This is a genomic window from Nocardioides zeae, assembly GCF_010686755.1.
Taxonomy (GTDB): Bacteria; Actinomycetota; Actinomycetes; order Propionibacteriales; family Nocardioidaceae; genus Nocardioides; species Nocardioides zeae.
This window is the reverse complement of record NZ_JAAGXA010000004.1, coordinates 111,317-168,987: the sequence shown is the minus strand read 5'-3', so window position 1 is coordinate 168,987 and position 57,671 is coordinate 111,317. Positions and strand designations below refer to the sequence as shown.

The 57,671-nt window shown below is 70.7% G+C and carries 49 protein-coding genes and 2 tRNA genes (2 of these 51 running past the window's edge); 31 read left to right on the top strand and 20 right to left on the bottom strand.

The window, feature by feature from the left end:
- On the bottom strand, nucleotides 1–620 hold the 5' portion of the coding sequence (locus G3T38_RS07430) for a CCA tRNA nucleotidyltransferase (RefSeq protein WP_163771773.1). 817 nt of this gene lie to the left of the window's left edge; 620 of the gene's 1,437 nt are visible here — the first part of the coding sequence; the start codon lies at nucleotides 618–620; its stop codon lies beyond the left edge, outside the window.
- A gap of 168 nt (nucleotides 621–788) precedes the next feature.
- Here G3T38_RS07430 and G3T38_RS07425 point away from each other — a divergent pair, with 168 nt between their 5' ends.
- The 8 genes from G3T38_RS07425 (at nucleotide 789) to G3T38_RS07390 (ending at nucleotide 11,237) form a co-directional block, all read left to right on the top strand.
- The gene (locus tag G3T38_RS07425; protein ID WP_163771507.1) at nucleotides 789–3,131 is read left to right on the top strand and encodes a DUF6049 family protein; all 2,343 of its coding nucleotides are present in this window, start codon (nucleotides 789–791) and stop codon (nucleotides 3,129–3,131) included.
- Nucleotides 3,128–5,074, top strand: coding sequence for a murein biosynthesis integral membrane protein MurJ (gene murJ, locus G3T38_RS07420; protein WP_338037516.1), 1,947 nt, complete (start codon nucleotides 3,128–3,130; stop codon nucleotides 5,072–5,074). The genes G3T38_RS07425 and murJ overlap by 4 nt, the downstream gene beginning before the upstream one ends.
- 93 nt (nucleotides 5,075–5,167) lie before the next feature.
- Nucleotides 5,168–7,225, top strand: a complete 2,058-nt coding sequence (locus G3T38_RS07415; RefSeq protein WP_163771506.1) for a protein kinase family protein — start codon at nucleotides 5,168–5,170, stop codon at nucleotides 7,223–7,225.
- Entirely contained in the window at nucleotides 7,222–7,950 is a 729-nt protein-coding gene (gene sigM, locus G3T38_RS07410; protein WP_338037515.1) for an RNA polymerase sigma factor SigM, read from the top strand. The genes G3T38_RS07415 and sigM overlap by 4 nt, the downstream gene beginning before the upstream one ends.
- A gap of 38 nt (nucleotides 7,951–7,988) precedes the next feature.
- On the top strand, nucleotides 7,989–8,786 hold the full coding sequence (locus G3T38_RS07405; protein WP_163771504.1) for a hypothetical protein: 798 nt from the start codon (nucleotides 7,989–7,991) through the stop codon (nucleotides 8,784–8,786).
- Between the two features lie 118 nt (nucleotides 8,787–8,904).
- Nucleotides 8,905–9,951: a thioredoxin-disulfide reductase gene (trxB, locus tag G3T38_RS07400; RefSeq protein ID WP_163771503.1), complete on the top strand. Its 1,047-nt coding sequence runs from the start codon at nucleotides 8,905–8,907 to the stop codon at nucleotides 9,949–9,951.
- 80 nt (nucleotides 9,952–10,031) lie between these two features.
- A complete protein-coding gene (trxA, locus tag G3T38_RS07395) occupies nucleotides 10,032–10,358 on the top strand; it encodes a thioredoxin (protein WP_163771501.1) in 327 nt (108 codons plus the stop codon).
- Between the two features lie 108 nt (nucleotides 10,359–10,466).
- A complete protein-coding gene (locus G3T38_RS07390) occupies nucleotides 10,467–11,237 on the top strand; it encodes a 1-acyl-sn-glycerol-3-phosphate acyltransferase (RefSeq protein ID WP_163771498.1) in 771 nt (256 codons plus the stop codon).
- Between the two features lie 1,287 nt (nucleotides 11,238–12,524).
- Here G3T38_RS07390 and G3T38_RS07385 read toward each other — a convergent pair.
- From G3T38_RS07385 to rpmH, 8 genes are all read right to left on the bottom strand, one after another.
- Nucleotides 12,525–13,547, bottom strand: coding sequence for a ParB/RepB/Spo0J family partition protein (locus G3T38_RS07385; protein ID WP_163771496.1), 1,023 nt, complete (start codon nucleotides 13,545–13,547; stop codon nucleotides 12,525–12,527).
- Complete coding sequence (locus G3T38_RS07380) at nucleotides 13,544–14,521, bottom strand: ParA family protein (RefSeq protein WP_420846775.1); 978 nt, start codon at nucleotides 14,519–14,521, stop codon at nucleotides 13,544–13,546. The genes G3T38_RS07385 and G3T38_RS07380 overlap by 4 nt, the downstream gene beginning before the upstream one ends.
- A 175-nt stretch (nucleotides 14,522–14,696) precedes the next feature.
- Complete coding sequence (gene rsmG, locus G3T38_RS07375) at nucleotides 14,697–15,293, bottom strand: 16S rRNA (guanine(527)-N(7))-methyltransferase RsmG (RefSeq protein WP_163771494.1); 597 nt, start codon at nucleotides 15,291–15,293, stop codon at nucleotides 14,697–14,699.
- Between the two features lie 58 nt (nucleotides 15,294–15,351).
- Nucleotides 15,352–15,885: a Jag family protein gene (locus G3T38_RS07370; RefSeq protein ID WP_163771765.1), complete on the bottom strand. Its 534-nt coding sequence runs from the start codon at nucleotides 15,883–15,885 to the stop codon at nucleotides 15,352–15,354.
- A gap of 28 nt (nucleotides 15,886–15,913) precedes the next feature.
- The gene (yidC, locus tag G3T38_RS07365; protein ID WP_163771493.1) at nucleotides 15,914–16,966 is read right to left on the bottom strand and encodes a membrane protein insertase YidC; all 1,053 of its coding nucleotides are present in this window, start codon (nucleotides 16,964–16,966) and stop codon (nucleotides 15,914–15,916) included.
- Between the two features lie 18 nt (nucleotides 16,967–16,984).
- The gene (yidD, locus tag G3T38_RS07360; RefSeq protein WP_163771490.1) at nucleotides 16,985–17,218 is read right to left on the bottom strand and encodes a membrane protein insertion efficiency factor YidD; all 234 of its coding nucleotides are present in this window, start codon (nucleotides 17,216–17,218) and stop codon (nucleotides 16,985–16,987) included.
- The gene (gene rnpA, locus G3T38_RS07355; protein WP_163771489.1) at nucleotides 17,215–17,565 is read right to left on the bottom strand and encodes a ribonuclease P protein component; all 351 of its coding nucleotides are present in this window, start codon (nucleotides 17,563–17,565) and stop codon (nucleotides 17,215–17,217) included. The genes yidD and rnpA overlap by 4 nt, the downstream gene beginning before the upstream one ends.
- 24 nt (nucleotides 17,566–17,589) lie before the next feature.
- Nucleotides 17,590–17,727: a 50S ribosomal protein L34 gene (gene rpmH, locus G3T38_RS07350; RefSeq protein ID WP_163771486.1), complete on the bottom strand. Its 138-nt coding sequence runs from the start codon at nucleotides 17,725–17,727 to the stop codon at nucleotides 17,590–17,592.
- A gap of 498 nt (nucleotides 17,728–18,225) precedes the next feature.
- Here rpmH and dnaA point away from each other — a divergent pair, with 498 nt between their 5' ends.
- The 3 genes from dnaA to gnd all read left to right on the top strand — a co-directional run bounded on the left by dnaA (nucleotide 18,226) and on the right by gnd (nucleotide 22,279).
- Nucleotides 18,226–19,656 carry a chromosomal replication initiator protein DnaA gene (dnaA, locus tag G3T38_RS07345; protein ID WP_163771484.1) on the top strand — a complete coding sequence of 477 codons (1,431 nt, stop codon included), beginning with the start codon at nucleotides 18,226–18,228 and terminating at the stop codon, nucleotides 19,654–19,656.
- A 430-nt stretch (nucleotides 19,657–20,086) separates the two neighbouring features.
- A complete protein-coding gene (gene dnaN, locus G3T38_RS07340; RefSeq protein WP_163771482.1) occupies nucleotides 20,087–21,223 on the top strand; it encodes a DNA polymerase III subunit beta in 1,137 nt (378 codons plus the stop codon).
- 93 nt (nucleotides 21,224–21,316) lie between these two features.
- Nucleotides 21,317–22,279: a phosphogluconate dehydrogenase (NAD(+)-dependent, decarboxylating) gene (gene gnd, locus G3T38_RS07335; RefSeq protein WP_420846773.1), complete on the top strand. Its 963-nt coding sequence runs from the start codon at nucleotides 21,317–21,319 to the stop codon at nucleotides 22,277–22,279.
- A 59-nt stretch (nucleotides 22,280–22,338) separates the two neighbouring features.
- Here gnd and G3T38_RS07330 read toward each other — a convergent pair whose 3' ends face one another.
- Both G3T38_RS07330 and G3T38_RS07325 read right to left on the bottom strand, forming a co-directional pair.
- Nucleotides 22,339–22,749, bottom strand: coding sequence for a DUF2752 domain-containing protein (locus G3T38_RS07330; protein ID WP_206675821.1), 411 nt, complete (start codon nucleotides 22,747–22,749; stop codon nucleotides 22,339–22,341).
- A gap of 17 nt (nucleotides 22,750–22,766) precedes the next feature.
- Nucleotides 22,767–23,171 carry an NINE protein gene (locus G3T38_RS07325; protein ID WP_163771478.1) on the bottom strand — a complete coding sequence of 135 codons (405 nt, stop codon included), beginning with the start codon at nucleotides 23,169–23,171 and terminating at the stop codon, nucleotides 22,767–22,769.
- A gap of 154 nt (nucleotides 23,172–23,325) precedes the next feature.
- On the opposite strand from G3T38_RS07325, the gene recF reads away from it, so the two are divergent.
- From recF to G3T38_RS07295, 6 genes are all read left to right on the top strand, one after another.
- The gene (gene recF, locus G3T38_RS07320; protein WP_163771476.1) at nucleotides 23,326–24,483 is read left to right on the top strand and encodes a DNA replication/repair protein RecF; all 1,158 of its coding nucleotides are present in this window, start codon (nucleotides 23,326–23,328) and stop codon (nucleotides 24,481–24,483) included.
- Nucleotides 24,473–25,111, top strand: a complete 639-nt coding sequence (locus tag G3T38_RS07315) for a DciA family protein (protein WP_163771474.1) — start codon at nucleotides 24,473–24,475, stop codon at nucleotides 25,109–25,111. The genes recF and G3T38_RS07315 overlap by 11 nt, the downstream gene beginning before the upstream one ends.
- Before the next feature lie 267 nt (nucleotides 25,112–25,378).
- Nucleotides 25,379–27,553, top strand: coding sequence for a DNA topoisomerase (ATP-hydrolyzing) subunit B (gene gyrB / locus G3T38_RS07310; protein ID WP_420846772.1), 2,175 nt, complete (start codon nucleotides 25,379–25,381; stop codon nucleotides 27,551–27,553).
- Nucleotides 27,554–27,625: 72 nt separating this feature from the next.
- Entirely contained in the window at nucleotides 27,626–30,391 is a 2,766-nt protein-coding gene (gene gyrA / locus G3T38_RS07305; protein WP_163771472.1) for a DNA gyrase subunit A, read from the top strand.
- Entirely contained in the window at nucleotides 30,391–30,900 is a 510-nt protein-coding gene (locus tag G3T38_RS07300; protein WP_163771470.1) for a DUF3566 domain-containing protein, read from the top strand. Before gyrA ends, G3T38_RS07300 begins: the two co-directional genes overlap by 1 nt.
- Nucleotides 30,901–30,966: 66 nt before the next feature.
- Nucleotides 30,967–31,040, top strand: a tRNA-Ile gene (locus G3T38_RS07295).
- Between the two features lie 469 nt (nucleotides 31,041–31,509).
- On the opposite strand, the gene G3T38_RS07290 is transcribed toward G3T38_RS07295, so the two are convergent.
- From G3T38_RS07290 to G3T38_RS07270, 5 genes are all read right to left on the bottom strand, one after another.
- Nucleotides 31,510–32,646, bottom strand: a complete 1,137-nt coding sequence (locus G3T38_RS07290; RefSeq protein ID WP_163771468.1) for a Wadjet anti-phage system protein JetD domain-containing protein — start codon at nucleotides 32,644–32,646, stop codon at nucleotides 31,510–31,512.
- Entirely contained in the window at nucleotides 32,643–35,987 is a 3,345-nt protein-coding gene (locus tag G3T38_RS07285; protein WP_163771466.1) for an SbcC/MukB-like Walker B domain-containing protein, read from the bottom strand. The genes G3T38_RS07290 and G3T38_RS07285 overlap by 4 nt, the downstream gene beginning before the upstream one ends.
- Complete coding sequence (locus G3T38_RS07280) at nucleotides 35,984–36,619, bottom strand: DUF4194 domain-containing protein (protein ID WP_163771465.1); 636 nt, start codon at nucleotides 36,617–36,619, stop codon at nucleotides 35,984–35,986. Before G3T38_RS07280 ends, G3T38_RS07285 begins: the two co-directional genes overlap by 4 nt.
- Nucleotides 36,616–38,064: a DUF3375 domain-containing protein gene (locus tag G3T38_RS07275; RefSeq protein WP_163771463.1), complete on the bottom strand. Its 1,449-nt coding sequence runs from the start codon at nucleotides 38,062–38,064 to the stop codon at nucleotides 36,616–36,618. Before G3T38_RS07275 ends, G3T38_RS07280 begins: the two co-directional genes overlap by 4 nt.
- 127 nt (nucleotides 38,065–38,191) lie before the next feature.
- Nucleotides 38,192–39,193 (bottom strand): DUF6301 family protein, encoded by a 1,002-nt coding sequence (locus G3T38_RS07270; protein WP_163771461.1) that lies wholly within the window; start codon nucleotides 39,191–39,193, stop codon nucleotides 38,192–38,194.
- 46 nt (nucleotides 39,194–39,239) lie between these two features.
- On the opposite strand from G3T38_RS07270, the gene G3T38_RS07265 reads away from it, so the two are divergent.
- Nucleotides 39,240–39,551, top strand: a complete 312-nt coding sequence (locus tag G3T38_RS07265) for a hypothetical protein (protein WP_163771459.1) — start codon at nucleotides 39,240–39,242, stop codon at nucleotides 39,549–39,551.
- Between the two features lie 26 nt (nucleotides 39,552–39,577).
- On the opposite strand, the gene G3T38_RS07260 is transcribed toward G3T38_RS07265, so the two are convergent.
- Nucleotides 39,578–40,504, bottom strand: a complete 927-nt coding sequence (locus G3T38_RS07260; RefSeq protein ID WP_163771457.1) for an esterase/lipase family protein — start codon at nucleotides 40,502–40,504, stop codon at nucleotides 39,578–39,580.
- A gap of 156 nt (nucleotides 40,505–40,660) precedes the next feature.
- Between G3T38_RS07260 and G3T38_RS21485 the strand changes: the two genes are divergently transcribed.
- The 6 genes from G3T38_RS21485 (at nucleotide 40,661) to G3T38_RS07235 (ending at nucleotide 46,136) form a co-directional block, all read left to right on the top strand.
- Nucleotides 40,661–40,783, top strand: a complete 123-nt coding sequence (locus G3T38_RS21485; RefSeq protein ID WP_241728597.1) for a DLW-39 family protein — start codon at nucleotides 40,661–40,663, stop codon at nucleotides 40,781–40,783.
- Between the two features lie 49 nt (nucleotides 40,784–40,832).
- Nucleotides 40,833–40,908: transfer RNA gene (locus G3T38_RS07255), tRNA-Ala, on the top strand.
- 258 nt (nucleotides 40,909–41,166) lie between these two features.
- The gene (locus tag G3T38_RS07250; RefSeq protein WP_163771455.1) at nucleotides 41,167–42,696 is read left to right on the top strand and encodes an SIR2 family protein; all 1,530 of its coding nucleotides are present in this window, start codon (nucleotides 41,167–41,169) and stop codon (nucleotides 42,694–42,696) included.
- Nucleotides 42,693–43,565 carry a sce7726 family protein gene (locus tag G3T38_RS07245; protein WP_163771453.1) on the top strand — a complete coding sequence of 291 codons (873 nt, stop codon included), beginning with the start codon at nucleotides 42,693–42,695 and terminating at the stop codon, nucleotides 43,563–43,565. The genes G3T38_RS07250 and G3T38_RS07245 overlap by 4 nt, the downstream gene beginning before the upstream one ends.
- Before the next feature lies 1 nt (nucleotide 43,566).
- A complete protein-coding gene (locus G3T38_RS07240) occupies nucleotides 43,567–44,490 on the top strand; it encodes a sce7725 family protein (RefSeq protein WP_163771451.1) in 924 nt (307 codons plus the stop codon).
- 275 nt (nucleotides 44,491–44,765) lie between these two features.
- Nucleotides 44,766–46,136: a restriction endonuclease gene (locus tag G3T38_RS07235; protein WP_163771449.1), complete on the top strand. Its 1,371-nt coding sequence runs from the start codon at nucleotides 44,766–44,768 to the stop codon at nucleotides 46,134–46,136.
- Nucleotides 46,137–46,183: 47 nt separating this feature from the next.
- Here G3T38_RS07235 and G3T38_RS07230 read toward each other — a convergent pair whose 3' ends face one another.
- Entirely contained in the window at nucleotides 46,184–46,729 is a 546-nt protein-coding gene (locus tag G3T38_RS07230) for a TetR/AcrR family transcriptional regulator (RefSeq protein ID WP_163771447.1), read from the bottom strand.
- A 100-nt stretch (nucleotides 46,730–46,829) separates the two neighbouring features.
- Here G3T38_RS07230 and G3T38_RS07225 point away from each other — a divergent pair, with 100 nt between their 5' ends.
- Complete coding sequence (locus G3T38_RS07225; RefSeq protein WP_163771445.1) at nucleotides 46,830–48,413, top strand: GMC oxidoreductase; 1,584 nt, start codon at nucleotides 46,830–46,832, stop codon at nucleotides 48,411–48,413.
- A 43-nt stretch (nucleotides 48,414–48,456) separates the two neighbouring features.
- On the opposite strand, the gene G3T38_RS07220 is transcribed toward G3T38_RS07225, so the two are convergent.
- Entirely contained in the window at nucleotides 48,457–50,157 is a 1,701-nt protein-coding gene (locus G3T38_RS07220) for a DNA glycosylase AlkZ-like family protein (RefSeq protein ID WP_163771443.1), read from the bottom strand.
- A gap of 311 nt (nucleotides 50,158–50,468) precedes the next feature.
- Between G3T38_RS07220 and G3T38_RS22550 the strand changes: the two genes are divergently transcribed.
- Entirely contained in the window at nucleotides 50,469–51,485 is a 1,017-nt protein-coding gene (locus G3T38_RS22550; RefSeq protein WP_163771441.1) for a DUF4268 domain-containing protein, read from the top strand.
- Between the two features lie 63 nt (nucleotides 51,486–51,548).
- On the opposite strand, the gene G3T38_RS07210 is transcribed toward G3T38_RS22550, so the two are convergent.
- Nucleotides 51,549–52,628, bottom strand: coding sequence for a hypothetical protein (locus G3T38_RS07210; RefSeq protein WP_163771439.1), 1,080 nt, complete (start codon nucleotides 52,626–52,628; stop codon nucleotides 51,549–51,551).
- A gap of 158 nt (nucleotides 52,629–52,786) precedes the next feature.
- On the opposite strand from G3T38_RS07210, the gene G3T38_RS07205 reads away from it, so the two are divergent.
- The 5 genes from G3T38_RS07205 to G3T38_RS07185 form a co-directional block, all read left to right on the top strand.
- On the top strand, nucleotides 52,787–53,365 hold the full coding sequence (locus G3T38_RS07205) for a DUF1349 domain-containing protein (protein WP_163771437.1): 579 nt from the start codon (nucleotides 52,787–52,789) through the stop codon (nucleotides 53,363–53,365).
- 77 nt (nucleotides 53,366–53,442) lie between these two features.
- Entirely contained in the window at nucleotides 53,443–54,579 is a 1,137-nt protein-coding gene (locus G3T38_RS07200; protein WP_163771436.1) for a PucR family transcriptional regulator, read from the top strand.
- Nucleotides 54,580–54,710: 131 nt separating this feature from the next.
- Complete coding sequence (locus G3T38_RS07195; RefSeq protein ID WP_206675818.1) at nucleotides 54,711–56,012, top strand: MFS transporter; 1,302 nt, start codon at nucleotides 54,711–54,713, stop codon at nucleotides 56,010–56,012.
- Nucleotides 56,013–56,040: 28 nt separating this feature from the next.
- Nucleotides 56,041–57,273, top strand: coding sequence for a thiolase family protein (locus G3T38_RS07190; RefSeq protein WP_163771434.1), 1,233 nt, complete (start codon nucleotides 56,041–56,043; stop codon nucleotides 57,271–57,273).
- A 3-nt stretch (nucleotides 57,274–57,276) separates the two neighbouring features.
- A protein-coding gene (locus G3T38_RS07185) for an AMP-binding protein (RefSeq protein ID WP_163771432.1) crosses the window boundary here: on the top strand, nucleotides 57,277–57,671 show its 5' portion. The gene runs 1,162 nt beyond the window's last position; the window shows 395 of its 1,557 coding nt (coding positions 1–395); its start codon is at nucleotides 57,277–57,279; the stop codon falls past the right edge of the window.

Here is a 57,671-nt window from a genome sequence, read left to right as displayed (position 1 = left end):
GCGGAGATGACGTCGATGCGCTCGGCCATCGCCGTCATCGCGGCCACGACCTCGGGGGCCACGTCGAAGCCGAGCTGGGCCGCGAAGCGGGCGGCCCGCATCATCCGCAGGGGGTCGTCGGAGAACGAGTCCTCGGGCCGGCCGGGCGTGCGCAGCACGCGGTGGGCGAGGTCGCCGATGCCGCCGAAGGGGTCCTCGAAGACCCGGCCGGGCACGGAGACGGCCATCGCGTTGACGGTGAAGTCGCGCCGACCGAGGTCGCCGGCGAGGTCGGTGCCGTAGGCGACCTCGGGCTTGCGCGAGTCGGCGCTGTAGGCCTCGGAGCGGAACGTGGTGATCTCGATCGTCCAGTCGCCCTTGCGGCACCCGATGGTGCCGAACGCTCGCCCGATGTCCCACACGGCGTCCGCCCAGCCCTTGAGCAGGCGCTCGACGGCGTCGGGGTGGGCCGACGTCGTGAAGTCGAGGTCGTCCTGGAGCCGTCCGAGCATCGCGTCGCGCACGGGGCCGCCGACGAGGTGGAGGGAGTGGCCGGCGGCCTCGAAGCGTTCGCCGAGCTCGTCGACGACGACCCCGATCCGGGCCAGCTCGCTGCTCACGCGCTGCTGCACCTCGACCATCGAGAGGGGCGGCGTGGGGGCGTCCGGCGGCGTCGCGGGGACGGCCGGGGAGGACTCGAGACCATCGGGCGACACGACCGGTCACCCTATGCCATCGGCGTGGTCGGGAGCCGCCGCGCGGGCGCGACGGAATCCCGGCCCGGAGCGCCGCTGCCCTAGCATCGGTCCATGCTCGATCGGGACGCGTCGCCGCTCCGCGCGGCGACGCCCCCGAGGCTCGCCGCGCTGCTGCTCGTGCTCGCCGTGCTCGTCGGACCCCTGCTGGTGCTGGGCCCGACCCCTGCGAGCGCCGCCCCCGCGAGCGCTCCCGCCCTCGACGACGAGGAGACCGGCACCCCGCTCACGGTGACCATCGACGGCGTCACCCCCGACGTGGGCGTCCTCGCGCCCGGCACCGTCATCACCGTCACGGGCACCGTCACCAACGCCTCCGACGAGACGTGGACGGACCTGCAGATCTTCCCGGTCACCTCCAGCGCGCCGCTGACCTCGGAGTCCGAGCTGGAGGCCGCGGCCGACTCCGACCCGCTGTCCTTCATCGGCGAGCGGCTCCTGGTGGACGGTCTCTTCGACGAGTCCGTCACGCGGCTCCCGCCCGGCGAGACGCGTCCCTACCGCCTCGACCTCCCGATCGAGCAGCTCCGCATCAGCGGCGCCCCCGGCGTCTACTGGCTGGGCGTGCACGCCCTCGGCGCCGACGGCGACGGCACCCGCAGCGGCAACGCCGTGGGGCGGGCCCGCACCTTCCTGCCCCTCCTCGACCGGGGCCGGACCGCCGACACCGCCGGCCGTGCCAGCGTCGTGGTGCCGCTCCGCGCCCCGATCCGGTACGCCGCGGACGGCAGCATCGCCGACCCCGAGGCCTGGGCGGTCCAGCTCGGCGACGGTGGCCGCCTGCGACGGATCGCCGACCTGGTCGACCCCGACGCCGGCGCGGGCCCGACCTCGATCCTGCTCGACCCCGCGCTCCTCGACGTCGCGCGGCGTCTCGCGGAGGGCAACCCGGCGCGCTCCCTGGCGCCGACGGCGGACCCCGAGGAGGAGCCCGCCGACCCGGGCTCGACCGGCACCGACGCCACGGAGGAACCGAGCGACGACGCCACCGACCCCGGCTCGGTGGGGGGCGACACGGGCGACCTGCAGGTGGCCGACGGTCCCCTGGCCGCGGCCGCGGCCGCGTGGCTGGAGGACGTGCTGGCCGCCGCGACGGCCGGCGACCTCCTCGTGCTGCCCTACGGCGACGTCGACCTCGGCGCCGCCGCCCTCCACGACCCGGTGGCCTACGGGCGCGCCCGGCTGCTCGCGGACGACGCCCTCGACCGCTACGGCCTCGAGGGCACCCCGGCGGTCGCGCCGCGGGGCGAGGGCCTGCCCGCGGGGCTCGTCGACGAGATCGAGGACGACGTCGTCGTGCTCGTGGGCGACGACGAGCTCGGCGCGGACGCGCCCGAGGACCTGACGGCGGCCGCGCCCCTCGCCGACGCCGACGGGCGCCGGGTGGTCGTGGTCGACGACGACGTCGCCGCTGGCGGGCCCGCCCCCGGGGACCGGACCTCCGGCGTGCTGCTGCGCCAGCAGCTCGCCGCCACGATGGTGGTGGGGGCGCTCGACGACCGGCCGGGGGCGACGCAGGAACGCGCCGTGCTCCTCCCGGCCCTGTGGAACCCCGGCGACGCGGGCTCCCCGACCCGCGGCCTCACCACGGGCTGGTTGCGCTCGGTGCCGCTGACGGAGCTCGGGACCGCGGCCGACGCCGAGCCCGTGACGACCGACCTCGCCGCCCTCGCCACGGACGTCGACGCCGCCGAGGCCCTGCCCGACGACCTCTTCGTGCTGTCGCGGTCGCTGGTGACGCGCGGCTCCCGGCTCGACTCGATCCTCCCCGAGACCGACGCGGTGCGGAGCCAGACCGAGCGGGCCGCGGCGGCGGTGCTGTCCTACGAGCACCGCGGCGACCTGGCACGCGTGCGGTCCGGGGTGCGGGACCAGATCGAGCAGGTGCAGGGGCTCCTCGCCAGCGTCACGGTCGAGGCGCCCCCCACCATCACGCTGTCGGGCGACGACGGCGACTTCAACGTCCGCGTCGTCAACGGCCTCGACCAGCCCGTCGTCGTCGAGCTCCGCGGCGACGAGAGCCGACGGGTCACCGTCGCGCCGTCCGGTCCGGTGGAGGTCCCCGCCAGCGGCAGCGCCAGCGTGCGGATGACGGTGACGATGCACCGCCTCGGCGTCTACGACGTCGACGTGCGGGTGGTCGACGAGACCGGTACGGCGCTGGGCGGCACCGTCGTCGTGCCCGTGCGCTCGGCGGCCGTCAGCGACATCATCTGGGCGATCATCATCGGTGCCGCCGTGCTGTTCGTGGGGGCGACCCTGTGGTGGTACCGCGGCCGGCCCCGCCGCCGCATCTCGACGCCGGCCTCGGTCGCCGCCGTGTCCCGGCCGGACGACGCGGACGACGCGGCACGCCCGACCGGCGACGCACCGAGCGGCAGCGGGGAGCGCGCGTGACCCACCACGACCCCCTGGGCTCCGGCGCCCGCCACCGCGCCCCCGGCCCGGCGGACGCGACGCCCGACCCGCTGCCGCAGCCGGTGCTCAACCCGCTCTACGACACGATCCCGACCGGCGGCCAGGGCACGACGTTCGACACGGCCCCCGACGGCACGACCACGTTCCCGGTGCTCGCGCCCGACGGCACGGCACGGCACCCGAAGCACGCGGACGCGGTGGCGGCGGCTGCCGGCTCGACGCGGGGGGACGCCGAGACGGACGCGCCGGAGCGGACGGAGGAGAGCCACGCCGGCACGAGCTCGGCCGTGCTCGGCTCCAGCGCGATCATGGCGGCAGGCACGATCGTGTCGCGGCTCAGCGGCTACGTCCGGGGCATCCTGCTCGTCGCCGCCCTCGGCACGAAGCTGCACGCCGACATCTTCGCGATCGCCAACACGATCCCGAACATGGTCTACATCCTGCTGGCGGGCGGCATCTTCAACGCCGTGCTCGTGCCCCAGCTCGTGCGGGCCCTCAAGAACGACGAGGACGGGGGCGCGGCGTACGTCAACCGCATCGTCACCCTCGCCGTCCTCTTCCTCGGCACGGTGACGGTCCTCCTGGTGGTCGCCGCCCCGTGGGTGATGTCGATCTACCTCGACGACAGGTTCAACGGGCCCGAGCTCGCGGCGCAGCGGGACTCGGCGGTGGCGTTCGCGCGCTACTGCCTGCCGCAGGTCTTCTTCTACGGCATGTTCGTGCTGGTCGGGCAGATCCTGAACTCGCGGGGCCGGTTCGGCCCGATGATGTGGGCGCCCATCGCCAACAACGTCATCTCGGTCGCGGTGCTGGCGGTCTACCTCCTCGTCTTCGGTCCGGTGGCGCCGGACGCGCTCTCCTCGGCCTTCTCGCCCCACCAGGAGCTGCTGCTCGGCCTCGGCTCCACGCTCGGCATCGTCGCCCAGTTCGCGATCCTCGTGCCCTACCTGCGCAAGGCGGGCGTCAGCATCCGTCCCCGCTTCGACTTCGTCGGCACCGGCCTCGGCCACACGTTCAAGCTGGCGTCGTGGACGATCGCCTTCGTCGTCGTCAACCAGGCCGCCTACACGGTCGTCGTGCGGCTCGCGTCGAGCGGCACGGTCGCCGGCGACGACGGCACGGGCTACACGGTCTACTCCAACGCGCTGCTCATCATGATGGTCCCGCACTCGGTGGTGACCGTGTCGCTGACGACCGCGATCCTGCCCCGGCTCTCCGCCGCGGCCGCCGACAGCGAGCTCGGCTCGCTGGCCAGCACGCTGTCGGCGACGCTGCGCACGACGCTGTCGTTCATCGTCCCCGCCGCGGCGATCGTGGTGGTCGCCGCGCCCAGCCTCGCGAACGTGATCTGGGCGTACGGCGCGGCCCGGGACGACTACGAGTCCTTCATCCCCACGCTCGTCCTGTTCGCGCCGGCGATCGTGCTGTTCACGGTGCACTACATGATGCTGCGCGGGTTCTACGCCCTCGAGCAGACCCGGCGGGTCTTCTGGATCCAGTGCGTCATCGCCGTGGTCAACGTCAGCGTCGCGCTCCTGCTCGTCCACGCGGCCACCGCCGAGAACACCGCGCCCGCGCTGGTCGTCGCCTACGGCGTGGCGTACGGCGCGGGTGCGCTCGTGTCGTACTCCGTGCTCTCCCGCACCGTCGGAGGCCTCGGCACGGCGCGCACGCTCGCCTTCGGCGTGCGCCTCCTCGTCGCCGTCGGGATCGCGTCGGGGATCGCGTGGGGACTGCGCCTCCTGCTCGAGGAGCACCTCGCCCTCGGGTCGGCCAAGCTGGAGGCGATCGTCACCCTCCCGCTGCTCGCGGCCGTGCTCGGCGGCCTCGTCGTGCTCCTCGCCCGCCTCCTGCGGATCACCGAGGTGAACGAGGTCGTGGACGCCGTCGTGAGCCGCGTGCGACCCGCCCGACGCCGCTGACCCACGATTCCCGGCGGCGGCCTACGATGTGCCCACGAGCGGACGCGTGGCCCGACCCGGGCCGAGCACAGGCCCAGCACCGGAGGGGGTGGCATGCCGACGACGATCCGGCCGGGTGACGTGCTGGCCAACCGTTACCTGCTGATCGACCTGCTCAGCGAGACCGGTGACGGTCGCTTCTGGCGGGCCCACGACCGCGTGCTCGGCCGCCACGTCTCCGTCCACGTGATGCCGTCGGGCACCCCGCGGGCCGAGGTCCTGCTCGACGCCGCCCGTGGCTGCGCCCGCCTCACCGACCGCCGCTTCCTCCGCGTCCTCGACGCCGAGGTCAAGAACGGCGTGACCTACGTGGTGACGGAGTGGGGCACGGGCACGAGCCTCCAGCTCATGCTCCAGCACGCGCCGCTCGCGCCGCGGCGGGCGGCCTGGCTCGTCGGCGAGGTCGCCGGCGCGATGGCGACGGCCCACGCGGCGGGGGTCTGCCACGGCCGTCTCGTGCCCGAGAACATCATCGTCGACCTCTCCGGCACGGTCCGGATCGTCGGCGCGCAGGTCGACGCGGCCCTCAAGGGCCTCCCGACGGCCGACGAGCGCGGCGACGTGCACGAGCTGGTCAGCCTGCTCTACGCGGGCCTGACCGGACGCTGGCCCGGACGCTCCCCCTCGGAGATGCCGGCCGCGCCGCTCGAGAACGGGTCCGTGCTGCGGCCCCGGCAGGTGCGCGCGGGCATCCCCCGGGTGCTCGACGAGCTCTGCGACGACGTCCTCAACGCCGACGCGCCGCCGCGCGCGCCGTACGACCTCACGACGGCGCGCGGGATCGCGGACTACCTGCGGGAGTACGTCGGGGACCCGGCCAGCATGGCCGCCGCGGAGGCCGAGCGTGGCTCGACCGCGACGAGCGGGCTGCCGACCCTGCCGCCCGAGCTGCTCGACCCCCTCCCGCCCGTGCTGCCGCACGACGCGCGTCCGGCCGCGGCCCCCGCGGTGGCGCCCGTCGCCGCGATGGCGGTCGAGGGCGCGACCACCACGCCGCCGGCGGAGGACCCGCTCGACGGCGGCACCGCGGTGCGGCCGGTCCTCCCCGCCCAGCCGGCCGCGGCCGCCCCGGACGCGACCGCCGGTGCGCCCGCGCCGTCCGCCCCGTCCGCCCCGTCCGGGGAGGACCCGGACGCGGCGCCCGCTCCTGCCCGGGCGCGGGCGGCGTCGACGGGCGACGTGCCGACGCAGGCCGGTGTGCCGATCTTCGACGAGGAGGCCGACGAGGTCTCCTGGCTGGCGAAGCGCGCCGAGCCGCCGCCGCCCCCGCCCGACTTCGAGCCGCCGCCCGAGCGTCCGCTGTTCGCACCGGAGACGCCCGAGGAGATCGAGGCGCGTCGACGTCGTGCTGCCACGGAGGCGGCCGCGACGTCGCCGACCGCGTCGGCGTCCGCCGCCGGTGGCGACGGTGAGTACTGGCCCTGGGCGACGGGCCACACGACCGGTGCCGTCATCCCGCACCCGGTGCGCGAGCCCGGTGCCCGCCGCGACGAGAAGCCGGGGCGCACCTGGCTCCAGCTCGCCGGGTTCCTCGGCGCCCTCGTGGCCCTGCTGATCGTCGTCGCGCTGGCCTACCAGATCCTCGGGTCCTCCGACGACGACACCGGCTCGGGCGGGGCGGCGTCCTCCGACTCGCCCTCCTCGCCCCTGCCCTCGTCGGCGCCCACCCCGATCGAGGGGGTCACGGCCACGCCGTTCGACCCGCCGCCCGACGGCAACGGCGAGGAGAACGACGACGCCGTGCCGAACGCGCTCGACGGCGACCCCTCGACCTCGTGGACCACGCTGACCTACCGCCAGCAGCTGGGGCCGAGCGGCCTCAAGAGCGGCGTGGGCCTGCAGCTCGACCTCGGCACCGCGCAGAACCTCCGCCAGGTCCGGCTCGACCTGGGCGGCTCGCCGACGTCGGTCGAGATCTTCGTGACGGCCGACCCCGTCGCCTCCGTCGCGGATCTCCAGGCCGCCGGCAGCGCCGAGATCACCGGCGAGGAGGGCACCGTCGACCTCGCCGAGGGCACGACCGGGCAGTACGTGACGGTCTGGCTCACCTCGCTGCCCAGCGTCTCCGGCGGCTTCCGGGGCGAGATCGCCGAGGTGCAGGTCCTCGGGTGAGCGCACCGGTCCCGGGGGAGCCGGTGGGGCACGACGCGGACGACCGCGCCCTGCTGGCCGCCCACGTGGCGGGTGACCCGGATGCCTTCGGCGTGCTGTTCTCGCGGCACCGCGACCGGTTGTGGGCCGTGGCGCTGCGCACGACGGGCAACCCGGAGGACGCGGCCGACGGCCTGCAGGACGGGATGGTCGCGGCGTACCGGCGCGCCGGCTCCTTCCGCGGCGACAGCGCCGTCACGACCTGGCTGCACCGGGTCGTCGTCAACGCCTGCCTCGACCGGATCCGCGCCGCGAAGGTGCGCGCAGCCGATCCGCTGCCCGACGACCTCGACGACTCCGCCCGCCGCGGAGCGGTCGTGCGGTCCGACGCCGCCCCGGCGATCGTGCCCCGCGCGCCCGACGACCCGGCGGACCTCGCGCTCGTGGCCGACCGGCGCGCGCGGGTGCTGGACGCGCTGAGCCGGCTCGGCGCCGACCAGCGGGCCGCGCTGGTGCTGGTCGACATGGAGGGCTACGCGGTGGCGGAGGCCGCCGCGATCCTCGACTGCGCGGTCGGCACGGTGAAGTCCCGCTGCGCGCGGGGCCGCGCCCGCCTCGCCGAGCTGCTCGCCGACCTCGTCGCGACGGCCGACCCGCCGATCGCCCCGCCGGCCGGGAACCGGCGGGCGCCGGGCGACGTCCCATCTCCGGGCGACCCGCGCGGTCCACCGACCGTGGCGCCCTGACCCTGCAGCCCGACCCCACGAACCGACGAGGAGGTGACATGCCCCCCGAGACGCCTGACGAGAGCGGTCCCGACCCTGTCCTCGACCCGGCGACCGCGGCTGCCGTGCGTCGCCTCCTCGCCGAGGCACGCCACGACGAGCCGGCGCCGCCCGCCGTGGCGGCCCGGCTCGACGCGACGCTCGCCGGCCTGCGGGCGGAACGCCTCGCCGCGCACCCGTCGGCACCCGCCACCGAGCACGGGCTGCCCCCACGGCCCGGCGCCGACGCCCCGATCGACCTCGCGGCTCGCCGGCGCCGGCGCCGCGGTGGCGTGCTCCTGGCCGCCGCGGCCGCCGTCGTCGTGGTCGGCGTCGGCGGCGTCCTCGTCCCCCGGCTCGGCGGGTCCGGCGACGCGACCTCGTCCGACTCCGGAGGGCAGTCCGAGAGCGGCCCAAATGTGGGCCAGGCGCCTCCGCCGGACGGCAACGCCGAGGAGCAGCCACCGTCCAGCGCCCCGGTGCAACCGAACCAGACCCCCGACGACCGCGTCGTCGACGCGGCGGCCGACCTCGCGACGTACGAGGGCCTCCTGCTCGACGCCGACGGCCGCGGGCTGAGCAGCTCCTCGTTCGACGCCGACCTCGCCGCGGTGCTCGCCGCCGTCGCGGCCGATCCCCGGCCCGCGACGTCGACCGGGTGCGGGGCCGAGCCGGCGGACGGCACCGTCGGCGTCCTCACCGAGCTCGACGGCGCGACCGTCGTCGTCGAGGTCACCCCCTCCGCGGGGAGCGCGGACGTGCGGGTGCTCGACTGCGAGGGGGAGCCGTTGCTGGAGGCGCAGTACGGCGCCGACTGACCCTCGCGACACCGGGCCGCGCTGGGACGTGGCCCGGGAATCTCCCTGCCCTACCATCGGTTGAGCACCGTGGAGGGCACGCCCCCGCAACCGCATCCATCCCAGGAGTCGCATTTCCATGACCGACCAGTCCACCTCGACCGCCAGCACCGCGTCCGAGCCGCGCAACGTCATCGTGATCGGCTCCGGTCCCTCGGGATACACCGCGGCGGTGTACGCCGCGCGGGCCAACCTCAGCCCGCTCGTCTTCGAGGGCTCGGTGACCGCGGGCGGTGCGCTCATGAACACGACCGAGGTGGAGAACTTCCCCGGTTTCCGCGACGGCATCATGGGCCCGGCCCTCATGGACGAGATGCGCGCGCAGGCCGAGCGCTTCGGCGCCGAGCTGATCCCGGACGACGTCGTCGAGGTCGACCTGACCGGCGACATCAAGGTCGTGCGCACGGAGACCGCGACGTACACGGCCCGCTCGGTCGTGCTCGCGATGGGCTCCGGCTACCGCAAGCTGGGCCTCGACAAGGAGGACCTGTTCTCCGGCAAGGGCGTGTCGTGGTGCGCGACGTGCGACGGGTTCTTCTTCCGCAACCAGGAGATCGCGGTCGTCGGTGGCGGTGACTCCGCCGTCGAGGAGGCCACGTTCCTCACGCGCTTCGCGTCGAAGGTCTACCTGATCCACCGTCGTGACGAGCTCCGCGCCTCCGCGATCATGGCGGAGCGTGCCATCGCCGACCCCAAGCTCGAGATCGTCTGGAACTCCGAGGTCGCCGAGATCAACGGCAGCGACAAGCTGGAGAGCGTGACGCTGCGCGACACGGTCACCGGCGAGACCCGCCCGCTGGCGGTCACGGGCCTCTTCGTGGCGATCGGCCACGACCCGCGCTCCGAGCTCCTCGGCGGTCAGGTCGACCTGGACGACGAGGGCTACGTGCTCGTGCAGCACCCGTCGACCGCGACCAACGTGCCCGGCGTGTTCGCCGCCGGCGACCTGGTGGACCACCACTACCGCCAGGCGATCACGGCCGCCGGCACCGGCTGTGCGGCCGCGCTCGACGCCGAGCGCTACATCGCCGACCTCGACCACACGGCCGCCACCGCGCAGCAGGCGCAGGACGCCGTCGCCGCCGAGGCGGCAGTCTCCGAGGTCGTGCAGACCGCCGGTCTGTGAGCCCCACCGGGCGGGGAAGTTTCCGACCCCGCCCGGCGTTCCACCCCCAGACGTCCCATCCACCGAAGAGAGGTACCACCGTGGCTGACATCGCCGCCGTGACCGACGCACAGTTCGAGGCGCAGGTCCTGAAGTCCGAGAAGCCCGTCCTGGTCGACTTCTGGGCCGAGTGGTGCGGACCGTGCCGCCAGGTCTCGCCGATCCTCGACGAGATCGCCAAGGAGCACGGCGACAAGATCACGTTCGTGAAGATGAACGTGGACGAGAACCCGGTGACCCCCTCGACCTACCGCGTCACGGGCATCCCGACGCTCAACGTCTACCAGGGCGGCGAGGTCGTGAAGACCATCGTCGGCGCCAAGCCGAAGGCCGCGCTGCTCCGCGAGCTGGGCGACTTCATCGCCTGATCCGCACTGCCCCCGACGGGGCCGGTTCCCCTCCGTGGGGACCGGCCCCGTCCGCATTTCCGCGCGCTAGGGTGTGGCGTCGTCCGTCCAAGCCCCCGGGAGTCCGCCGTGATCGACCTGACCTACCCCGTCGTCATCGCCACCGCGAAGACCGCGTTCCGCGCGTTGGGGCAGAACTTCCAGATGACCGGCACCGAGCGCGTCCCGCGCAAGGGCGGCGTGATGCTCGCGGTCAACCACGTGGGCTACGTCGACTACGTCTACGGGGGGCTCGCCGCGAACCCGTCGGGGCGGTACGTGCGGTTCATGGCGAAGAAGGAGATCTTCGACAACCCGATCGGTGGACCCGTCATGCGGTCGTTCCACCACATCGAGGTCGACCGCGGCGACGGAGCCGGCTCCGCGGAGATCGCCATCGACTACCTGCGCCGCGGCGAGGCGGTCGGCATCTTCCCCGAGGCGACGATCTCGCGGTCGTTCGAGATCAAGGAGATCAAGACCGGTGCCGTGCGCATCGCGGCCGCCGCCGGCGTGCCCCTCCTCCCGGTCGTCGTGTTCGGGACGCAGCGCATCTGGACGAAGGACCACCCGCGCGACTTCTCCCGCGGCACGACCATCGGCATCCACGTCGGCGAAGCCCTGCACCCCAGCGGCGACGACCCCGTCGGCGAGACCGCCGAGCTGCACGCCGCGCTCTGCGGGCTCCTGGACAAGGCCGTCGACCTCTATCCCGCCGACGAGAAGAAGCCCGGCTCCTGGTGGATCCCCGCACGCTTCGGCGGCTCGGCCCCGACGCCGGAGGCAGCGGCGAAGCTCGACGCCGAGGAGAAGCGGGCGCGCGCGGCGAAGCGAGCCAAGAAGCGGGCGTCCAAGAAGTAGGTATGTCGACAAAGCGCTTTGTTGCTTTGTAGCTCTAGGGTCGCTGGTTCATCGGAGGCGCGCGAACTGTGCGGCTGCGGCACGTAGATCGAGCTGGGACCGGCACCAGCTGCACACGTGCTGTCGTACGTCGCGGTCCAGGCGCTCGCGGGTCTGGGCTGGATTGTGCGCCGGGGCTGACTCGTGCGCCGAGTCTGGGGCGGGGCGGGGCCGGTGCTGGGTCCGGGCCGGGTGCGGGCCCGATGGGGGCTCGAAATGTGCGGCTACGACGAGCCCACGGCGGTCGGGCGTGCACCAGGTGCACATTCCTCAGGGGCGCGCGCTGGCAGGGCGCGACGGGGCAGCAGCACGGCTCGTACGCCGCTGTGCCGACCGCGCCGTCGGCCCGGCACTCCTCGGCTCCGCCAGGTCGGTCCAGGTCGGTCCAGGTCGCCGGATCATCAGCTCCACCGTCTGAGCTCATCAGAGAGACCTGGCCCGGTACATGCGGTGCATCCCGTCCTCGCCACGCATGTGCGTCGCTTGGTGGGACGGAGCCCGTTGCGAGGTCGCGCAGCGCCCGCCGCCGCCCGGGAGAGCGAGGCACTCGCCACCGCGGCCTGAGTCGGGCACGATGCGAGACAGCACCGCCGTCCGCGGTGATGGGATGCGCGTGCCGCACGGGTTCCACGTGGTGACCTCGTCGCTCGGGTGGCGCGTCACGACGACGCCCACCCGTCATGCGTGGGCCAGCGTGGATGGGTTCGGCTGCGTGGTCGTGTCCAGCGGGAGGCGACGCGGGTGGGGCGAGCTCGGTGTCCCTGCACTCGGATGCACAGCAGGGGATCCCTCGGCGACGCAACGGCGGGCGGGATCTGGGAGATCCGAGGGGTGGCGTCATCGTCGCGGGGCCGAGCTGCCCCTCGTGGCGTGCCGCACGAGAGCTCGATGGGTCGCGTGCTCGCGATCGCAGTACCTCACGCGGACGTCCCGATCTCGGTCGGGCGGGTTCGGCGCAGGTCGGGGCGGCAACGCCCCGCGGTGCGCCTTCCTCGCGTCGCCGCATGCCGGGCCGGTGCCAGTCGCGCACGGAGGCGGCCTCCTGGCCCTCCTGGGAGGCTCAGTGGCACCCTGGGTGCTTAGTGGCGCTCTGGGGCCTCCAGGGAGCCCTCTCAGGCCCAGCGTGGGCCGCCGTCGCGTGCTGCGCCAGTTCCACGTGAAACAGAGTCGCCGTGCCGCGCGTTGTCCGGCAGGGCACGCCGCACGATTACGAACACCGACGCCGCGAGAGCGCGACGGCGAGGTCCCTCAGATGACGCGGTCGGTGCGGTTGCGCGGGTCCATGATGTCGACGATGCGCTGCAAGTCCTCGAGCGTCGCGAACTCGACCGTGATCCGGCCCTTGGACTTGCCGACGTCCACCTTGACGCGCGTCTCGAAGCGGTCCGAGAGACGGGCGGCGTACTCCGTGGTCGCGGGATCGCTTCTCTTCAGCGGACGCCGGCGTGGGAGTGCCTCTTCGCTCGCATCGCCGAGCGCCACGATCTCCTCGAGCGCGCGCACGCTGATGCCCTCGGCGACGACGCGGGCCGCCAGGCGGTCCTGAGCCTCCCCGTCCGGTACGGCGAGCAACGACCGGGCATGACCTGCCGACAGCACTCCTGCGGCCACCCTGCGCTGCACAGCGGGGCTCAGGCGGAGCAGCCGAAGGGTGTTGCTGATCTGCGGGCGCGAACGTCCGATTCTCTGCGCCAGCTCCTCGTGGGTGCAGGCGAAGTCCTCGAGGAGCTGCTGGTACGCCGCTGCCTCCTCGAGCGGGTTCAGCTGTGAGCGGTGGAGGTTCTCCAGCAGCGCGTCGCGCAGCATGTCCGTGTCGTCCGTCTCGCGGACGATCGCGGGGATGACCTCGAGGCCGGCTTCCTGCGTGGCGCGCCACCGGCGCTCGCCCATGATCAGCTCGTAGCCGTCGGCAGCAACCTTGCGCACTACCACCGGCTGCAGCAACCCGACCTCACGGATCGAGTGCACGAGCTCGGCCATCGCATCTTCGTCGAAGACCTGACGAGGCTGCCGAGCATTGGGTGCGATGGCGCCGACCGGCAGCTCCGCGAAGTAGGCGCCCGCTACCGGGGCCAGGTCGACACCGCTCGGCGTACCGCCCTCCACCGTGCTCGTTTCACGTGAAACAGCGGCCGCGCCGACACCCGCGCCGCCGTCAGCTCCCGATCCCTCGTCCGGAGCCTCCGACGCCGCCGGCGGCGGAGCGGTAGGGATCAGCGACCCCAGTCCACGACCAAGACCCGGCTTGGGCTTGCGCTGCGGCTTGCTCATGACCGCACCGCCCGCTGCGTGATCTCACGGGCCGCCTCGAGGTAGGCCATGGCACCGGGGGAGCCTGGGTCGTAGGTCATGACGGTCTGGGCGTACGACGGCGCCTCACTGACACGCACCGAGCGCGGGATCATCGTCTTCAGGACCTGGTCCCCGAAGTGCGACCGCACCTCGTCAGCAACACCCGCGGCGAGGCGGGTGCGCCCGTCGTACATGGTCACCAGGATCGTCGAGATCCTCAGCTCAGGGTTGAGGTGCTTCTTCACCATCTCCACGGTCTCCAGCAGCTGACCGAGACCCTCCAGCGCGTAGTACTCCGCCTGGATCGGGATGAGCATCTCGTGAGCCGCAACGAGGGCGTTCAGCGTCAGCAGTCCGAGGGACGGCGGGCAGTCGACCAGCACGTAGTCGTAGCGCTCGTCACCTGCTTCCTTGCCCCCGACGCCGGGGTGCGCACTGATGGCCTTGTTCAACCGGTTCTCGCGGGCCACCACGCTGACGAGCTCGATCTCGGCACCCGCGAGGTCGATGGTGGCCGGGACGACATCCAGGCCCTCGACCTCCGGGCAGGGCTGGAGGACGTCACCCAGGGCCGCGCCCTCGACGAGGAGGTCGTACGTCGAGGGCGTACCCCGGTGGTGCTCGATGTTGAGCGCGGTCGACGCGTTGCCCTGGGGGTCGAGGTCGATGATGAGGACCCGCTGTCCGAGCTGCGCGAGGGCGGCACCCAGGTTGACGGTCGAGGTCGTCTTGCCGACCCCGCCCTTCTGGTTCGCCACCACCATCACCCGCGTCCGCGACGGCCGCGGCATCGCCATCCGGCGCGCACCGTCACGAACAAGCAGAGATGCCTCGACAGCACGAGCCAACGGCGTGGTTGCGTCGTCACTCGGGGGCGTCGCCTCCGCCAGGTCGGCCGCCGTGCGGGGGCGGTACGGCGCCGCAGCGCCCTCCGCCGTTTCACGTGAAACCACGTTGTCGACCTTTCGTCACTGCCTGTGGAAGAACTACGTCAATCTGTGGAGAACTAGCGAGGACGCCGCTCAACCACGCGGATCTGACCTGTGCACAACGCCGCCGCCGTGAGCTCGTTGTCAAGCCCGCGACAGCGCACGACAACAGCGCGATCAGCGGCCCAACCTATCCGGGTCACTTCGTCCGCACCACTCGGACCAACGTCGTCGGTGGATAAAGGACCGTGTCCCCGACCACGACCACCTCAGCATCGCCGGCCGACCACTGACGCAACACCTTGCGCGCCGCCACGATCTCGTCCGGAGCGCGCTCGCCCTTCATCGCCAGCATCTCGCCCCCCACTGCTACCAGCGGCATGCACCACCGCGCCAGCTTGTCGAGCGCCGCGACAGCACGGGACGTGACCACGTCGAAGCCGCCTGCGGCCACAGCGTCCTCGGCCCGGGAGCGGAGGACCGTCACGTTGTCGAGGCCCAGCTCGCCCGCCACCTCCTCCAAGTAGGTCGCGCGGCGCAGCAGCGGCTCGATGAGCGTGACGCGAAGGTCCGGCCGCCGGATGGCCATCACCACGCCGGGAAGACCAGCGCCAGAGCCCACATCGGCGACCGACGCGCCCTCGGGCACGGCGTCCGTCACGACGGCGCAGTTGAGCAGGTGACGCTCCCACAAGCGGGGCACCTCGCGCGGCCCGATCAGCCCGCGCTCGACGCCGGCCGTCGCCAGGGAGTGCGCGTACGCCTCCGCGACGGGGAAGCGCTCAGGCGAGAACACCCCCCGCGCCGAGGCCGGCGCGAGGGGTGTTTCACGTGAAACGTCGTCCATCAGGACCTCACGCGGGGAGCACGACCACGTGACGACGCGACTCGGCGCCCTCGGACTCGGAGGTCAGCCCGGCGGCCGCCACGGCGTCGTGGACCACCTTGCGCTCGAAGGGCGACATCGGCTTGAGCGAGACTCGCTCACCCGTCGCCTTCACCTCCTCGATGGCGTCCGCCGCCACCTTCTCCAGCTCGGCACGACGGTCGGCGCGGTAGCCCGCGACGTCGAGCATCAGCCGGGAGCGCTCGCCGGTCTCGCGGTAGACCGCGAGCCGCGTCAGCTCCTGAAGCGCCTCGAGCACCTCGCCGCGGCTGCCGACGAGCTGGTCGAGGTCGCCGCCCACGATCGACACCGCCGCACGGTCACCCTCGACGTCCATGTCGATGTCGCCATCCAGGTCGGCGATGTCGAGGAGCTCCTCGAGGTAGTCAGCCGCGATGTCGCCCTCTCGCTCGAGCCGAGTGACCCGGTCCGCTCCGGTCTCCGCGGGCGCACCACCCTCGGTCGTCGACACCTCGTCGGTCGTCTCCGCCACGTCAGACATCTCGTCCACCGATCTCTTCCGAGCGCTCTCAGCGCTTCTTCTTGGACTTGGTGGGGACGCTCTTCGCGCCGCCCGTCGGCCGGGGGCCGCCACCCTGCTGCTTCGACCGCTGCGCCTTCGTCTGACGCTGGGGCTGCACCCGCGGGCGGGGCGCCTCGGCCTCGTCGTCGACCACCGCAGTGCCGCCCGCGGACTTCTCGAGGGAGACGTCGCCGGTCGAGACACCCTTGCGCTTCGCCTTCTCCGCGTCGCGCTCGGCCTTGGCCTTCGCCGCCGGCGTGCCCGGAGCGGGGTTCCGGCGGATCACGTAGAACTGCTGGCTCATGGTCCAGAGGTTCGACGTCGTCCAGTACATGAGGACGCCGATCGGGAACGCCACGCCACCGACCGCGAAGACGACGGGGAGCACGTAGAGGAGCATCTTCTGCTGCTGGGCGTAGGGGCCGGTGAGGGCCTCCGGCGGCATGTTCTTCGCCATGAGCTGACGCTGCGTGAGGAAGGTCGTCGCGGTCATCGCCACCACGAGGACGGCCGCCAGGATCATCACCGCGGTGCCGTCGCCGCTGAGGAACGTGCCCGAGATCGGGATGCCCTCGTTCGTGCCGGCGTCACCGAAGAGGCGCGACTGACCGAACTGGTCGGCCAGGTCCTCGGTGAGGAAGCCGTGCGCCGTGCCCTTCTTGGCCGCCTGGTCGATCATCCGGAACAGCGCGAAGAAGATCGGCATCTGCAGCAGGATCGGCAGGCAGGAGGCGAACGGGTTGGTCCCCGCCTCCTTGTAGAGCTTCATCGTCTCCTGCGCGAGACGCTCCCGGTCGTGCTTGTACTTCTTCTGCAGCTCCCGCACCTGGGGCTGCAGAAGCGCCATGTTGCGGCTCGACTTGATCTGCTTGACGAACAGCGGGATCAGGGCCGCACGGATGACGAGGGTGAGACCCACGATGGACAGCAGCCACGAGAGGCCGCCGTTCGGGTCGAGGAAGAGCGAGAACACCTTGTGCCACGCCAGCATGACCGCGGACACCACGTAGTAGAGCGGCGTCATGATCAGACCGCCGATGGTGCCGAAGAATTCGAACACGGGGAATGCTCCTCGTTATCAGTGACGTGACGCCGGCCGGCGCTCGGGAACCGGGTCGTAACCCCCGGCAGCCCATGGATGACAGCGTGACAGGCGCCGGACCGCGAGCCACGACCCCCGGACGCTGCCGTGCTGGGTCACCGCCTCGAGTGCGTACGCCGAGCACGACGGGTGGTAGCGGCACACCTGGCCGTACAGCGGGCTGATGAGCAGCCGGTACAGCTTGAGGAAACCGATCAGCACGTACTTCATGCGCGTTCCCGCGGGCGGACGACGCGCTGCAGTCCCCGCTCCAGGTCCACCATCAGGTCCGCGGAGGTCGCGTCCGCGGACGCCGGGAGCGCCCGCACGACGAGGAGGCCGCTGCTGGGGGTGACCCCGCGCCGTACGAGGGCGTCGACGTCGTGCCGCAGCCGGCGCTTCACGCGGTTGCGCACCACGGAGTTGCCGACTGCCTTGCTCACGACGAAGCCGACGCGGAGGGAATCCTCCGCGTCGGCCCAGTGACACACCAACGTGCGGGAGCCCGCACGGCGCCCAGAACGCACCGCCGTGGCGAACTCGTGCCCACGACGCATGCGCTGGTCGCGCGCGAGCACGATCGCCGTCTCCGCGGGGGAGACTCAGACGGTCAGGCTCTTGCGGCCCTTGCGGCGGCGCGCGGTGATGATCGCGCGGCCGGCGCGGGTGCGCATCCGCAGGCGGAAGCCGTGCACCTTGTGACGACGGCGGTTGTTCGGCTGGAACGTGCGCTTGCTCACGAGACTCTCCGGGGGTCAGCTGGATTCGACGATGTCCATCACCGGGACGGGGGTCTCAGCCATCGGCTGGCACCGCCCGCCCACGGCCGGGTCACGTCGACCCCTCCGTGGACATGCGGCACCGGTCGAGACAGCCCCGGCGACCTAGGAACGGTACGCGCAGGGGAGGAACAGGGTCAAACCCTCGATGCCTGTGGACAAACTACACCGTTGTTCTTCTCTCCACAGGTCTGTCCACCGCTGTGGAAAGCCGTAGGGTGACGGAGGTCGCCGCAGCACCCCGCCCGCATCGCGGAGCACGGCCCGGCGGCACCGTCCGCTGACCAGCGGCGACGGCCGGAACGACGGCTGCGGACCTCCGCGGCGCGCCGCGCGTCCGTCCTCCCCACGGTTCTGCACAGCCTGTGGAGAAGACTGTGGAAATTGCTCCCTCATGCGGCAGGATCGACCCCGACCCCGAGCCCGACCGGCGCTCGGCAGCGATCGGGAGGAGCCCTGATGGAGAACGGAGCGGCCGAGCTCGCGAAGGCGTGGCGATCGGTCCTCGCGGACCTCCAGGTGCACCAGCGAGCGTGGTTGCGCGCCAGCCAGCCCGTCACCCTCCACGAGACCACCGCGATCATCGCGGTCCCCAACGAGTTCACCCGGGCCCAGCTCGAGGGCCGGCTGCGCTCGCAGCTCGAGGGCGGGCTGAGCGACGCGTTCGGCCACGACGTGCGCATCGCCGTCACGATCGATCCGAGCCTGCCGGTCGACCTGGCTCCCGAGGACGAGGACGCGTCGGCCGCCACCACCCCCGGTGCCGAGGCCTTCGCCGGACCGTCGACGACCGAGCCCGAGCCCCCCGCGGTCGACGCGCCGCGCGCCGCTGCCGGCGCGGCCGGCACGGAGACGCGGCTCAACCCCAAGTACACGTTCGAGACGTTCGTCATCGGCTCGTCCAACCGGTTCCCGCACGCAGCGGCCGTCGCCGTCGCCGAGGCGCCCGGCAAGGCCTACAACCCGCTGATGGTCTACGGGGACTCCGGGCTCGGCAAGACCCACCTCCTGCACGCGATCGGTCACTACGTGCGCAGCCTGTACGCCGGGGCGAAGGTCCGCTACGTGTCCTCGGAGGAGTTCACCAACGAGTTCATCAACGCGGTCCGCGACGACCGGCTCGACCGGTTCAAGCGGAAGTACCGCGACGTCGACGTGCTCCTCATCGACGACATCCAGTTCCTGGAGGGGAAGACCCAGACCCAGGAGGAGTTCTTCCACACCTTCAACACGCTCCACAACGCCAACAAGCAGATCGTGCTGACCTCCGATCGCGCGCCCAAGCGGCTCGAGGCGCTGGAGGACCGGCTCCGCAGCCGGTTCGAGTGGGGCCTCATCACCGACGTGCAGGCGCCCGACCTCGAGACCCGCATCGCGATCCTCCGCAAGAAGGCGGCGATGGACCGGCTCACGGCCCCGCCGGACGTCCTCGAGTTCATCGCCTCGAAGATCCAGACCAACATCCGCGAGCTCGAGGGCGCCCTCATCCGGGTGACGGCGTTCGCCAACCTCAACCGCCAGGGCGTCGACCTCTCCCTCGCGGAGATCGTGCTCAAGGACCTCATCCCCGAGGGCGGCGAGCCCGAGATCACCCCGGCGGCGATCATCGCGCAGACCGCGGCGTACTTCGGTGTGCCGATCGACGAGCTCACCGGCCCGAGCCGCGGCCGTCACCTCGTGCAGGGCCGGCAGATCGCGATGTACCTGTGCCGCGAGCTCACCGACCTCTCGCTCCCCAAGATCGGCCAGCAGTTCGGCAACCGCGACCACACGACGGTCATGTACGCCAACAACAAGATCAACCAGCTGCTCGCCGAGCGTCGCTCCGTCTACAACCAGGTCAGCGAGCTCACCAACCGCATCAAGATGCACGCGCGTCAGGGCGGCTGAGCAGTCGTCCCCACGGGGTGCTGTGGCGGCCGAATCACATCGATGTCAGATGTGGAGCGGCCTGTCCACGAACCCCCCTTGTCATTCACACCCCCTGTGGACACCTGGGGATCGGGCGTCGACGACGCGATCGCCTCCACAGCGGGCGTGTGGTTCACCCCGACCGCCGTCCACTGCTCCTCCACACCCCCGCACGCGGGCGGACCTGGGCGAACGACGTCTGTCCACAGAGTCCACACCCCCTATTACTTCTCCTGGTAACCCCACGAGGACCGATGACCGCGAACGTCCTCCACGGCCCCGACCTGGGGATGAATGACACGATCCGCCCCACCCGGTGCGGTCCGTTGCCCGCGCATGGCAGGATGCGATTCCCACCCGTGTGCCGCCCGTGGCGGCTGATCGGACACCGCATCCAGGAGGACCTCCAGTGAAGTTCCGCGTCGAACGCGACGTCCTCGCCGACGCCGTCGCCTGGGCTGCGCGCAGCCTGCCGGTGCGGCCGAGCGTCCCCGTCCTCTCCGGTCTCCTCATCAGGGCGGCCGAGGACGGCCTCGTGCTGTCGACGTTCGACTACGAGACCTCCGCACGGGCCACCTTGTCGGCCGACGTGATCGACGAGGGCACCGTGCTCGTCAGCGGTCGTCTGCTGGCCGACATCACCCGCAGCCTGCCGAGCAAGCCCGTCGAGATGACCCTCGACGGCGCCCGGGTCTCGCTGGTCTGCGGCTCGGCCCGGTTCACGCTCCAGACGCTCCCCGTCGAGGAGTACCCCGCGCTCCCGGAGATGCCCACCGCGACCGGCACCGTCCGCAGCGACGTCTTCGCCCACGCCGTCGCCCAGGCGGTCACGGCCGCCGGCCGCGACGACATGCTGCCGGTGCTCACCGGCGTGCGGCTCGAGATCGAGGGCTCCACGATCTCGCTGCTCGCCACCGACCGCTTCCGCCTCTCGCAGCGCGAGCTCGAGTGGGATCCCCGCAGCCCGGACGAGTCGTTCGCGGCGCTCGTGCCCGCCAAGGTGCTCGCCGAGACGGCCAAGTCGCTGACCGCCGGCACCGAGGTCACGATCGCCCTCGCCGCCAGCGGCTCGGGCGAGGGCATCATCGGTTTCGAGGGCGCGGCCAACGGCGGCGTGCGGCGCACCACCACCCGCCTCCTCGACGGCGAGTTCCCCAAGGTCCGCAGCCTCTTCCCGACCGAGCACCAGACCGTGGCGACGCTGAGCAAGGCGGCGCTCGTCGAGTCGGTCAAGCGCGTCTCGCTCGTCGCGGAGCGCAACACCGCGGTGCAGCTCGCGTTCGCCGACGGGGTGCTGACCCTCGACGCCGGGTCCGGCGACGAGGCGCAGGCCTCCGAGTCCGTCGAGGCTGACGTCACCGGCGGCGACATCGTGACGGGCTTCAACCCCCAGTTCCTGCTCGACGGCCTCGGCGCGATCGACCAGCCGACGGTGCAGCTGGCGTTCACGCAGGCGACGAAGCCCGTGGTCATGAGCGGGGTCGTCGACGACGGCACCGACCCCGGCTTCCGCTACCTGCTGATGCCGCGTCGCCTGCTCTCCTGAACCGGCGCCCGCTCTCGCCGTACGGCGCTGGAGCGGGTGCGTAACGTCGACATCGCGAGCCGGTCGGAACGACCGGCCTCATCGGACCAGCGTGTGAGATCGAGGGAGTGCGTCATGGAGATCGGCCTGATCGGACTCGGCAAGATGGGCGGCAACATGCGCGAGCGCATCCGCCGCGCGGGCCACACGGTGGTGGGGTACGACCGCAACCCGGACCTCGCCGACGTCGACAGCCTGGAGGCGCTCGTCGAGGCGCTGCCGTCGCCGCGCGTCGTGTGGGTGATGGTGCCGGCCGGTGGGCCGACCCACGACACCATCACCGCGCTCGGCGAGCTGCTGGGCGAGGGCGACCTCGTCGTCGACGGCGGCAACTCCCGCTGGACCGACGACCAGGCCCACGCCGAGCAGCTCGGCGCGAAGGGCATCGGGTTCGTCGACTGCGGCGTCTCGGGCGGTGTGTGGGGCCTCGAGAACGGCTACGCGCTGATGTACGGCGGCTCGGCCGACGACGTCGCCAAGGTGCAGCCGGTCTTCGACGCGCTCAAGCCGGAGGGCGAGTTCGGCTCCGTCCACGCGGGCAAGGTGGGCGCCGGCCACTTCTCGAAGATGGTCCACAACGGCATCGAGTACGCGATCATGCAGTCGTACGCCGAGGGCTGGGAGCTGCTCGAGAAGGTCGACATGGTCGACAACGTGACCGAGGTCTTCCGCTCGTGGCGCGAGGGCACCGTCATCCGGTCCTGGCTGCTCGACCTGCTCGTCGCGGCGCTCGACGAGGACGAGAACCTCAGCAGCATCCGCGGCTACGCCGACGACTCCGGCGAGGGCCGCTGGACCGTCGAGGCCGGCATCGAGAACGCCGTGGCCACGCCGGCGATCACCGCGGCGCTCTACGCGCGCTTCGTCTCCCGCCAGGACGACTCCCCCGCGATGAAGGCGATCGCGGCCATGCGCAACCAGTTCGGCGGCCACGCCGTGCACACCGCGGCCCCCGCCGGCGGCGACGCGCCCGAGTCGGGCGAGTCGTCGGGCGAGGCGCACCCGGCGCAGCGCTGACCCGGCCGGCTGGCGCTCGCGGCGTCTCTCGGGCGTTCCCCAGGGCGTTCAGAGAGCGTTCAGAGCGCGAGCGCCAGCCGCACGGCGGAGAAGACCAGCCAGGCGCCGATCACGATCTTCGTGACGGGGTGCCCGACGATCCGGTCGATCGACGGGGGCGGGTCGCGGCGTACGCGGCGGGTCACCGCCACGACGGCGAGCACGAGCACGGCGACGAGCAGCGGCAGGCCGAACGGGTGCGACGCGAACGAGTCGCCCCACTGGCCGTGCACCCCGTAGACCCAGGATCGGGTCAGGCCGCAGCCCGGGCAGGGCAGGCCGGTGAGCAGGCGGAACGGGCAGATGATCGGCCCGTCCTCGATGCCCGCCGGGTCCATGGCGACGGCCACCCCCAACGCGACGACCCCGCCGGCCGCGATCCACTCGGTGGACGCGACCCGCGGGGTCGTGGTGGTCGGTGCGGTGCTCACGCACCCATCATGACGGGTCAGGAGAGCGGGCGACCCTGCGCGTCGTTGAGCTTGCGCATCGCGACGAGGACGATGTCGATGATCTGCCAGATGCCGCAGCCACCGCAGGTGATGAGCTTGATGATGCCGAGGCCCGTCTGGCCGAGGTAGAAGCGGTCGACGCCCAGCGAGCCCAGGAAGATGCCCAGGAGCAGCGTGATCATCCATTCCTTGTCGGAGAACAGCCCAGGGATCTGCTTGGCCGGGAAGATGTTGGGGTTGTCCGTCGACCGCACCGGGGTGTCCGACTTCAGCTGGCCGGCCGTCGCCATCTGGCGGAGCTGGTTGACGTCGAGGGGGCCCTGCTCCTGGCCCATGATGGAGATGAAGTAGAGGCCGCCGCCGGAGGGGGCGCCGTACGCGGGGGGCTGCTGGTAGCTCATGGCGAGCAGCCTAGGCCCCGGAGGGCTCGCTCAAACCCGTTCGGGCGCACGCGTCGCGGGCGGCTGCGACACACGGGGTCGCGGGCCGACCGCCTAGGCTCGACCTCCACCGACCACCATCGTCCACCCCCGTCCAAGCGAGGCCGTCCCGCTCGTGCACGTCTCCCACCTGTCGCTCCACGACTTCCGGTCCTACGCGACCCTCGAGCTGCCGCTCGAGCCCGGTGTCACCGCGTTCGTGGGCCGCAACGGCCAGGGCAAGACGAACCTCGTCGAGGCGATCGACTACCTGTCGCGGCTCTCGTCGCACCGGGTCGCCTCCGACGCCCCGCTGGTGCGGCACGGCGCGGAGCGCGCGGTCGTGCGCGCCGCGGTCGTGCGGGACGGGCGCACGGCGACGCTCGAGGTGGAGATCAACCCGGGCAAGGCCAACCGTGCGCGGGTCAACCGGTCGGCGCTCCCCCGGGCTCGCGAGCTCGTCGGGCTGGTGCGCACCGTCGTGTTCGCCCCCGACGACCTGGCGCTCGTCAAGGGCGACCCGACCGACCGGCGGCGGATGCTCGACGACCTCCTCGTGCTGCGCGCCCCGCGTCTCGCGGGCGTGAAGGCCGACTACGAGCGGATCCTGCGCCAGCGCAACACCCTGCTGAAGACCGCGGGGTCCGCGCGGCGGAGCGCCGCCGAGGGCGCGCTCGCGACCCTCGACGCCTGGGACGCCCACCTCGTCAGCGTCGGGGCCGAGCTCCTCGCCGCGCGGCTCGCGCTCGTGCACGACCTGCGGCCCTACCTCGCGAAGGCCTACGCCGCGGTCGCGCGCGGCGTGGGCCGGGACGCGGCGGACGCCGAGTACCGCAGCTCCGTCGAGCTGCCCACCCCCGCCGCGGGCGCGACGCCGGTGGCCGCCGAGCTCGCCGAGCCGTTCCGCGTCGGCCTCGAGGCCCGCCGCAAGGACGAGCTCGACCGCGGCCACACCCTCGTCGGCCCGCACCGTGACGACCTCGACTGCTCGCTCGCCTCCGCGGAGACCCGGCTCCCGGTCAAGGGCTACGCCTCGCACGGGGAGTCCTGGTCGTTCTCGCTGGCGCTGCGGCTCGCGTCGTACGACCTCCTCCGCGACGACGGCGACGACCCCATCCTCGTGCTCGACGACGTCTTCGCCGAGCTCGACGCCGGCCGCCGCGACCAGCTGGCCGGCCTCGTCGCGGGCGCCGAGCAGGTGCTCGTCACCGCGGCGGTCGCCGACGACGTGCCGGCGGCGCTCGCCGGCGCCCGGTTCCTCGTGAAGGACGGCGAGGTGCACCGTGACGCCTGATTCCTCCGAGGGTGCCGCGTCCCCCGAGCAGCCGTACGACGCGGAGCAGCCCGCCGCGGAGCAGCCCGCCTCGGACGAGCCCGACGAGCCGCACGACGCGTCGGGCCTCGACCTGGCCCGTGCCGCGGCGCGGGCGGCGGCGGCCGCGGGCGGTCCGGTCGCGACGCCGCGCAGGGCCAAGCGGAAGCCCGGCGACCCCGGCGGCTTCGCCGACGCCGCGCGGCGGGGCGGCCGCCGCGGGGAGACGACGCTGTCCGGGCCCGGTCCGGACCGGCGGGACCCGCGGACGGTGGAGGCCGACGTACGCCGCCTGGTCGCCCAGCGCGGCTGGGACGCGGACCTGCGGGTGCACGCCGTGTTCGCCCGGTGGGCGGAGATCGTCGGGGACGAGATCGGCGAGCACTGCCGCCCGGAGTCGTACGTCGACGGGCGCCTCGTCGTGCGCACCGACGCCACGGCGTGGGCGACCCAGCTGCGGCTGCTCGCGCCGTCCCTCGTGAAGCGGCTCAACGACGAGCTGGGGCACGGGAGCGTGGCGGCGATCGAGGTCATGGGTCCGCAGGCGCCGTCCTGGACGAAGGGCCGCCGCAGCGTCCGCGGGCGGGGTCCTCGCGACACCTACGGCTGACGATCCGGATTCGCCAGGAGACGTTCTGAGCCCCTCGTGGACGTAGGGGGACCCAGCCACCACCCTGCTCGCCCGTCTCGGAGGCCCTCCCCGGACTCCTATCGGCATTTCTCAGGCGAGATTCATCCCCAACCTGACCGCCCGGTGCGTGTCTGAGCCGCTCAGCGGCGCTAGAATCGATCCTGGAGTGGCCGCCGCGACCGGCGGCCACGCGCGCGTCCGTGGGAAGTGACCGGAGGCGCCCGGGTCGAGAGAAGAGGAGTCGCCTTGAGCGACGAGCAGGTCGAGCAGCCGCAGGAGCCCCAGGAGCCGCAGTCGCAGGACGAGGCACTGGAGGAAGCCGCGGAGCAGCAGCCACCGGCCGAGAAGGTCTCCTCCTCCCTGGTGGAGGACGGCAACTACGACGCGTCGGCCATCCAGGTGCTCGAGGGCCTCGAGGCCGTCCGCAAGCGCCCGGGCATGTACATCGGGTCCACCGGTGAGCGGGGCCTGCACCACCTCATCTGGGAGATCGTGGACAACGCGGTCGATGAGGCGCTGGCGGGCCACTGCGACACCATCAAGGTGACGGTCAACGCCGACGGCTCGGTCAGCGTCTCCGACAACGGTCGTGGCATCCCGACCGACACCGCCCCCGGCCAGGAGCTCCCGGCCGCCACGCTCGCCCTCACGGTGCTCCACGCGGGCGGCAAGTTCGGCGGTGGCGGCTACAAGGTCTCCGGTGGTCTCCACGGTGTCGGCTCCTCGGTCGTCAACGCGCTGTCGTCGTCGCTCCGGCTCGAGATCAAGAACCGCGGGCACGTCTGGGAGCAGGAGTTCTCCTCCGGCGTTCCCGACTACGCGCTGCGCCAGGTGCGGCCCCTGGAGGACGGCGAGGCCACGGGCACGACCGTCACGTGGACGGCGTCGCCGGACGTCTTCGAGACGACGACCTACAAGCTCGAGACGATCACGACCCGCTTCCGCGAGACCGCGTTCCTCAACAAGGGCCTCCGCATCGAGCTGCGCGACGCGCGGCCGCAGGCCGAAGGTCTCGCCGAGGCCGTCGAGGGGGGAACGGGCGTCGAGGACGATGCGGCGGAGGCGTCCTCCTCCGACATCCACGTCGCCGAGGTCGACGGGGTCAGGACGCTGGAGCAGGTCTTCCAGTACGACCGCGGTCTGGCCGACTACGTCGACTTCCTCAACAAGAAGAAGACCGCGGTCAGCCCGATCATCGCCGCCGAGGCGGAGACCGGTGACAGCGCGCCCAACCCGATGAGCCTCGAGCTGGCGATGCAGTGGCAGACGACGTCCTACAACGAGTCGGTCCACACCTTCGCGAACACCATCAACACCCCCGAGGGCGGCACGCACGAGGAGGGTTTCCGGGCGGCGCTGACGACGTTGATGAACCGGTGGGGCGAGGAGTGGGGCCTCATCAAGAAGAAGGAGGAGCGCCTCACGGGTGACGACATCCGCGAGGGGCTCACCGCGATCATCAGCCTCAAGATCTCGAACCCGCAGTTCGAGGGCCAGACGAAGGCGAAGCTGGGCAACACCGAGGCGAAGGGCTTCGTGCAGTCGGTGGTCAACGATCAGCTCGGCGCGTGGCTCGAGCAGAACCCGTCGGACGGCAAGAACATCATCCGCAAGGCCATGGCCGCGGCCTCCGCGCGCCTCGCGGCTCGCAACGCCCGTGACATGGCGCGCAAGCGCAAGGGCCTGCTGGGTGGCGGCGGCCTGCCGGGCAAGCTGCGCGACTGCAGCTCGCGCAGCCCCGAGGAGTGCGAGGTCTTCATCGTCGAGGGTGACTCGGCCGGCGGCTCCGCCGTCATGGGCCGGGAGAACCGCATCCAGGCGATCCTCCCGATCCGCGGAAAGATCCTCAACGTCGAGAAGGCGCGCATCGACAAGGTCCTGGCCAACCAGGAGGTGCAGGCGATCATCTCGGCGCTCGGCACGGGCGTGCACGACGAGTTCGACGTCGCCAAGCTGCGCTACCACAAGATCGTGCTGATGGCCGACGCCGACGTCGACGGCCACCACATCAACACGCTGCTGCTGACGCTGCTGTTCCGCTTCATGCGGCCGCTCATCGAGGGCGGTTACGTCTACCTCGCGCAGCCGCCGCTGTACCGGATCAAGTGGAACAAGCCCCACGAGCACGAGTACGTCTACTCCGACGCCGAGCGCGACGCCGTGCTCCGCGACGGCCAGGCGAACGGCAAGAAGCTGCCCAAGGAATCGGCCATCCAGCGCTACAAGGGTCTGGGCGAGATGAACGCCGACGAGCTGTGGGAGACCACGCTCGACCCGGACAACCGGGTGCTGCTGCAGGTGACGCTGGAGGACGCGGCCCAGGCGGACGAGATCTTCTCGATCCTCATGGGTGAGGACGTGGACCAGCGCCGCTCCTTCATCCAGCGCAACGCCAAGGACGTCCGCTTCCTCGACATCTAGGCACGGTGCGGCCCCACGGGGCCGCGCCGCGTGAGTCCTGGACATCGCTAGCAACACGGAGAGAGAGCAATCGTGACCGAGATCCCCACGGACCTGACCGGTGGCCCGGAGGGCCCCGACGGGTCCGACCCGCGGGTGCGGCCCATCGACCTGCAGGAGTCGATGAAGCGGTCCTACATCGACTACGCGATGGCGGTCATCGTCGGGCGCGCGCTGCCCGACGTGCGCGACGGCCTGAAGCCGGTGCACCGACGCGTGCTCTACGCGATGTACGACGGGGGCTACCGTCCCGACCGCAGCTTCAACAAGTGCGCCCGCGTCGTCGGTGACGTCATGGGTAACTACCACCCCCACGGCGACTCGGCAATCTACGACACCCTCGTGCGCCTGGCGCAGCCCTGGGTGATGCGCAACCCGCTGGTCAACGGCCAGGGCAACTTCGGCTCGCCGGGCAACGACCCTGCGGCCGCGATGCGGTACACGGAGTGCCGGATGGCGCCGCTCGCCATGGAGATGGTGCGCGGCATCGACGAGGACACCGTCGACATGGTGCCGAACTACGACGGCAAGACGATGGAGCCCTCCATCCTGCCGGCGCGGTTCCCCAACCTGCTCGTCAACGGATCGGCCGGCATCGCGGTCGGCATGGCGACCAACATCCCGCCCCACAACCTCCGGGAGATCGCGGAGGGTGCCAAGTGGGCGCTCGACCACCCCGACGCGACGCGGGAGGAGCTGCTCGAAGCGCTCCTCGAGCGGATCAAGGGCCCCGACTTCCCCAACGGTGCGCTCATCGTCGGCAAGGAGGGCATCGAGCAGGCCTACCGCACCGGCCGCGGGTCCATCACCCAGCGCGCGATCATCGAGGTCGACGAGGACAAGTCGGGCCGCACCGTGCTGGTCATCACGGACCTGCCCTACATGGTGAACCCCGACAACCTCCTCATGAAGATCGCCGAGCTGGCCGACGCCGGCAAGGTCCAGGGCATCGCGGACGTGCGCAACGAGACGTCCTCCCGCGTGGGCCAGCGCATCGTCGTCGTCCTCAAGCGCGACGCCGTGGCGCGGGTGGTGCTCAACAACCTGCTCAAGCACACGGAGCTGCAGACCAACTTCAGCGCCAACATGCTGGCGCTCGTCGACGGGGTGCCCCGCACGCTGAGCCTCGACGCCTTCATCTCGAACTGGGTGGCGCACCAGATCGAGGTCATCCAGCGCCGTACGCGGTATCGCCTGCGGAAGGCCGAGGAGGAGGCCCACGTGCAGCGGGGCCTCGTCAAGGCGCTGGACGCGCTCGACGAGGTCATCGCCCTCATCCGGCGCTCGCCCGACGTGGCCGAGGCGAAGCAGGGCCTCATCGAGCTGCTGGACGTCGACGACGTCCAGGCCGACCACATCCTCGCGATGCAGCTGCGCCAGCTCGCCGCGCTGCAGCGCCAGAAGATCATCGACAAGCTCGCCGAGCTCGAGCAGCTGATCGCCGAGCTCGAGGCGATCCTCGCGAGCGAGCTGCGGCAGCGCGAGATCGTGGCCGAGGAGCTCGCGGTCATCGTCGACAAGTACGGCGACGACCGCCGCACGCAGATCATCGCGGCCGCCGGCGACATGTCGATGGAGGACCTGATCCCCGACGAGGACCAGGTCGTCACGATCACGCGCGGCGGGTACGCCAAGCGCACGCGGGCGGACCAGTACCGGCTGCAGAAGCGCGGCGGCAAGGGCGTGCGGGGCGCGTCCCTGCGCGGCGACGACGTCGTCGAGCACTTCATCGCGACGACGAGCCACCACTGGCTGCTGTTCTTCACGACGGCCGGTCGGGTCTACCGCACGAAGGTCTACAACCTGCCCGAGGCGGGCCGTGACGCGAAGGGCGGCCACGTGGCCGGTCTCCTCAGCTTCCAGCCCGACGAGGAGATCGCCCAGGTGCTGGCGATCCGCGACTACGACCAGGCGCCGTACCTCGTGCTGGCCACGCGGAACGGTCTCGTGAAGAAGACGCGGCTGGGCGACTACAACTCGCCGCGGCAGGCGGGCGTCATCGCGATCAACTTCCGCGAGGACGACGACGAGCTCATCGGCGCCGAGCTGGTGGACGACCGCGACGAGATCCTGCTCGTGTCCCGCAAGGGCCAGGCGATCCGCTTCCCGGCCGACGACAGCCAGCTGCGGCCGATGGGTCGCGCGACGTCGGGCGTGACGGGCATGAAGTTCCGCGAGGGCGACCAGACGCTGTCGATGTCGGTCATCCGCTCCTCGCAGGTCGAGGCCGAGGAGGCCGCGGCGGCTGCCGCGGAGGCCGCCGGCGAGTCGACCGCGCCGGGCGCGCTGCCGGGGGTGAAGGAGCAGTACGTCTTCACCATCACCGACGGCGGCTTCGCGAAGCGCACGCGCATCAGCGAGTACCGCACCCAGTCGCGCGGCGGCCTCGGCATCAAGGCGATGGCCCTCGCCAACGAGGACCGCGGCGGCCTCGTCGGCGCGTTCATCGTGGAGGAGGGCGACGAGGTCCTGTCGATCACCCAGACCGGCCAGGTCGTGCGCAGTCCCATCAACGACGACTTCCGTGTGACGGGTCGTTCGACGATGGGCGTGAAGTTCGTGACGCCGAAGTCGGGCGACGCCGTGGCCGTGGTCGCGCGGTCGGTCGAGGCCCGCGCCGAGGAGGTCCTCGACGAGAACGGCATGGAGGCCCCGGAGGGCGGCGAGCCCGTCACCGACGACCCGGTGGAGAGCGCCGTCACGGCGGAGCCGGTGGCCGACGGCGCGGCGGATGCAACAATCGCTACCAGCGAGGGCACCGACGAGCCCGACGTGGACGCAACTGAAGGCGAGGCGTGATGACCGACGACTCCCGCACCGGGACGGCCGTGCGGCCGAACCCGGTCGGCCCGGGTGCTGGCTCTGCCGGCTCCGGCCAAGGCGCTGGACCGGCTGGCTCGACCGGCGGCCAGGCCGCTGCGGCGGCGCGCCAGAAGCGGCGCGTGCGCCGGGCACGGCTGCGGCTGACCCACATCGACCCGTGGTCGGTGATGAAGACGGCGTTCCTGCTGTCGATCGCGTTCGCGATCGTCACGGTCGTCTCCGTCTTCATCGTCTGGACCGTCCTCGACGCCGCCGGCGTGTGGGACTCCATCAACTCGACGATCGCCGACGTGGTGGGCTCCGACGCCGACAGCTTCGACATCGAGGGCTACGTGGGCATGTCCCGGGTCATGGGCCTGACGCTGCTCATCGCGGCCGTCGACGTCGTGCTCATCACCGCGATGGCGACGCTCGGCGCCTTCCTCTACAACCTCGCGGCGGCGCTGCTCGGCGGCATCGACGTGACCCTCGCCGAGGAGCGCTGAGCAGCGAGTTCACCCGGTTTTGGCGGTGCCGTGGGGCTCTAGTAGTGTTCCCCCGGCACCAGCCACGGGCCTATAGCTCAGACGGTTAGAGCGCTTCCCTGATAAGGAAGAGGTCACAGGTTCAAGTCCTGTTAGGCCCACCCACCACGAACGCCCCGCGGATCTCCGCGGGGCGTTCTGGGTTTTCTCGTGCTTCTCCGGGTCGTGGTGTGAGGCCGCTGGTTTCCGCAGGGCTGACACCACGACCCGGGGTACGGCGCGGGGGTGCCCGTGGCGCGGGGCCGGTGTCGCGCGGCGCGGCGCGGCGCGGGGGGGCGCGGGGGTGCCGAAATGTGCACCTGGAGCAGGTGAGATCGCCAGCGGGGTGTCCCAGGCGCACAGTTCCCGGGGCGGTGGCGGGCCCTGGCTCTCCCTGGCCCGGGTCGTGGTGCCAGGCCTTCACTTTCCGCAGGGCTCACACCACGCCGGGGGTACGGCGCGGGTGGTCCGTGGCGCCGGGCTGGCGGCTGCACGCGCCGGGCGGGGCGGGGCGGAACTGTGCAATTGGATCAGCCCGAATCACGCGCAGGGTGTCCCAGGCGCGCAGTTCTCAGTCCACCATGGGCGCGATCAGTGATCAGCGTCCTTCAGCCCCGCCAGGGCGGTGGACCAGGGGATGCGCTCTTGCTCGAGTCGAACGTCCCCCTCGGCGCGTAGGCGGGTCAGGGCGCGACGCTCCAGTGCTGTCAGGGTGGGCAGCTCGGCGCGGGTGGGCGTCGGTTCCGCCACCCAGAGGTCGCGGTGCGCGAGCAGGGTGTCCTCGTCCATGAGTGCCGTCACAGCATGCGGCACGTGGGTGCGGAGACGGTGCAGGATGGCGAAGCCGTGGGAATCGAGGTCGCCCCAGTAGACGACGCGGCTCTCGGTGACCCAGGGCAGACCGGCGACCGCGTCGACGGCGTACCCGGATCCGTGCACCGCGACTGCTCCGGGCCAGTCGGGCAGGGCGAGCACGGTTTCAAGGTTCTCGATCACGAACACGAGGCGAGGGCGCATCGAAGCTGCGGTCAGCTGCACCGCCGGTACGGCCAGGTCACGGAGGCCGCCGATCGCCAGTGCGGGATCGAGGATGCGTAGGCGCATCAATCGGTCGGCCTCCACCAGACCGAGGTCGCGAGACCCCGTGGCGGCGGCATGCAGGTCGGTCACGACCGCACGGTGCGCGGCGAACCACTTGGTATCGACGCCACGGACGGGGATCTGCCGCGGTCGGAGCCCGCGCACGGAGGTCGACGCCAACCAGCTCGACACCGCGACGACCTGCGCGAACCGCATGTCGTCCCACCCGACGAGGCCCGCACGGTGGCGGCGGATCACCGCGTCGAGCTCGGGAGATGCCCCCAGGGCATCCCGAAGGCGTGCCACCCGTGCAACGAGGAGCCTCCACTCCTGCCGGGGCACGCCGCCGCCGAAGGCCGCGACGGCGCCCGCGTCGTCGAGTCGGAGGCGGACCGGGACGTCCTGGCGTCCGATGCGTCGCCACGAGCGGGTCTCCCAGTCGACCCTCGCCCCGGCGGGGAGGACGAGCGACCTCCAGCTGCGCACCCACGCCTCGGTGAGCCCTTGATCAGCGAGAGCAGCTCGCTCCGACGGCGGCTTGAGCGGCACGGACAGCGCCGGGGCCTCGGGCTCCTGGGTCGCCCAGTCACCCAGCCGGGCGGCGAGGCGGTCCCGGGCGGAGCGCCGGGCGGTATCGATGTCGATCACGTCTCCTCCTCGCGGCGCTCGCTCCAGGGGATGTCGGCGAAGGTCGAGAGCCGTCGGGTGGGGTTCTCGATCGAGGTGGCGCCCCCGACATACGGCTCGATGGTCTGCAGGAGCTTCTGCGGTGTCGCGAGCACCATCTGAAAGCCGAACTCGACGAAGACGTCGAGCGCCATGCGCGTGTAGCGCGTGTCCGCCTTGTCAAACGCCTCGTCGAGCACGATCGTGCCGTAGCGGGGCACGGCGTCATCGGTGTCGGCCAGCTGGTAGCGCAGCGCTGCCGCCAGGCAGAAGATCACGAGCTTCTGCTGCTGGCCACCGGACATCGCGGCGCCCGAGTCGTACGTCGCCTGGACGCGCCCCAGATCGTCGATCTCCTCGGCGAGGAAGGTCACGTGCAGGCGGGTGTCGAGGCACTGGAGGCGCCAGGTGCGGTCGACGTGGTCGCTCGAGGCGAGCCTGCGCATGAGGTCGGCGAGGACTGCGAACCGCCGCTCCGCGGAAGCAACGTCGTCGTCGGTCCAGCTCCCGTCCACGACGGAGCGCAGATCGGCGAGGAAGCGGTGGACCGTTTCCGTACGTCTTGTCTTGATCCGGAGCTTCAGGAACCTGCCCTCGTCGAACGGCGAGCGACGGAGGGAGGCGTTGACGGGGCGGATCCGTTCTTCGATCTCGCGTGGCGCGTCGTGGATGTCGCTGACGAGCTCGCCGATGAGGTCGCGGGAGCGGTCGCGGAGCAGACGCAGGAAGTTCGCCTCGTGGTCGGGGAGCCCCTGGGCAACGATCGAGTCCAAGAGGTCGAGGTAGGCGCCACGGTCGCCCACGGTCGCCACGAGCTCGGCGGTCGCTGCCGCAGCGGGCCAGTGGTCGTTGAAGTGGGTGGCCGCCCCGACCACGTCGTTTCCCGCAGTGGCGACCGCGCTGAGCGCCGCGGTGTTCTCCTGGCCCAGCTGCTGCGTCACGTCGTGGGAGATGTCGCCGATCCGCTCGCGCGTGATCCGGCGCCCACCGTGGCGACGGAACCGCTCGTCGAGGGCAGCGGTCGTCCCGGCGTCGATCTCGGCGACGGCACCGGAGGCGACGTCGCCCTCGATCTCGGCCACGACGGCGGTCACCGTCGCGCGCGCACCGTTCGCGCTGCGCAGCTGGAAGCGCAGCTCGTCCCGTTGCACTGTTGCTGCATCCAGCTGCTGCTGTGCCTGGTGCTGAGCAGTCAGCGCAGCATGGAGGTCGCCACGGTTCGCGGAGACCTCGAGGAGCTGCTGCTCGAGCGACGCCACCGCGGCCGCGGCTCCGCGTCGGTCGATGTCGCCCCAGCTCTGACGCCGCAAGGTGCGGAGGACGGCCTGACGGCTGACCGCCGCCGTGCGGTCCCGGTCGGATCGGTTGGCGGCGTCCTCGAGCTCGCCCCGCCGGATCGTGGCCTCTCGATGCTGCACGCTGAGAGCCTCCAGCTTCCCGTCCCGGTCGCCGAGCACCCACCGCCCGCGGTCGTCGATGCGCCGGCGGTCGTCCTTCTCGTAGCGCGTGCGAGACGTCTTGAGCTGGCCGTTGACGGTCACGGCCCGCACGTGGTCGCCCAAGGCGTCGGGCGAGGCGACGCAGGCATAGTCGTACCGCTCCGAGAGCTGGCCTGCGATCCACGCAGAGAAGGGGCCGGGCGCGACGGTCACCCGGTGGACGAGCGAGAGGTCGGACCGGGCGGGACGCACGGGCGGGGCGGAGGCACCCGCCTCCTCGAACACGACTCGTGCGCGCAGCGAGCGGGCGTCGATCCAGCGCCGTACGGCGGCCAGGTGCTCCGGACGCACCAGCAGCGTGAGCGCGAAGGGCCGCAGCACGCGTTCGATCGCCCCGGTCCAGTCGGCGTGGTCGGCGCGGACCTCGAGCTGCTCGGCTGCGAAGGGGAGGGCTGCGACCGGTACGCCGAGGTCGAGCGCCAGCGCGCCGCGGATCGTCAGGAGGTCGTCGGGCACCGTGCTGCCGGTGGTGCGGATCGAGGTGATCTCCCGGTCGAGGCGCTGCACCTCGGCGCGGGCCTCCGCCAGCGCTCGCATCTGCTCGTGGCCCATCCCGGGGGGTGGTTCCTGGGCGAGGATCTCGTCGATGGCGCGGACGAGCTCCGCGAAGCCGTCCGCATCCTCCGGGGCACCGTCGACACCGACGGAGCGCAGCGACGTGTCGAACTCCCGCCAGCGGTCACGAACAGCGTCGACCGTCTCGCGGGCGACGCGGATCCGCTCCTGCAGGCGGTCCACCTCCGCACCGCCGAGGGACTGCACGCGCCTCTCCGCGTCCGCGCAGGTCGTCCGGGCGGCCGCGTGCGCCGTGTCCGCCTGCTCGACCTCGATCGTCAGCATGCGGAGACGTTCCTCGAGCGCGGCGAGCTCAGTGCGTGCGAGACCGAGCGTGCGTCGTAGGCGGTAGGGACGCACGGCGTCGATGAGCGTGCGGGTGCGGTCGGCAGCGTCCTGCGCCGCGTCGTACCGCTCCGCGTGCTCCTTCAGCGCCAGCAGGTCGTCGCGCTGTCGACGCAGCTGGACCACGCGTTCGTGGGCGTCGCGCAGCTCGCCGAACTGCTCGACCGCAGTGTCGGCGAGGGCGAACGTGCCGGGGGTCGGCAGCATGTAGTCGCGGAACAGCTGGTCGAGGCTGTCGAGGCTCTTGGCGGCCTGCGTCTTGTGCAGCAGCTGGAGCGCGGTCTCCTCCGCGATGCCGAAGACCGACCGCATCCGCGCGTAGAACTTGCTGTGGCTGTGGTTGCTCGTGACGACGGCCGTCGGCCACCGTTGCGCGATCTTGCGAGTCTCGATGCCGGCGGTGACGAAGCCCTGGAGCTCTTCGAGGTCCACGGCGGAGCGCTCCAGGAGGCAGAGGTCGTTGACCTCGGCCGAGGTCGAGGCGGTGGCGCGGAGGAAGAACATCCTCGCGAGGGAGACGGTGCTGCCGCGACCGTCCTCGAACTGGAGCACGATGCCGCTCCAGGTGGCACGGTCGCGGAGGTAGGCGCTCACCACCTTGTCCTCGGTGGCGTCGACGGTGCGGGACCACGCGCCGCGGACATAGCTGTAGACGCTCCGCTGGTCGTCGCGGCGCCGGCCACCTTGGGCCGCCTGGTTGAGGCGCAACCACTTGTCGGGCGTCAGCACGGCGGCGATCGCGTCGAGGAGGGAGGACTTGCCCGACCCCGACGGACCCGTGACGAGGTGGCCCTTGCGGGCGATGGGGATGCGGTAGATCGCGTCGTGGAACGTGCCCCAGTTGGCCACCTGCACCTCCGCGAGCCGCCACTGCGGCTCGGCCAGGCTCTCTCCGGCGGGCGGCTCGAACAGAGCCTCGCTCACGACTCCTCCTCGTCGGCCGGGTCTGTCACGGCTGGCTCGGCACCAGCGATTCGCCGGTACTCCGCGGTGAGTGCGACGACGTGGTCGTGATCGAGCAGGAACTTGACCACCGGCGAGATCTCCGCGCGGCCCTCGCCGGCGGCGTGGATGACCCGCAGCTTGTTCATCATGCGACCCCAGGCTCCGTTGAGGTTGCGCAGGTAGGTCGACGCGTCGCCCGTGCGGTAGACGTCCAGCCGCTCGTAGACCTCGTCCTGCCCGACGATCACGCGTGCCTCGCCCGGGGCGGCCAGCACCTGCTGCCGGAGCACGAGCAGCATCGCGGTGTCGAGGAACGTGAGCGTCTCGGTGCGGAGCGGACTCGGGACGTCCAGCTCGGTGGTGCGCACCTTGCGGGTGAACGCGAACTCGTCGACGGGGTCGAGGACGAGCTCGAGGAACACGTCGTGGAGACGCGAGCGGATCGCCGCCTCGTCGGCGATCAGTGCGACCCAGAGCTGCGGTCGCTGCCGACCGGACAGGTAGGGACCCTTGAGGAGCTCGAGCAGAGCACGACGAGACTGCTCGTGAAGGCGCCCTCGATCGCCGGTCCACAAGCCACCGGGCTCCGACTCCGCCGTTCGCTCGGTCATGCGATCCTCCTGGTGAACACGTGGGTGATGACCTCGGCGGCACGGGGGACGCCGTCAGCGCCGGTCCACGCCAGCAGCTCGGTCACGTCGCTCCTCACCTGCCCGTGCGCCATCGCGAGCGAGAGAAGTCCCACGACGCTCGCCAGCCCCTGGGTGGCGGGCGCGACGGCGAGGACCCCGGCGACGGTGACCTCGCCCTGGCTGTCGACGACCGCGTTGACGTTGTCGATGAGCTCCACGAAGTCGATCTCGCTCTCCCGTGCGATCGCAGCGAGGGCTGCCAGGTCGACCTCGGCGGGCTCGGCGGCAGCGAGCGTCGCGCCGGTGTCGAACTCCGTGGGGTCGTGGACCGCGATCTCGCCGACGCTCGCCATGCGGAGGGTCGAGAGCTCCAGCTCGCGGTCGAGCGCGGCGTACGGCTTGAGGTGCCTGCTCGCGGGAACCGCAGCGGCAAGCGCCTCCTGCACGGCGTCGCGCAGCGCCCGGTCGCGTTGGAACTCCTGCGAGAAGACGTAACGGCGCAGACCGCGGGCGAACTCCGTCAGCACGCCATGCACCTCGCGGCTGCCGCGCTTCAGGTCGCGCACGAGCGAGCGCAGCGCACGGCGCGACGCCGGCTCGAGCATGTCGACCACGGCGCGGTCGAGCACCGCGGCGAGATCGGACTCGAGCTCGGAGGACCGCTCGGCGTCGCGGAGGAGCGCGGAGAACGCGCTGAAGGTCTGACCCTCGTCGGAGGACTCGATGAGGTCGACGCCGCGGAAGACGTCGTCGAGGACCGAACCCGGGTCGTCGGAGTCGAGGATGCTGGCGCGCAGCTGGTGGTTCAGCTCCTCGAAGCGAGCGCGGACACCGGCGAAGTCGCCGGGGAGGTCGCGCGCCTGCAGGAGCACCTCCTGCAGGCGCTCCCGCGTCTGACGTTCGTTGAGCACATCGACCTCGCCTGCGGCGACCCGGGCGATCTGCTCGTCGATCTGTTGCCGCTCGGCGCGGAGTGCGTCGAGCCGCCGGGACACGTCCGGATCGGTGTCGATCGCCAGCTGCCGCACCGCCTGGGCGAGGTTGACCAGGCGGGACTGCGTGATCGCGGAGCGGGGTGCCTCCAGCTGGGCGAGCATGCGCAGGGCCACGACGGCGTCAGGCGAGAGCTCGAGGGTCTCACCGCGCGCTTCCGCAGCCGGCCGACGCACGAGGAATCCGGCCGAGCGCCAGTCGTCGCAGTAGCCGCGGGCGTTCTGCGGCAGGTCGACGTGGTCGCGCAGCACCTCGAGGTCGGCGTCGACGAGCTCGTAGAGATCATCGGCCGCCATGCGGGCACCCGGCGCGCCGAGGTGCTCCGCGAGAACTGCAGCGATCACCGGGGCGTGGTCGGCCCGGAGGAGCCGGAGCGCGGCACTCTGCTCGACGAGGCGCCGGTAGGCGAGCGCCGTGGCGAGAGCTGACATGCCCGGCATCCTGCCAGTGGGGTGTGACGGTCCGGGGCTGGTCGAGTCTCTCCCCTCCCCGATCGTGGTGTGAGGCCGCCGGTTTCCGCAGGGCTCGCACCACGACCCGGGGGGTACGGCGCGGGGGTCAGTAGCCGGCGTAGTAGTTGTCGTCGTCCTGCTGCTGCCACGCGACGCCCTGCGGGCTCATGACCTCGGCGGTGACGCTCTTCGCGGACAGGCTGAGCCCGATGCGGGCCCCGTTCGCCAGGGTCCAGTGCCGGGTGCGGCTCACGGGGTCGTCCCGGCGGGCCTCGGCGTCCGTCGCGGGGCCCCAGCGCGTCGTACCGGCTGCGGCGGTCGCCGCGAACCTGTCCCCGAGGAAGGCGGCGGACTCGCGGGAGACGGCGCGGATGGCGTCGGTGGTCCACAGCCGCAGGCGGCTGAGCTGGCCCCGGCGCCTCTCGAGGGACACGTCGGGGAGGGTGAGGCCGTCGGCCCGGTTGACGACGTACCGCTTGCCGTCCTCCACCTCGATCTCCCAGCCGAGCTGGGTGGCGACGTCGTACGCCGCGTCCTCCGCGAGCGGCCACGCCTGCGTCGCCCAGTGGTCGAGCACGCGGACGACGTCGGCGGGGTCCATGGCCTTCCAGGACGCGCGCTCCGCCTGGGTCGGGGCCGAGGGCACAGCGCGGTCGGGCTCGAGGTCGGGGAACCGCAGGGGGTCCTCGCCGGGATCGAGGTCGTCCCACCGCTTCTGCGGCCAGGTGACGCCCCGTGGGGCGGACTGCGGCTCGCGCCAGGCGCGGTAGGTGAGGTCGGCGGGGGACTTGGTGCCGTAGGCGACGCGGAGCGCGGCGACGCAACGCGCGGCGAGGGCGCGGAGGTCGGCTGTGGTCGCGGGGACGAGCAGCGGGGAGCGCCAGTTGGGCTCGCGGCGGTGGGGCGTCTGCCAGCCGTGGTCGGCGAGGAGTCCGGTCCGGGCTCCCGGGTGCCCGCCGGAGGCCTCCGCGGCGATGTCGTCGGGACCGCCGGCGAACTGGACGTAGGCCAGGTCGTCGCCGCGCGCCGAGACGATGAGGAAGACGCGGTCCCCGACGGTCCGGAGGGCGGCGAGGAGGTCGTCGGTGAAGGCGTCCCATTCGGTCATGCAGCCATCGTGCCGGAATCGCGTGACGCGACCTAGGCTACGGCGGGTGAGCGTGGTGCCGTCGCGGGAGTTCAACCTGCCGGAGCTGCCCGCGCCGTACTTCCTGCAGGTCTACGCGCACTCGCCCCCGGGGACGCCGGCGCAGGTGTTCCGCTACCGGATCGAGCTGCGGGAGCGGCGGCGCGTGCTCGGGGTGCCGTGGTGGCCGCGGCTGGTGACACGGGACGAGGTGCCGACGGTCGAGGTGCGGGACCCCAAGCGCCGGCGCTTCACGGTGGCCCGGTTCCTGCGGCGGCTGGTGGACGAGGGGTACGTCGCGGTGGAGGACCTGCCGGCGAAGGCGCTCAGGGAGCGCTGAGCGCCTTCGCCGACTGCGGTCTCAGCTCAGAGCGCCGGGCCGTAGCCGCGGCACTCGGGCTGGAAGCCCTCGGGGCCGCCGTTGAGGGCGTTGACGGTGAGCTGCAGGGTCGGCTCGTCGAGGAACAGCCCGACGTGGCCGACGCGGTTGTCGCCGCACAGGTCTTGGAGCACGACGTTCTCGGCGCCCGGGATGGACTGGGTGGCGTAGGGGGTGACGACCGCGTCGTACCGCGTCTGGATCGTCAGGTAGTCCGGGCCCGCGGGCACGGTCGGGTCGGCGAGGAACTGGTTCATGAAGCGGCTGCCGCGCGCCTGGTCGGTGACGCCGGGCGCCTGCAGGAGGCCGGCGAAGCCCTCCGCGAAGCCGAGGAGGCGGAGCGACTGGCCGAGGGTGGCGATGCCGTTGAGGGTGGTGCCGTTCTGGCTGCCGCCCCACGCGACGTAGTCGTCGATCTTCGAGGCGCCACCGGACTTGATGTAGGCGTAGGCGATCAGGCCGCCCTGGCTGTGCCCGACGACGTCGACCTTCGCGGAGCCCGTGCGGGTGCGCACCTGGTCGACGAAGGCGCCGAAGGAGGCGACCGACTTCTCGACCGCGCCGAGGCCGCCAACGCGGCCAAAGGAGGAGAGGGTCATGCCGTAGTTCTGCGCGTAGACGCAGTACCCCTCGTTGAGCAGCCGCGGCGCGAGCTTCACGAAGTTGGAGCCGAAGTTGACGAAGGTCGCGTGCTGGAGGATGACGGGCTCCGGGTGCTCCGGGCTCGGCGTGCAGCTCCAGTTGTTCACGCCGGGCAGGTAGGCCGGGCTCGCGAAGAAGTTGGCTACGGCGGTGGCGAGGTTGCCCTCGCGGTACGTCGGGGCCGCGGCCTGCGCGGTCGTTCCGGAGCCGGCCGCGACGGTCGCGAGGCCGAGCGTGAGCGCGCATGCTGCGGCGCGGAGGAGCTTCTTCATGTCGTTCTACCCCCGAGGGTCGGTCTGGACGGTGCTCTCTGCCAGTGGCATGTGACCTGGCCCACGCATCGTAGGCCCGAACGGGTGGTGCGTCACCGGTCAGTCGGGTGGGGTAGCCTCGGACGTCGTTCGACCTGCTCAGGAGGCCCGGAGTCCATGAAGAAGATCATCGTCACGCTGCTCGCCGTCGGCGGGGTGCTCCTGGCCAAGAAGAAGATGGACGAGAGCAAGGCCGAGCAGACGCTCTGGGCTGAGGCGACGGACCCGGTGTCCAAGTAGTTTGTGTTCGCGCCGCGGATGCGGCGCACCGCGTCGGTACGACGCGTGAGGGGCCTTGGCGCAATTGGTAGCGCACCTGCTTTGCAAGCAGGGGGTTAGGGGTTCGAGTCCCCTAGGCTCCACCAAGTTCGCGCTCCCTTCGATTCGTCGCCGACCTAACGTCGGCCAGGGGGCCGAGCCGATCTGACCCTGACGTGGCTACAGGTTTCGAGGAGCCTTCGCGGTGCGATCTCCACCGGTGCGTTCTGGCATCGTGCTGGGTTCGCTCCGCTACGAAGACCTCGGCGAGGCACACGCGAGGCTCGCCTGTTGTGCGAAAGTACCGCGTCTATGGGATCTGCAAAAACCCATTCCGCCGCTCTCGCAAACGTTACACTGCCGGCATGGGGGAAGCGTATGAGTTTTTGTCGTCACACCTGCGGAAGATGGCGTCGCCATACCTCTTCGTAGGTTCGGGACTTTCTCGAAGATACGCCGACCTGCCGACGTGGGAGGGACTTCTGCGACACTTCTCGGCGTTCACGAGCCACCCCTTTGAGTACTATCGCGGGCTTGCCTCCGGCGATCTCACCGCAGCCGCGTCTCTGATTGCCGCCGACTTCTACCCGGTTTGGTGGAGCGACTCCAGATTCGAGGCGTCGCGCTCGGCGCATGCCGACGACGTGTCGACACCTGCTTCCGCGCTCAAAATCGAAATTGCTAAATTCTTCACAGATTCACTGGTCGGATTTGTCATTCCGCCTGCGTATGCCGCGGAGTTCGAGACATTGCGCTCCGCAAATGTCGAAGGCATCGTGACGACAAACTACGATAAACTTTTGTCTGTTGCTTTCCCTGATTACACCGTGTTCGCCGGACAGGACAAGCTCCTTTTTTCGGATCCGCAGGGAATTGCCGAGATCTACATGATTCACGGCTCGTGCGATTCGCCCGAATCTATCGTGGTGACGCACGAAGACTACGAGGACTTCAGGGCTCGCGATGCTTACTTGGCCGCTAAGTTGATGACCTTTTTCGTAGAGCATCCAGTTATTTTCATCGGATATAGCCTCGGTGATTCAAATGTGCAGGAGATTCTGAGGTCGCTTGTCATCGCACTGCGGGGGAAAAACGCGGAGAAGTTGAAGGACCGACTTATCTTCGTACGGTGGAGTTCTTCTGGTGAAGAGGGCGTGAGGTCGCGGACTCTTCAGGTCGAGGGCGAGACGCTCGAGGCCCACGAGGTCGTGGTTCCGGACTTCATTGATGTTTTCAGGGCGCTCGGAGTACGCGAACGTGCGCTCCCCGCAAGGGTCCTCCGGCAGTTGAAGAATCAGGTTTACGAGCTAGTGAAAAGCAACGACCCCGATGGCCGTCTGGTTCAGATCTCCGATATCGACTCGCCCGATGACCCGTTGGACGTCGTTTTCGGCGTCGGCGCCAAGATGACTGTTAAGGGCGTTATCGGTTTGTCTCGGTGGGATCTTGTCGACGATGTTATTGGCGCCCCCGATCGCGGCCTTCCGAGCAAGCAAGTTGTCGAGGAGGCCTTCGGAAAGTCGTTCGCTAGTAATTGGTTTGTGCCATATTGGAAGCACCTTCGCCTCGGCGGCTTTCTAGATGACACCGGAGCACTCGTAGATGGGGTCACCGTACCTGCGAAGATCCTGGCTTACATGCGCCGAGATCGAACCAATTTGTCCCACCGGGGGACGTCGTCCGCCACCACTTTCTCGCAACTCCTAGCAAAAGTAGGCGAGGAGGGCGTGCTAAGTGCCCCGTGGGCTGTGCTCGATGCCACTACGGATGCTGCGGGCCTCCGCGACTTTCTCGAAGTCCGCCGTAACCTTCGTCTCGAGAGTTCGACCCAGTATGCCAAGTTGGTTGTGGTGTACGACTGGCTTCAGTACGGACCCCCGGCTGGCGGCGCATGAACGGCTACTCTTCCGCCAACGCAGTAGCCATTGCGATGCTCTCGGCGCGAGTCATCCGGTCCGCAATGAGCCGGGATCAGAAGACTCTGCTTGTCGCCCGCCGCGCGGTTGAGGACCTCGTAGAAGCTGGTTTTCTCAAGGATGATCGGACTGTGCGATCCGGCATCTGGGCATGCGACCGGTGGCTGCGTCGAAATTATCGCGGCGACGTTGTTTACCGTCGTGCCGTACTGGCCAAGTTTCGTCAACCCGACTTGAAGCTGCTCATCCCCGAGTTCCGAGTGGGGCAGTCAGTAGTGGATTACCTATTCGTGGGCAAGGACGCACACGCGGTAGAGATAAAGAGCGACCTTGATGGGTACGGCCGCCTACCCGCGCAATTGCGAAGCTATGGCAAAGTGGCGCCCCTAATCAGTTTGGTAGCAACTCCACGGGTAATGAACCGGGTGATGTCCGAACCGGCGTTCAATCATGTCGGTCTGCTCACCCTCGATGACGATCTGTCGTTGGTCGAGGTGCGCGAAGCCACCTACGCCGCCGAGTCGCTGGACGTTTCCACCATGATGCGATCGCTCCGTCGAGCGGAGTACACGCAGATTCTCAAGGATTCTGGTCGGGAGTTGCCGGATCTGCCGAACACGCGGATATTCGCGGCCGCTCTGGATTCTTCTGTGGAACTGGTTCGTGAGGACTACTATCGAGCCTTCGCGGGCCAGCTTTCGCGGAGGCGAACGAACATGTCGCGAACCGAGCTCCGACGATTCCCGGCGCCGCTACGACCGGCGTTGGTGAGTCTGGATCCAGAGCGTACTGAAATGGCGCGCTTGCGAATTTGGTTAGACACGGAGGTAAAGCATGTACTTTCCTAGGATGCGAGCGCGGCAACATGAACTTATAGGCGTCCGCGCGTCCGCCGCGAGCCTCGTCGGCGGCAGCGTGGTGCCGATCTTTGAGATCGTGCAGCAGCCGGATGCAAAGCTCGACTCCAGGTTGAACCTGATAGCTGACTCGGGGCTGACTTGCTCATTGATCCTGAATCCATCGGTCGGGCACTTCTCTGGACCCGGTGAATGGCGGCAACTTGCTGATTTTCTCCAGACGAGCGGTTTGATACGGAGGCATGGTCTTACAGTTCTGTCGAACGCGTCTGCCGACCATGAAGCGATGTCTGCTTGGATTGAGGGCCGTCGGGCTGCGGGAGATGATTTTCCTGTCGATATCTTCCATGAACCAGATTTGTCAGTTCGGTTAAGCGGCCGCACTTACCGGAGCATTCGATACAATATTGCCACCGACCGGACCATTCCGGCGGCCTATGGTTTGCCGCTCAGTGGTCTTCCTGTGGTTCTTTCTGTTGACCCATTTCCTGCATTGCCGCGAAATAAAGATTACCTGAACCTTGGGGAGAGTATCTTCAATTCTCAGGTTGCAGGATTTCGTTCTGCGGGTTATGCAGGCTTGAGCGACTTCCTGACCTTAGGGAGAAGTTTTCAGGTTGGGGGCGGGCCAGCGTACGCCGTCGCTATCCACCTGACCTATCAGGTGGGGTCTATGGTGCGGATACGCCACTTCTGCTCTGATAGCAACGAGACCCAGGACGACCCCGGGGGGAAGTTTCTAGAGGCGCTCGAAAAGTTGGTCAGGTTTGCGTCGGATTCAAGTATTCGGACGAATCGTGGCCTGGCGGCATTCGTTGATCTTCACGCGCGGCAGCATTTCCCCGGCCTCGGCAAGGTCAAAGAATTTTCGATCATGAACCACTTGGAGGTGATGGCGCGCGCCATCTCGGTCTGAACAGATTGGTTCAGTGCGCGCACTACCAGGAATCAGCGCGGCGCCGAACACACCCGCGCCTTATCGGGCCAAGTGAGCGCTCGCATCAGGCGGCAGTTCACGCAAATGCGGTCAGCCGCTGACGCACAGGCGGTACACGTGGGGGCCCGGTGCGCCGGTTGGCCGCGACATCTCAGCAATTCCGGCCGCTAGCCGCTGCTCGCAGGGCCGGTCGACGGGTCGATCTGCCGGCGAGTACAAGACCGTATCGGTTGCGTGACCCTAGGCTGAGCTCCGTGGATGACAAGCGGGTCGAGAGCAGTTGGTACGACCGCGCGCGTCTAGGCAACACCCCCCGGCACGTGTTCGTCCACGACGAGCTCCGTTACGCCCAACGCGCCAACCAGCGAGACGTCGAACTCAACGGCTTCATCAACTATCACTGGCTAACGAGTCCCGACGCCAACGGTCGGCCGAAGGTCATGCTGGAGGCCGGTATCAACGCACCGTCGGAGGTGTTTGGGTCGGACGGGCAGCGCCGGCCGCTGGTCGCGATTCGTTCGAGCCCCTGGAAGGCTGGTCACGAGAGCAATCCGTGGCACGACGAGTTCGATCTGGACCACGGGCATGTCCGCTACTTCGGAGACCACAAGCCCTCGACCGTAGGGCTCCCCGGTGCGACGAAGGGCAATCGCCTACTCCTCGAAGCTGCACGCCTCCATGCCGGGACGACGCGGCAGGAGCGTCTGCTCGCCCCGCCCCTGCTCCTTTTCCGGTCGACGACCGTCTATCGGGGTGGCCGCGCGATCGTAAAGGGTCACGTCGAGTTCTGCGGCGCAGCGATCATTGAGCGCCTCGAACACGTCGTCCAGAGGGACCCGGAGACTGGAAAGAGCTTTCCGAACATCGCATTGGACCTCGCTGTCGTCGCCGGACGCGAGATCGACGGCATCGACATGAGATGGATCGATGACCGCCGCGACCCCGACCTCGATTCGGAGACCGCTCTGCGGTATGCGCCCGACTCGTGGGTCCGGTGGGTGAAGGAGGGTCGCGTCGCGATACCCGGCGTGCGTCGACGCGTTCTCGCGAGCAGCGTGAAGGCGGCGAAGGACCAGCAGCCGGTACCCGGAACCCCCGATGCCGACGTTCTCTCGACGCTCTACACGTTCTATGACGGCCGTAAGCACGCCTTCGAGTTGCTCGCCTCCCAGGTCGCTGCGGAGGTGCTCCGAGAGTCTGGAGCGCGCTACAAGGAGGGATGGCTCTCGCGTTCGTCTGGCGACGGCGGCGTCGACTTCATCGGGCGCATCGACATGGGGTCCCTGTCAGCAAGTACTCCGGTCGTCGTCCTCGGCCAGGCAAAGTGCATCCAACCGACATCGTCCGTCTCCCCCGAGCAGGTGGCACGAGTCGTCGCCCGCCTGCGCCGCGGGTGGATCGGGGTGTACGTGACCACGGGCTCGTTCTCTAAGCAGGCACAGATCGAGATCATCGACGACCAGTACCCCGTCGTGCTGATTGCCGGGAAGACGCTGGCGACGACGGTCAGGCGCATGGCACAGGCCAACTACGGCGGTGATCTGGACGCTCTTCTGTCAGCGACCATCGACGGCTACGCCGGCGCCATCACTCACAGGCGCCCGGAGGAAGTGATCTCTATGTGACAGTCGGGCATCGACTCAGACGGGCGTGAGGCTCGTTGCCTCTGGCGCTATCGCATCAACCGCTGCATCGCTCCGGCGAGTTCACCCGCGACCACGTTCCCCGTCCGCCCATCCGTGATCGCCACCAGGCACAACGCCCGCACACACCGCGCCAGCCACTCATCGCTCAAGTCAGACACCAGCTCCCCCGCCGCCCGCCGATCTGCGAGAAAAGAAGCAATCGGCTCATCCGGCACCACCAACCGCGCCAGGTCCTCGATCGAGTGCGGCTGGCTTACCAGCACGTGCCGGTACGCCTCGGCCACCGCCACGACCTCCTGCGCCAAGCGGTCGAGCGCGTCGTACAGGGGGAGGTCGGCGAGGCCGTCCAGCAGCTGCGGCAGCACGGTGTCGGCGATGGAGCGGGTCAGGGCGTCGAGGACGGCCTCGGTGCCGCTGAAGTGGCGGTAGAACGTCGCCCGCGTCAGGCCCGCCTCCCGGGCGAGGCCGCTGACGCTCAGTCCCTCGCCGGCCAGCAGCAGGCGTTCGGCCGCCTCCAGGATCGCCTCGCGGCTCCGTCGTCCGTCGGCGCGCTGGGCCTCCGGGCGACTCATGCGGCGAGCCTAGCCACCGCCAACCCTTGACGATAAGTGAGACACCTGTCAGGTTTCCGGTGCACAAGCGTGCTCTGAGCCCCTTCTCGGGAGGTCCTCCATGCCTGCTCTGTCCCGTCGCGCCCTCATCGGAGGCGCCACCGCTGCCGCTGCCGTCGCCGGTCTTGCCCGGCCCGCCTGGGCCACTGTCCCCGTCCGCCGCGACCGCCGCCGCGTCGTCATCATCGGCTCGGGCTTCGGTGGCGCGGTCGCCGCGCTCCGCCTGACGCAGGCCGGCGTACCCGTCACCCTCCTCGAGCAGGGCCGCCGCTGGCCGGTCGCCCCGGGCAGCGACACGTTCCCGACCGTCGCCACGCTCGACGAGCGGGCGCTCTTCTACGGCTCGGCCCCCGAGCTGTTCGGCCGGCCGCTCAGCCCCGCGCCGTACGCCGGCATCTTCAACGCCACCCCCAGCCCGACGATGACGGTGATGAGCGGGGTGGGGTACGGCGGCGGCTCGCTCACCTACCAGGGCATGAGCCTCGTGCCGGACCGTGCCGTGTTCGAGCACGAGTTCCCGGCGGGGCTGGACTACGACGAGCTCGCGACGGAGCACTACGCGGAGGTCGCCCGCATGCTCCGCCTGGCCACCGCTCCCGACGAGCTGATCGCCTCCGCGCCGTACCGCGCCGCCCGCACCTTCCGCGAGCGAGCCCTCGCCGCCGGGCAGAGCGTCGAGAAGATCCCCATGCCGATCGACTGGAGCTACGCGCTGCGGGAGCTGCGCGACGAGCTGCCGCCGTCGTTCACCAACGGCGACTGCGCGCTCGGCGCCAACAACGGCGGCAAGCACAGCCTCGACGTCACCTACCTCAAGGCCGCCGAGGAGACCGGCCTGCTCGAGGTACGCCTCCTCCACCGCGTCACCGACGTCGCGCGCACCGCTGCGGGGGAGTGGGAGGTGACCGCCGCGCGCACCGACCTGCGCGGCACCCGCCAGGAGACCGTCGTGCTCACCTCGCCCACGCTCGTCATGGGCGCCGGCAGCGTCGGCACGACGAAGATGCTCGTGCGCGCCGCCGCGACCGGCGCGATCCCCGACCTCCCGGACGCCGTGGGCCGCGGCTGGGGCACCAACGCCGACCGGATCTACGTGTGGTCGGACCCGCTCCGCGGGTTCGGTACGCCGCAGGGCGGCCCCGTCGTCTTCGGCAGCAAGGACTGGTCGGACCCGGCGCGCGCGACGACCATCATCCAGGCGTCGATCCCGCCCATCGGCATCGCCGGGCTCGACCTCGACCCGCGCAGCACGATGATGGTCGGCTACGGCGTGAGCGCGGCGCGCGGGCACTTCGCCTACGACGGCCTCACCGACTCCGCCAACCTCCGCTGGCTGCCCGAGGGCGACCACGCGGTGCAGTACGGCGCGATCGCGCCCCGCGCGCACCAGATCGCCGGGCTGGGCTCGGTGCTCGTGGACACCAACGCGCTCGTGCCCTCGACGTGGCACCCGCTCGGCGGGGTCAACATGGGCGAGGCCTGCGACCTGGAGGGGCGGGTGCTGGGGCAGAAGGGGCTGTACGTGCTCGACGGTGCGCTGCTGCCGGGCACCGCCGCGGCGTGCAATCCCTCGATGACGATCGCGGCGGTGGCCGAGCGGGCGATGAAGCGGATCGTGCGGGACGACGTGGGGGTGGTCGTCTGAATGCCGCTATCTCCACGCCCGGTCGGCCGGGAGCCAACCGACGTCAGTCGCTCGGTGTCGACCGCCGTACGTAGTGAGCGCCCCGTCGTTCCCCGCGGAGCTCGAGCTCGCCAGCCTCGGTCAGTCGCTTCAGGACGGTGCGGGCCTGTCCGGGACTTAAGTGGCACAGCTCCGCCGTTTTGCCCCGGGTGATGGAGCCGAATTGGTCGACGTACGCCAGGATCATGTGCTCTTGCTGGATCGGATCCGTGTCGCGGAGGCGGACGTATTCGCTCGACTGAGCAAGCCGGTAGAAGGCCGCGGTCAGGTGGTGCCGCCGGTGACGTCCCGTTCCCCTGGACTCCACGAGGCCCATCTCGGTAAGGCGGGCGACGTGTGTCCTCACGGAGGACTCGGCCTCCCTGAGCGCTTCGACGAGCTCGGCCGTGGTCTGCGGACCGGTCGCCTTGAGCTCGTGGAGGATCTGCAGCTGTGGCAGAAGGAGTGATCGGCCGTCGGCATCCTCGTACTCGAGGACGAAGCGGACCATCTCCAGGTCGGCATCACTCGTGCTGATCTGGACGATCACCGCGTTGTCGTTGGTCGCCGAGTAGTCCGGTCCTCCGCGGCCGGCCCGGAGCAGCTGGGTGTACATCTCGCGGACACCGCGGCCCGCGCGGTCGACTATGCCGGCGCGCTTGAATGCCTCAGCCAGGATCGGACTGCGCGGCTTGGAGTCGTCGAGGAGGTTCTGCAGGGTGATGCCGGGCGGAAATCCGCCCGGGCTTCGTACGCGAAACCGATCCTCACTGAGCTGCACCGAGACTGGCCCGATCTCGGAGTAGTCGCGGTGGACCAGAGCGTTCGCGATGGACTCGCGGATGGTCCCGTCGGGAACCCTGGGTATCCCGATCCGGTGGAGCCCGAGGACGAGCTCTTGCTCGGAGTTGCGGACGTTGATCAACTGGAACAGTCGTTCGGCCGCGCGGAGGAGGGGGAGCCTCAGCGTCTCGTTGGCCGCAACCGAACCGTTTCGCATCTCTTGAAAGACGACCTCCGCCGTAGGGACGTACTGTTCGAGAGCACCAGTTGAGCCGAAGAGGAGCACGGCTCCGAGCGTCAACTGGTTGTCGTGCTCCGGAAGCACGAGCCGGAGGCTCTTCAGAATCTCGACGTCGCTGAGGTCCGCGAGGCTCCGGTCGCCCTTGCCCGTGGCGCACATCCGGCGGAAGCGCTCGAACTCGTCCCGGTCGAGGTCGCGGAGTGACGCACCTCGTGCGGGCGTAGCAGCGTAGTCGCGCCCTTGGGCCGTGAGCCCGACCGACAACATCTCGTGCAGTGGGTAAGCGACGCACTCCGGCTTGCCGTCCGCGCGGAGCGACCGCCGCACGTACTTACCCGACTTGGAACCGACAGGGACGGCGACGTCGGGGACATCGATCACAGCGATCTCCTTGCCTTCGAGCTCCACCAGCTCGATGGACGTGGCCAGCGGCGACTCCGTCCGGTTCAAGATCATTGCTTGCAGCAAGTGTGGCTGCGTGACGGAGCCGTGACGTGGTTCCAGTCCGGTGACTCGGCCGTCGTCCTCTACGCCGATCAGCAGCAGGCCTCCGTCGCCGTTCGCCAGGCAGATGGCCGCATCGACGATGTCGTTGTCGCTCATCGCCGCACGCTGCCCACGTTTGAACTCGACGGTGTAGGTCTCGCCGGCAGCGATCAGGCGGTTGAGCTGTGTAGGTGTCACGTGCCCATACTTATGCATATTTATGGCTGTCGCAACGGCGGTGGCGAGCAGTAATCATAGATATGCATACTGTTGCGCAGGCAAGAACCCGGTCGTCTGCTGACGGTTCATCGCGGTGCACTGCGCGACCGCCACAGTCGCTGAGCAGGCCCAGCTCCGGTGAGTGCCACTTTCTCCACCGCGTCAGCCTCCTTCAGGAGGCTAGGGCAGACCACCGACAGCCGCGCGCGGGTTAGCAATTCTGGTGAATCAGCCCTCTCTCCGAAACACCGTCGACGATGATCACTCCGTCGCGACGGCGCCGGTCCGTCGGCAGACCAGGGGGACTCGTGCAGATCAGCAAGCTGGTGCCGGTGGACATCCGGCAGGTGTGGCCCACGGAGCCGCACCACTTCACGCCGTGGCTGCTGGAGAACTCAGCGGCGCTGTCCGACGTGCTGGGTGTGCAGGTCAAGCTCGACGAGCGCGAGCACCGGGTCGGCAACTTCGCGCTCGACCTCAAGGGCCGCGTCGTCGGGAGCGACCAGATCGTCATCGTCGAGAACCAGTTCGGCTCGACCGACCACACCCACCTCGGGCAGATCATGACCTACGCGGGCGGCACGAACCCGGCGGTCGTCGTCTGGATGGCGGAGATCTTCCGAGAGGAGCACCGCGCCGCGCTCGACTGGCTGAACACCAACACCAACACCGACATCAAGTTCTTCGGGATCTCGCTCGGCGCCGTACGGATGGAGGGAGCCGACCAGAACCTCGTCGCGCCTCGGCTCGAGCTCGTCTGCGCGCCGAACGACTGGGAGAAGCTCGCGCGTCAGGACGCCGTCGCCGGCGCGGCGGGAGCGACGCCCCGCAACGAGCTCTACAAGCGGTTCTGGACCAAGTTCGGGGAGGTCGCGCGCACGCGGGGGTGGACGACCGGCACGGCTCCGGCCGCGAACTGGTGGTCGCTGTCGACCACGACGCCGGGTCACACGTGGAGCGTCTCGTACATGATCGGCGGCTGTCGCAGCGAGCTCTACATCGACACCGGCGACAAGCGGCGCAACGAGTACCTGCTGGCCCTGCTGCAGGAGCGCGAGCCCGACCTGTCGGCACGGGTCGGCCCAGAGGAGCTGCGGTTCGAGTACCTGCCGGACAAGCGGGCGTGTCGCCTCGAGATGCGCCGGGTCGGCCCCGTCATCACCGACGAGGAGCAGTGGGACGACGTGCTCGACTGGCTGGTCGGAACGCAGGAGCGTCTGCGCGCGGCCGTGCAGGCCACCGGTGGGCTTCCGGCCGGCGAGCCGCCCGAGGGCTGGGTCAGCCCGGCCGCCGAGCCGGAGGCACCCGGAGTCCCCGAGCTCTGACCCACCCCACACCGTCGCCGAGCGCGCCCCGCAGCGAGCGCGCTCGGCGACGGTCGTCTGAGGTCAGCTGCCGAGGACGACGTCCTCGTAGCCGCCGGTGTGCACGTGCTCGACCGAGCCGTCGGTGCCGACGCGCACCGTCACCAGCGTGTCGGCGGCGTCGGTGAGCTGCGCGAGCACGTGGTCGTCGTCCTCCCACGCGGTGTCGGCGACCCACCAGCCCTCGGCGGGCTCGAACGCGGTGACCGGCTCGCCCGTGGCGCTGTCGAGGAAGGCGAGCGTGCCGGAGCCGGCGCCGTCCCGGTAGGAGTCGTCGCCGAGCACCAGGCTGCCGTCGGGCGAGAACGACAGCACCCCGTAGTCCTGCTGGCCCCAGACCTGGGCGTTGTCCTCGTCGGTGATGCCCCAGAAGAGCACCTCGGGGTCGACCTCCTGGTCGCGGTCGAGCAGGCCGAGCAGCTGGTCGTTGCCGGCCGTCTCGCGCGCGTCGACGAGGATCTGGGGCGTCCACATCCACCGCGGCGCCTGGCCGGGGGAGAGGCGGTGGCTCTCCTCGCCGTCCGAGACGTAGACCCGGCAGTCGCTCTCGGAGCAAGCGCCCCCGGTGAGCGCGCCGATGCGCTGGAGGCCGCCGAAGTCACTGGCGGGCACGGTGAGCCGGGTCCAGGTCGGCCGACCGGCCTCGATCACGGCGACCTGACCGCGCTGCAGCACGGCCACCTTCGCGTGGGCGTCGTCCGCCACCAGGTTGCCGTCGGAGGCACGGCCGAGACCGGTCCACCCGAGCTGGGTGCCGGCGCGGTCGAAGATCGAGAGGCGCGGGGCCCAGGCCACGACGGAGGAGTCGTGGCGGGTCACGGCGACGCGGTCGCCGAACGCCGCCACGTCGATGACCGTGTCGAAGCCGTCGTCCGGGAGCACGAACGACGTGCCGTCCTCGAGGTGGACCGTGGTGCCGTCGGCCCACACGACACCGGCGGCCGCACCCTGCGGGGCGTCGGGGTCGAGGGTGATGGGACCGGCGTCGTACGACGGCATGCTCGCGCCCGGCGCGGCTCCCGCGCTGGCTCCGAGGGTCGTGCCGCCGACGGCCAGGGCGCCGAGGGCGAGGGCGACGAGGGTGGGGACGAGGCGTGCGCGCATGACAGTTCTCCTGTGCAGAGGTGGGAGGTCGTCGGCCCGGTGGGGGCGCGGCGACGAGGCTGCGACGGGGAACCGTCGTGCCCGAGATCGTTCTGCTGAGAAGACGCAGCACGGGGTCGACGGGTTGCACGGGCGCTCGCATCCATCACGATGGGGTCATGACGAACCAGCCCTGGGCGACTGGCCGCTGGACCCACGCCCCCGTCACGGCCACCGCCGACGGCGACGACCTCGTCGTGACGGCAGCGGAGGGGTCGGACGCGTGGCGACGCACGGCGTACGGCTTCGTCCACGACTCCGCGCACGCGCTGGTGGCGCCCTTCGCGGTCGGTACGGCGCTGGAGGTGACCTTCACGGCCGACCTGCCCGAGCAGTTCGACCAGGCGGGCGTGTTCGTCGCTGTCGACGAGGAGACCTGGGTGAAGGCCGGCCTCGAGCGCTCCGACGGGCTGCTGCAGCTCGGCGCCGTCGTGACCCGCGGGTGGTCGGACTGGTCGGTGGCGCCGGTCGACGACTGGTCGGGACGGCGCGTGACCGTGCGGGTCAGCCGGTCCGACGACGCGCTCGTCGTGCGGGCGGGGCTCGAGGGCGAGGACCAGCAGTTCGTCAGGGTCACGCCGCTCGACGGGGCGCGCGCCGCGGAGGCCGGGCCCTACCTCTGCTCACCGACGCGGGCCGGGCTCGCCGTGCGGTTCCACGCGTGGCGCGTGACGGAGGCGGACGCGGGGCTGCACTGAGGCCCGCAGCGGGGTCGCCGGCGACGCCGGTGCGGATAGCCGCCCGAGGCCGGTCACCCATGGGCCACCATGGCCCGATGGTCCAGGAGAACCGCGTGGCCGCTCTGGTCGATGCCCTGTCGCGGGACGAGCAGCTGGTCGAGCCCGTGGTCCGACGCGTCCGATCGGAGATCACGTCCTACGCGCTCGTCCCCACCGAGCAACTGGTGGTCAGCCTCGGACGGAACAGGGAACGGGCGTTGCGCACCCTGCGCGAGGGAGCGGTGCCCGTCGAGGACGAGATCTGGGAGGCCGAGCGGACCACGCTCGAACGGCTCGCCGCCGGGTTGCCGATCGAGGACATCATGTCGGGGTTCCGCATCTCCATCGCCGCGATCCAGGACCGTCTCGCGGAGACGGCCGAGGAGCTCGGGGTGGAGCTCGCCGAGATCGTGCGACTCACCCGCCTGCTCTGGAGGCTGAGCGACGTCTTCGCGGCTCAGGCGGCGAAGGCCTACCGGGCGCATGCGGTCGCGAGCGCCGTCGCCGAGCAACGCGTCCGGGACACCTGGGTCTCGGCGGTCCTGACCGGGAGCGGGCTCGACGACGACGCCCTCGACCGCGCACGCGCAGGTCTCGGTCTCGCTCCGGACGCGTCGTACGTCGCGTTCAGCGCGAAGCCCGTCGACGAGCTCTCCGCAGCGGACGCTCAGGCGCGGATCGCGGAGCGGCTCTCGGGCCAGCTGTGCTTGGTCATCCCCGGCGAGGAGCGCCTGGCCGGCATCCTGGAGGCCGTCCCCGCCGACGTCGACGGGCTCGTGCTGGGAGTCGGGCCGGCCGTGACCCCCGATCGCCTGGCCGAGAGCTTCGAGCTGGCGCAACGGATCCTCGACACCGCGGGGGCGGAGGTGCCGGGCACCTATACCGTGGGACGGCTGGGGTGGCGGCTCTCCGTCCGCCACGACCCGTGGCTGGGCGAGCACCTGAGGAGCACGTACGTCGAGCCCCTGGAGACCGCGCGAGGCCACAGCGGACCCATCCTGGACGCCCTCCGCGCCTACCTGGAGAACGAGCGGAACCTGGCGTCGGCGGCCGCCGTGCTGCACGTGCACGTCAACACGGTGCGCTACCGCCTCGCCCGCTTCGAGCAGCTGACGGGCAGGTCCCTGGCGAGCACCGACACCCTCGTGGACCTGGCCCACACGTTGCACGCGCTCGAGCTGGGAGTTTTGTAGGAGGGCACAAGGTCGGCCAACGAAGACTGGGCGGTTCTCCATAGATGACGGTGTGATCTGCATCGCATGGTTGTCGGGTCCTACTTCCGGCTGCTGCGGCAGCCGTCGTGTCCCGCGCAACGGAGATGACCATGGCCGAACCCCGCGTCGCCGAACCGACCGCCCTCGCACGCCCCACGAGCAGATCCCGACAGCTGCTCGCGGTGTGCGTCGGGAACGCCGTCGAGTGGTTCGACTGGTACATCTACTCGATCCTGGCGATCTACTTCGCCGGCCAGTTCTTCCCCGCGACCACCGATGACAGCCTGGTCCCGCTCCTGTCGACGCTCGCCATCTTCGCCGTCGGCTTCTTCGCCCGGCCCGTCGGCGGTCTCGTCATCGGCGTGCTCGCCGACCGCTTCGGCCGCCGCCGCGCCCTGAGCGGGACGATCGTCGGCATGGGCGTCGGCAGCCTGATGATCGGTCTGTCGCCGACCTACGAGCAGATCGGCATCCTCGCGCCGGTCATCCTCCTCGTCGCCCGCATCATCCAGGGAGCCTCGGCGGGCGGCGAGTACGCCGCCGGGTCCGCCTTCCTCATCGAGTCCGCCCCGAGCGCGCGCCGCGGGCTGTTCTCCAGCGTCTTCTACATGAGCGCCACCGTCGCCAACCTCGCTGCCATCGGCATGGCCGCGCTGCTGGCCAACCTCCTCGCCGCCGACGCCATGACCTCGTGGGGATGGCGCGTCCCGTTCCTGCTCGGCTCGGTCGCCGCGTTCGTGGGCCTCTGGGTGCGTCGGCGGGCGGAGGAGACGCTCCACGAGGACGTCATCGAGAAGCCCAAGGGCGACCGCGTCGGTCTCTTCGACTTCTTCCGCGAGCACCCGAAGGAAGCCCTGCAGATCTTCGGCCTCACGGCCGCGCCCGCACTGGTCTTCTACGTGTGGACGGCCTTCCTGCCGACCTACGCCAGCATCACCGTCGGCTTCGACGTGTCGAAGGGCCTCGTCACCGGCGTCATCTCGCTGTCGGTCTTCCTCCTCGCGCTCCCGGTCTGCGGCGCCCTGTCCGACAAGCTGGGTCGCCGTCCGATGCTGATCGCGTTCGGCCTGTTCTTCGTCATCGCGACGGTTCCGCTCCTGTCGTCCCTCCGGCCGACGATGGCGAGCCTGCTCCTCGTCCAGGTGACCGGACTGCTCTTCATCGCCTGCTGGGCCAGCATCAGTGCGGCGACCGCCGCCGAGCTCTTTCCGGCGCGGCTGCGCGGCGCGGGCATCGGGTTCCCCTACGCGCTGGCCGTCGCCCTGTTCGGGGGCACGGGCCCGTACGTCGCGACCTGGCTGGTCGACATCGGCCACGCGGAGCGGTTCGGCTGGTACGTCGCGGCGATCGCCGCCGTGAGCACGGTCGTCTACTTCCTCCTGCCCGAGACGGCCAAGCGGCCCCTGCGATGACCCGACCGATCGACCGAGGAGCGTCCGCATGAGCAGCAGGACCTGGATCGCCGGGGTCGGGATGACCGCGTTCGGTGTCCACCCCGACCGCACCAACCACGACCTGGCGCGTCAGGCGGTGCACGACGCCGTCGCCGACGCCGGTGGAGGGGCGTCGCTGTCAGCAGTCGACGCCGCCTTCTACGCCACGGCGGCGCACGGGTTCCTGGAGGGCCAGGCCACGATCTCCGGCGAGATCGCCCTGCGCGGCCTCGGCCTGGAGGGCATCCCCGTGCACAACGTCGAGAACGCCTGCGCCACGGGCGCCTCGGCGTTCAACCTCGCCGCCGCCTACGTGCGCGCCGGCGAGGCGGACGTGGCCCTGGCGGTCGGCGCCGAGAAGATGCACGTCGGGGACCCGGCCCGCACCATGTCGCTGTTCGAGGCCGGCTTCGACGTGACCGACCGGGCCGCGCTCGAGCGGACGCTCGTGGAGCTCGGCGGGGAGCTGGACGAACCTGACCTCGGCCCGCGGTCCATCTTCATGGACATCTACGCCGCCATGGCCCGCCAGCACATGCGCCTCTACGGCTCCACCCCCGAGCAGATCGCGGCGGTCGCCGCGAAGAACCACGCCCACGCCGTCGACAACGAGCGGGCCCACTACCGGCGCTCGATGACGGTGGCGGAGGTGCTGGGCGCGCGGCGGCTCTCCCACCCGTTGACCGTGCCGATGTGTGCCCCGGTCACCGACGGAGCGGCAGCCGTCGTCCTCTGCAGCGACGCCGGTCTGGCTCGGCTCCGGGCGGAGCACCCGGTCGAGGTGCTGGCCACCGTGCTGGGCACCGGTCACGATCGCGACACCACCCGCTTCGAGGGTCACCTCACCCAGGGGGTCGCGCGGCGGGCCTACGAGCGCGCCGGGCTCGGTCCCGACGAGGTCGACGTGGCCGAGGTGCACGACGCCACCGCGTTCGCCGAGGTGCTGCAGTCGGAGATGCTCGGCCTCGTGCCGCCCGGCGAGGGTGGTCGTGCCGCCGAGGCCGGTGAGACCACCATCGGTGGGCGCATCCCCATCAACCCGTCCGGCGGTCTGGAGTCCAAGGGGCACCCCCTCGGCGCCACCGGTCTCGGCCAGGTCTTCGAGCTCACGGAGCAGCTGCGCGGCCGTGCCGGCACCCGTCAGGTGGAGGGCGCTCGCGTCGCCCTGGCCGAGAACGGCGGCGGGTTCCACCGCGGTGAGGAAGCCGTGACCTCCGTCATCATCCTGCGAGGAGCCTGAGCCATGCCCATCATCGACTTCTTCGACCGGGGCTGGGCGTCCTCCCCCGACGCCGTCGCCTACTGCACGGACGACGAGAGCTGGACCTACGACGAGGCGCGCGAGCTGTCCTGCCGCATCGGCCACGCCCTCCTCGACGAGGGCCTGCAGCGGGAGGGCAAGGTCGCCGTCCTGTCCCCGAACGCTCCACTGGCGTGGATCTGCGTGCTCGGGGTCTGGCGCGCCGGCGGCGCCTGGGTCCCGCTCAACCCCGGGAACCCGGCCCACGAGAACGCCGACCTCCTGCGGCGCTTCGACGTCGAGGTCCTCTTCTACGACCCCGCCCTCGCCGACCAGGTCGAGGAGTTCGTCCGGCAGGGACTCGACCTGCGCCTCGTCGCGCTCCGTCCCGCGGCGGA

Excerpts from the sequence above, each read along its gene's own strand:
- G3T38_RS07425 (WP_163771507.1), top strand. The coding sequence starts at position 789 with ATGCTCGATCGGGACGCGTCGCCGCTCCGCGCGGCGACGCCCCCGAGG.
- G3T38_RS07415 (WP_163771506.1), top strand. The coding sequence starts at position 5,168 with ATGCCGACGACGATCCGGCCGGGTGACGTGCTGGCCAACCGTTACCTG.
- G3T38_RS07405 (WP_163771504.1), top strand. The coding sequence starts at position 7,989 with ATGCCCCCCGAGACGCCTGACGAGAGCGGTCCCGACCCTGTCCTCGAC.
- trxB (WP_163771503.1), top strand. The coding sequence starts at position 8,905 with ATGACCGACCAGTCCACCTCGACCGCCAGCACCGCGTCCGAGCCGCGC.
- G3T38_RS07385 (WP_163771496.1), bottom strand. The coding sequence starts at position 13,547 with ATGAGCAAGCCGCAGCGCAAGCCCAAGCCGGGTCTTGGTCGTGGACTG.
- G3T38_RS07370 (WP_163771765.1), bottom strand. The coding sequence starts at position 15,885 with ATGTCTGACGTGGCGGAGACGACCGACGAGGTGTCGACGACCGAGGGT.
- yidD (WP_163771490.1), bottom strand. The coding sequence starts at position 17,218 with ATGAAGTACGTGCTGATCGGTTTCCTCAAGCTGTACCGGCTGCTCATC.
- dnaA (WP_163771484.1), top strand. The coding sequence starts at position 18,226 with ATGGAGAACGGAGCGGCCGAGCTCGCGAAGGCGTGGCGATCGGTCCTC.
- G3T38_RS07325 (WP_163771478.1), bottom strand. The coding sequence starts at position 23,171 with ATGAGCTACCAGCAGCCCCCCGCGTACGGCGCCCCCTCCGGCGGCGGC.
- G3T38_RS07300 (WP_163771470.1), top strand. The coding sequence starts at position 30,391 with ATGACCGACGACTCCCGCACCGGGACGGCCGTGCGGCCGAACCCGGTC.
- G3T38_RS07280 (WP_163771465.1), bottom strand. The coding sequence starts at position 36,619 with ATGACCGAGCGAACGGCGGAGTCGGAGCCCGGTGGCTTGTGGACCGGC.
- G3T38_RS07275 (WP_163771463.1), bottom strand. The coding sequence starts at position 38,064 with ATGTCAGCTCTCGCCACGGCGCTCGCCTACCGGCGCCTCGTCGAGCAG.
- G3T38_RS07270 (WP_163771461.1), bottom strand. The coding sequence starts at position 39,193 with ATGACCGAATGGGACGCCTTCACCGACGACCTCCTCGCCGCCCTCCGG.
- G3T38_RS07260 (WP_163771457.1), bottom strand. The coding sequence starts at position 40,504 with ATGAAGAAGCTCCTCCGCGCCGCAGCATGCGCGCTCACGCTCGGCCTC.
- G3T38_RS21485 (WP_241728597.1), top strand. The coding sequence starts at position 40,661 with ATGAAGAAGATCATCGTCACGCTGCTCGCCGTCGGCGGGGTGCTCCTG.
- G3T38_RS07250 (WP_163771455.1), top strand. The coding sequence starts at position 41,167 with ATGGGGGAAGCGTATGAGTTTTTGTCGTCACACCTGCGGAAGATGGCG.
- G3T38_RS07245 (WP_163771453.1), top strand. The coding sequence starts at position 42,693 with ATGAACGGCTACTCTTCCGCCAACGCAGTAGCCATTGCGATGCTCTCG.
- G3T38_RS07240 (WP_163771451.1), top strand. The coding sequence starts at position 43,567 with ATGCGAGCGCGGCAACATGAACTTATAGGCGTCCGCGCGTCCGCCGCG.
- G3T38_RS07230 (WP_163771447.1), bottom strand. The coding sequence starts at position 46,729 with ATGAGTCGCCCGGAGGCCCAGCGCGCCGACGGACGACGGAGCCGCGAG.
- G3T38_RS07225 (WP_163771445.1), top strand. The coding sequence starts at position 46,830 with ATGCCTGCTCTGTCCCGTCGCGCCCTCATCGGAGGCGCCACCGCTGCC.
- G3T38_RS07220 (WP_163771443.1), bottom strand. The coding sequence starts at position 50,157 with ATGCATAAGTATGGGCACGTGACACCTACACAGCTCAACCGCCTGATC.
- G3T38_RS07210 (WP_163771439.1), bottom strand. The coding sequence starts at position 52,628 with ATGCGCGCACGCCTCGTCCCCACCCTCGTCGCCCTCGCCCTCGGCGCC.
- G3T38_RS07205 (WP_163771437.1), top strand. The coding sequence starts at position 52,787 with ATGACGAACCAGCCCTGGGCGACTGGCCGCTGGACCCACGCCCCCGTC.
- G3T38_RS07200 (WP_163771436.1), top strand. The coding sequence starts at position 53,443 with ATGGTCCAGGAGAACCGCGTGGCCGCTCTGGTCGATGCCCTGTCGCGG.
- G3T38_RS07195 (WP_206675818.1), top strand. The coding sequence starts at position 54,711 with ATGGCCGAACCCCGCGTCGCCGAACCGACCGCCCTCGCACGCCCCACG.
- G3T38_RS07190 (WP_163771434.1), top strand. The coding sequence starts at position 56,041 with ATGAGCAGCAGGACCTGGATCGCCGGGGTCGGGATGACCGCGTTCGGT.